The following is a 56099-nucleotide window of genomic DNA, read 5'->3' on the forward strand; positions in this document are numbered from 1 at the left end:
CGCCCACAGGATACCTTGAATGGGCGGATGGGCCGGGGGTGCGGGGCGGTGGGTGGCACAAAGTCGCTTTTCAGCGACTTTCGAAACAGACCATGACACGCGCGGTCATCACCCGTACACTTTGTGCAGCGCAAAATGACCCACGCTTCAGGAGTTTGCCCCGCCATGACCACCACCAACCACGGCGAAACCTGCGTGCTGGTGCTGCAGGGCGGCGGCGCGCTGGGCGCTTACCAGGGCGGCGTGTTCGAAGCTCTGGAGGCCGCCACGTTTGACCCCGACTGGATCGCCGGCATATCGATCGGCGCGGTCAATGCCGCGCTGATCGCCGGCAATCCGCCCGAACGCCGGCTGGCGGCATTACGCACATTCTGGGACCGCGCATCCAGCCGGGTGCCGTTCGCCGCGCCGTTTCAGGAAGGCTGGGGCCGCAAACTGTTCAACGATGCCGCCGCCGCCACCGTGGCGCTGACCGGCATCCCGGGGTTTTTCACCCCGCGCTGGACCACGCCGACCATGGCCTTGCCCGGATCGGCCGAGGCGGTCAGCCTGTATGACACCACGCCGTTGCGCGAAACGCTGAACGAACTGGTGGATTTCGATCTGTTGAATGATGGCCCGATGCGGTTCAGCGTGGGCGCGGTCAATGTGCTGTCGGGCAATTTCATCTATTTCGACAACCGCGACCGGCGCATCGGCGCAGACCACGTGATGGCCAGCGGCGCGCTGCCGCCCGGTTTTCCCCCGGTAATGATCGATGGCGAACCCTATTGGGATGGCGGCATCGTATCCAACACCCCGCTGCAATTCGTGCTGGACGAACGCAGCGAACAACCGCTGCTGGTGTTCCAGGTCGATCTGTTCAGCGCGCGCGGGATGATGCCGCGTTCGATTGCAGAGGCGGTGCAGCGCGAAAAGGATATCCGCTATTCTAGCCGCACGCGCCTGAACACCGATGTGCAGACGCGCCTTGCCGATCTGGAAGAAACGCTGGCGCGCCTGGCCGCCAAACTGCCCGACAGCCTGAAGGATGATCCCGATTACCGCATGCTGACCACGCGCCACTGCGGCGGGCCGGTGACCGTGATGCACCTGATCAACCGGTCCGAAGACTATGAATCCCAGGGAAAAGACTATGAATTTTCACGCGCGACCATCACCGGCCACTGGCAGTCGGGCAAAGCCGACGTCGAACGATCCTTCGCCAACCCGCATTGGCAACACCGCGTGCCGCCCAAAAACGGCATCGTCACCTTCGACCTGGAATAAGCCATAAACGCCCCTCCACCTCCCCCGCCCACACACCAACTCTCAACCTCGTCATTCCTGCGAACGCAGGAATCCAGTCAGCCTAACCGCGTGGCGAGAAATCAGAACTGGATTCCTGCCTTCGCAGGAATGACGAATTAAAAGGGGACGTCAAAATCCCCAAACAACACCCACCACAAAAAAGGCCCCCCACCATGGAACTCAACAACACCGTATCCCTGATCACCGGCGCCGCCAGCGGCATCGGCCTGGGCATCGCGCGCCGGTTTGCCGCCGCCAATGGCCGCGTGGCGATTGCCGATCTGCGGCTGGACGCGGCGCAGGCCGCCGCCGATGCCATCAATGCCGATCACCCCGGCGCGGCAATGGCGGTGGCGATGGATGTGACCGACGAAGCCCAGGTGAACGCCGGCGTGGCCGCGGTGGTCGATGCCTGGGGCACGGTCGATATCCTGATTTCCAACGCCGGCATCCAGATCGTCAACCCGGTGGAAAACTATGCCTTTGCCGACTGGAAAAAGATGCTGGCCATCCACCTGGATGGCGCATTCCTGACCAGCAAGGCGGTCCTGCCACACATGTACGCCAATGGCGGCGGCACCGTGCTGTTCATGGGATCGGTCCATTCGAAAGAGGCATCGCCGCTGAAAAGCGCCTATGTCACCGCCAAACACGGGTTGCTGGGCCTGTCACGCGTGATCGCCAAGGAAGGCGGCCCCAAAGGCGTGCGCAGCAACGTGATCTGCCCCGGCTTTGTCCGCACGCCCCTCGTTGAAAAACAGATCCCCGAACAGGCCAGGGAACTGGGCATCAGCGAAGACGACGTGGTGAAAAAGGTCATGCTGGGGCAGACGGTCGACGGCGAATTCACCACGGTCGAAGACATCGCCGAAGTCGCCCTGTTCTTCGCCGCCTTCCCCACCAGCGCCCTGACCGGGCAATCCCTGACGGCGAGCCATGGGTGGTCGATGAGTTGATGGGGTTTGGGCCGGGTTGGCTGGCCCAGCCCGGCGGTCTTGGCAGCCAATAACGCGAATGCATTTTTTTGCGGGAGCCACAGCTTGCCTGATGCCGCGCGCGCGGACCCAATTCACCCGTCAGACTAAACCAGCCCCGCGTGCACCAACGCCGCATCAACCGCTGCGCGCGCGGGCGCGCTGCACGTTACCAGCGGCAACCGCAGTTCGTCGGTGATCCAGTTGTGCACGCGGGTCAGGGCGTATTTCAGCGGTGCGGGCGATGCGTCTTCGAACATGGCGTAGTGCAAGGGGTACAACCGGTCGTTGAGTTCGCGGGCCAGGACGAAATCGTTGGCGGCGCAGGCGGCCTGGAAATCGGCGCACAACCGGGGCGCGACGTTGGCGGTGACGGAGATGCAGCCGACGGCGCCGGCGGCGTTGGCGGGTAGGGCCAGTTCATCATCGCCCGAAAGCTGGCAGAAATGTTTGCCGATGCCCATGCGGTGGTCGGTGACGCGGGACAGGTCTCCGCTGGCGTCCTTGATGCCGATGATGCGGTCGGGGAAGCGCTTGGCGAGTTCGCAGACGGTTTCGGGCAGGATGTCGGTCACCGTGCGGCCGGGCACGTTGTACAGCACCATCGGCAGATCGCTGTGTTCGGCCAGATAGCTGAAATGCGCGATCAGGCCGGCCTGGCTGGGGCGGTTGTAATAGGGGGCGACCAGCAGCGCGGCGGCGGCGCCGCACTTTTTGCTGAAAGTCATGTGCAGCGCGGCGTTCATGGTGTCGTTGCTGCCGCAGCCGGCGATGACCGGCACGCGGCCGGCGGCCTGTTCCACGCACAATTCGATCACGCGGTGGTGTTCGGCATTGGACAGCGTGGAATTTTCGCCCGTGGTGCCACAGGGCACCAGCGCGGACGATCCGTTTTCAATCTGCCAGTCCACCAGCCGGCGAAACGCTTTCTCATCCAGCGCCCCGTCGCGAAAAGGCGTCACCAAAGCGGGAATGGAGCCGGAAAACATGGACTTTGTTCCTCAAACTGGGGCATAAACCAATGGCGGGCCTGCGTCGCAGCGCCCGCACCCAAGCGCCTGATAGGAAGATGCCCCCCCCGATGTCCAGCATGGACATGCCCTTGCCCGCCGGTTTGCCGATGCAAACCGCTGCCATCCGCCCTTCACCGTCGCGTGAGGGACGGTGGATGGCGCCCATCGTGCAGCGATTGGGCGTGCTGGCCAGGTTGGCGCTGCTGATTCCCGCCATTGCCGGATCGACCGCGTGCCATGCCAGCGATGCCGACAACCAGGCCGCCGCGTGGGACCACGCGCGCGCGCAATTGCTGGCCCAATCGCAAAGCCCGATCGCGCAGACCATCGACCGGTGGAAAGCGCTGACCAGCAGCGCGCGTTATGGCTTTGCCGAATATGCCGGGTTTGTGGCCAGCTATCCCGATTTTCCCGATGTTGACCGGTTGCGCCGTGCGGCAGAGGCCGCGCTGGACCATGAAACCCCGCCCCCGTCATCCATCGTGGCGTTTTTTGACCGATCCCCGCCGCTGACCAATGCCGGCCGCGCGCAATATGCGCTGGCGCTGCGCGCGCTGGGCCGGGCGGAGGCGACCGATGTGGCGCATGCGGCATGGCGCGGCGGGGTGATGAGCGACGCCAGCGAAACCGCGATCCTGACCTTTTGGGGCAGCGGATTGACCACGGCGGAACATGATGCGCGGATTGATGCGCTGTTGTGGGCGGGGGCGGTGGCGCCGGCGCAACGGTTGCTGGCATCCACTTCGCCGACGGTGCGCGCGGTGGCACGCGGGCGGCTGGCGGCGCTGGCGGGGGGTGACCCCTATGCAGCAGCGGCGTTGCCGGCGGCGCAGCTGGATGCCGACCCCGGTTTTGTGTTTGCACGCGCGCGCGAATTGCACCGGCTGGGGCGGATCGGGGCGGAGGCCATGTATCTGGCGGGGCGGCCGATGCTGGCCGCACAGCCGTTTGACCGGCCACGCTGGATCAGCGAATTGCTGTCGGCGGCGCGCGGCGCGGCGGAGCTGAGCGATGCGGCCAGCACGGCGCGGATTGCCATGGGTGCGGCCGATGCCTTTGCCCCGGGTGAGGATATCAGCCGGCAAAGCTATGCGGTGCGCGATGATTACACATCGCTGATGTGGCTGGGTGGCACGCGGGCGCTGTGGCAACAGGGTGATGGCCCGTCTGCGGCAACGCTGTTCCGCCGCTATGCCGCCGCCGCGCGCGGGCCGGGGGTAAAGGCCAAGGGGCAATATTGGGCTGGCCTGGCGCTGGCGCGCAACGGCCGCGCGGCAGAGGCGCAGGATGCCTTTGCCGCCGCAGCACGCTTTCCCGACCAGTTTTACGGGTTGCTGGCGCTGGAACGCGTGGGGCAGACGGTGCCGCACTTTGCCGTGGCCAACCCGCCGCAGCCCACCCCGGATGAACGCGCACGGTTTGCCGCCGCGCCGATTACGGCGGCGGTGAAAGAGGTGGCGCGCGATGGCGATTTTGGCACCGCGATCCGCTTTTTCAAACAGATTGCCGAAGAACAGGAAACCCCCGGGCAACACCAGCTGGTGGCCGAACTGGCGCAAGGGCTGGGTCGGCGCGACCTGGGCGTGATTGTCGGCGCGGCGGCGGCCACGCATGGCTATGACGATTTTACCCGCGTCGCCTTTCCGCTGATCCCGGTGCCGGCCGATCGCACCCGGTCGTGGACGATGATCCACGCGATCATCCGCCAGGAAAGCCAGTTTGCGCAAAACGCGGTCAGCCATGCCGGCGCACGCGGGCTGATGCAGATGATGCCGCGCACCGCGGGCGAACAGGCGGGCAAGCTGGGGCTGAGCTATTCGCCCAACGCGCTGCCGACCACGCTGATTGCCGATCCGCAGTTCAACATGGCGATCGGCGGGGCGTATTTCGATCATCTGTTGTCGGTGTTTGGCGGCAGTTATCCGCTGGCGGTGGCGGCCTATAACGCCGGGGCGGGCAATGTCGGCAAATGGCTGCGCGCCAATGGCGACCCGCGCACCGGGCAAATTGAATGGGTGGACTGGATCGAACATATCCCGATCCAGGAAACACGCGGCTATGTCCAACACGTGCTGGAAAACGCGGTGGTCTATGAAGCGATCAACCCCGAACGCGCCAGCTATGGCGGGCCCAACCCGATGAGCCATTTCCTGGGCAAATCGAACCCCGGCTGAGCACATGAAAGCCGAAGGCAACCCGATCACACCCGCCGGCATCGCGGCGCTGCGCGCGCGTTATGATCATCTGTTGGGCACTGAACGCCCGCAGATTGTCGAAATCGTCAGTTGGGCGGCGGGGAATGGCGATCGTTCGGAAAACGGCGATTATCTGTATGGCCGCAAACGCATGCGCGAAATCGACCGCGAGCTGACCTGGCTGGCCAAGCGCATGAAGGCGGCGCGGGTGATCGATCCGGCGGGTCAGGAGGACCAGACCCGCGTGCTGTTTGGCGCAACGGTGGAAATCGCCGATGATGATGACAACCGCCGCACGCTGACACTGGTCGGCGATGATGAACAGGATGCCACCCACGGCATGATCGGGTGGGGCGCGCCGATTGCACGCGCGCTGCGCGGCAGCCGGGTGGGCGATCTGCGCCGGGTGCAATTGCCCGGCGGCACCAAGGAATGGGAAGTGATCGCGATTGCCTATCCGCCCGCAGGAACCCCGCCGCGATGACCCGCCATTTCATCATGCGCCACGGCGAAACGGTCTATAACCAGACGCGCCGCCTGCAATCGAACACTATCCACACCCCGCTGACCCGACTGGGCTGTGATCAGGCGACGCGCATGGGCCAGGCGCTGCTGGAACAGCTGGGCCCCCGCCCCACGGTGCATGTGCATGTGTCCGACACCGGCCGCGCGTTGCAGACATTGGCATTGATCGGCGAAGCGATTGGCAGCGACTGGTTCGCCGCGCAGCAGACGCCCGATCTGCGCGAAATCGACATGGGATCGTGGTGTCTGCGCAGTTATGACGCGGTTGAGGCAGAGCATGGCCCGATCCGCCTGCCCGACCATCTGTTGCGGCCAGCGCCGGATGGTGAAGATTACCCCGCGATTGCCGCGCGGCTGGCGCGCTGGCTGGCCGGGCCGGGCGCGGCGCCGGGCGACCATGTGGTGGTAATGCACGGCATTTCCAGCCGGGTGTTGCGCGGGATGATGGCGGGGTATCCGGTGCATGGTGACCTGGGCGTGCCGATTGCGCCATCGCTGGTGCAGGGATCAATCGCCATGATCGAAGCGGGCGCCGAAACGGTGGTCTATGGCAGCACGCAAGGGACGGAACACGCCTGATGGCAGAGGTGATCAACCTGCGCGTGGCACGCAAGGCCCGCGCCCGTGCCGATGCGGCACAGGCCGCCGCGCAAAACCGTGCGTTGCATGGCCAGACCGGCGCCGCACGCCGCGCCACGGCAGCGGACAAGGACCGCGCCGTGCGCGATCTGGCGGGCAAGCGGCTGCCTGATAGCGAAGTGCCCGACTGATGCGCACGACCGACGATGCCGCCACCGTGCGATTGTATTTTCTGTCGGACAGTGCCGAGGGCGGCGTGGCCGAAACGCTGATGTATGGGCCTTTGTCTGCGGCACTGGCGATGGCGGCGGCGGCGGAAACGGCGGTGCAGGATGGCCTGTGGATCGCCACCGACAACGATGTGGTTGCCTATCGCGACATGGTGAGCGAATGAGGCGCTGGTGCCTGGTGCCGCTGGCGCTTGCCGCCGCGCAACCGGCGTGCGCGCGCGACCGGCTGGGGATGTGGAACGATTGGGGCGCGTTTCGCGATTCTGCGGTGCCGCGCTGCTATGCCATCGCCATGCCGATCGATATGCCAGGCACGCGCCGCGAAACGCAGGGTTATGTGACCGTGGCCAACTGGCCCCGGCGCGGCATCCGGGGTGAAGTGCACGTGCGGCTGTCGCGCACGCCGGCGCCGGGCAGGCCGGTAAGCCTAACCATCAACGGGCAGAAATTTCCGCTGACCGAGGCCGGCATCGATGCCTGGGCGCCGGACCGGCGCGTGGATGCCGCGATCATTGCCGCGCTGCGCAGCAATGGCGAAATGGCGGTGACGGCATCGGGCCGCGATGGCCGCCCGATGCGCGATGCCTATCACCTGGCGGGCGCGGCATCGGCAATGGATGCCGCCAGCCTGGGCTGTGCCGGCGGTTAACGCACACGATTTGCGAAAAACCGCGCTGCGGACTATAGGGCGCGAATGCCAACACCCCTGATGACCATCCCGGGCCATATCGACCCGGTGCCCGTTCCCCGTGAAGTCACTCCACGCGCCGATGGCCGGGTCGATCTGGTCGGCCTGTCGCGGCTGGGGCTGATCGACTTGTTCGTGGTGGCGGGGCTGGATGCGCGCGCGGCAAAGCTGCGTGCAAAACAGGTGTTCCACTGGATCTATCACCGCGGCGTGACCGATTTTGATGCGATGACCGATATCGCCAAAACGATGCGGCCGTGGCTGAACGATCGTTTCGTGATCAGCCGGCCCGAAATTGTCGAGGCACAGGCATCGACCGACGGCACGCGCAAATGGCTGCTGCGCACGGCCGATGCCCACGATTACGAAATGGTGTTCATCCCCGATGCCGATCGCGGCACGCTGTGCGTTTCCAGCCAGGTGGGGTGCACGCTCAACTGCCGGTTCTGCGCCACCGGCACGATGCGGCTGGTGCGCAACCTGACGCCTGGCGAAATCGTCGGGCAGGTCATGCTGGCACGCGACGCGCTGGGCGAATGGCCAAAGGCCGGCGGCAACATGGCCGGGCTGGAGGATGAACCCGATGATGACGGCAGTGCCGACGCGGCGCAGGCCTATAGCGCCGACGGGCGGCTGCTGACCAACATCGTGATGATGGGCATGGGCGAGCCGTTGTACAATTTCGACAATGTGCGCGACGCATTGAAAGTGGTGATGGACGGCGACGGGCTGGCGCTGTCGAAACGCCGCATCACGCTGTCAACCAGCGGCGTGGTGCCGCTGATGGCGCGCGCGGGTGAGGAAATCGGCGTGAACCTGGCGGTGTCGCTCCACGCCGTCACCAAAGAGGTGCGCGACGAAATCGTGCCGATCAACCGCAAATACGGCATCGATGAACTGTTGAACGCCTGCGCCGCATACCCAGGCGCATCCAACGCGCGGCGGATCACGTTTGAATATGTCATGTTGAAGGACAAGAACGACAGCGATGATGACGCGCGCGAACTGGTGCGGCTGCTGCGCCATTTTCGCCTGCCGGCCAAGGTCAACCTGATCCCGTTCAACCCCTGGCCCGGCGCGCCCTATGAATGTTCCACCCCCGAACGCATCCGCAGCTTTTCCGACATCGTGTTTGACGCGGGGATTTCGGCGCCGATCCGCACGCCGCGCGGGCGCGACATCGATGCCGCCTGTGGCCAGCTGAAAACCGCCTCCACCCGCAAAAGCCGCGCGGAGCTGGACCGCCTGGCCGAAGAGAAACAGGCCGCGCTGGGGTAAGCTCTGACAATATTTGGTGAAACGCCAGAACTTTAAGCCCTCCCCCTCAGGGGGAGGGTTGGGTGGGGGTGTCCGACGCTCTTATGAGGCGCACCATCGCGGGCGTTGGACACCCCCCCAACCCCTCCCCTGATGGGCTACCGGGTTCACACATCGCAATGTGCGCGCAAGAATATTCTGAAATCAATATGTTATAGAACATAGTCATTCCTGCGAAGGCAGGAATCCAGTCGGCCTAACGTCTTGGAAAAAAGTGGAAACTGGATTCCTGCCTTCGCAGGAATGACGAACAAAAAGCGAATGTGTGAATGCCGTAGCCCCTGATGGGAGGGGCTAAGTTCAGTAAAATCAACCCTGATCATGCGATAGACTTGGGGCTGTAACCGAAACCGGTGCGCGCGCGAATGTCTGGTATGCACCGATCAATCCGGTCGGCCATTCCGGCACAAAGGCGCGCTCAATGCTGCACCCACGAACCTTCATCATTCCGTCGGCGCTGATCGCGGGCGCCCTGCTGGCCGTGGCGGCCACCACCACGACCGGCGCGACCATGCCGCACGCCGCCGTCACCCACACCACGGCCGGCCCGGTGGTGATCGAATTGTACCACAGCCAGGGCTGTTCATCCTGCCCGCCGGCAGAGGCCGATCTGAACGCCATCGCCAATCGCGGCGATGTGCTGGCGCTGTCGTTTGCGGTTACCTATTGGGACCGGCTGGGCTGGACCGACACGTTTGGTTCGCCGCTGTTCACCGCGCGGCAGGTGGATTACGCCCGCGCCGGCAAAGGCGAAGTCGCCACCCCCGAATTTGTCATCAACGGCACGCGCACCGTGGTCGGCGCCGACCGCCGCGCGCTGAATGCAGCGGTGGCGGAATCGGGCTTTGCCAGCGATGCCCCGGTGATTTCCATCAACGCCGGTCATGTCGCGGTCGCGGGTGCCGCAAACGGCCAGGTCGCGCCAGCCACGGTCTGGCTGGTACGCTATGACCCGCGCACGATAGACGTGGCAGTGCGCGCGGGCGAAAACGGGGGCCGCACACTGGCGCAGCGCAACGTGGTGCGCGAACTGGTCCGGCTGGGCGACTGGAGCGGGCGTTCAACCGGGTTCGCACTGCCCCGCGCGCAGGCGGATGGCCTGGCCAGCGCCGTGCTGGTTCAGCGCGGCACTGGCGGGGCGATCATTGCCGCGCGCAAAGTGTAATCGTGGCCGATCAGTGTGCCAGGCTGGCCAGTTTGCCCTGGTCGATGGTGGCGACGGCAGCCTTCAGATCATCGACACTGGCGGCGGAGCCTTCGGCATCGATCGAAAAGCGGTTGCCGACGATCATGCCGAATTTGCCGCTGGACGATGTTTTGTTCCAGGATTCGTTTTGCAGGTGGCCATCGACCGTGCCGGTCTTTTCATAGCTGTCGGCGTCCTGCTTGTTTTCCTCTACGCCCATTGCTGCGCCCAGACCGGCGATCGCGCCGATTGCCGCCATGTCCGCCACTTTCAGGTGATAGCTGTTGCTGCCAGAGGTATAGGTGCCCTCGGCCGTGCTGCCGACCCCGCCCATGGCCGACGATTCGACCGCAGTGCGCGTGTATGATCCGATCGCAGCGGGCAGCAGTTCTTGCAGCGCCGAAGGAGCGATCGGGGTCTTTTTGCCCGATGCGGCTGCCGCCATCTGATCGGCAGCCTGCTTCGCCTGCCCCAGATCGACCGAGCCGCCGCCGGGCAAGCCGATCTTGCCAGTCACGTCATTGCTGCCCAGCGAACCCGACATTGCGCCGCCACCAAACAGGCTGACCACCGGCATGCTGACCGCGCTGACCACCACGCTCAGCACCACCGCGCAGACCAGCGTGACCAGCGTATAGGTCAGCGCCTTGTCCTGCGGCACCGCCATCATCGGGCCGGCGCCGGTATAGAACAGGTAAAAGCTGTACAGCCCCAGCAGCCCGAGCACGCCCAACCCCGGCAGCAGCGAAAATACCCCCGCGACAAAGCTGGCAGTCGCGCCATAGGCAATCAGCTTCATCGCGTTGTCGCGGTTGGACTGCCCGCCAAAATTGGGCGCCAGCGCATTGGCGATCAACGCCAGCACATAGACCCCGACCAGCGCCAGCACATACGACACCACTGCGCCCGCCAGACCGCTGATCAACCCGGGGTGATAGCTGAACCCGAACATGCCGATGCCGAACAGCTGACCATGGATGAACTGGCACACCGGGCCGATCGCGGCCAACGGTACGACATAGCCGGTGAAAATCGCCGCCGAAGATGTGGTTTCGGCCTTGATCACCGGCCATTCGTCGGCAGGTTTCAGCAAGATGCCCTTTGCCCGCGCAATCAGCGAGGCACTGTCGATGTTGACCTGAGCCATGTGCAAGTTCCCCCGGTGAACAGGCTGGTTGCGCTGTTCTTATCAGGACACAAGCAAATCACATCATGTTGCAAATGTATAGGCAGGAACAGGCACGGTGGCGCAATCGGTCAAAGACACGCGCTCTGCGGCCCAAGTAGTGAACCAAGACATTGTTTTTATTGAACTGCCGTTACCAGGCAGGACCATCACCACGTGCGACTGCGTATCCGCAGGACATCGGCCACCGCATAAGTGCCATCCAGTCTGTGCCACACCACGGCCGACCAGCGGCCATGGCCTGCAACGCGCACGACCAGGCGGAAATTGGTGCCGGCCACCACCTGGCGCTGCGCCGTCTCGACCGCGCGCAGGCGATGATGCCGCAGCGGCAGCTGTCCCACCAGCGCCTGTGCCGCGGCCCGCACTTCAGGGTCCTGGTCGGGGTGATCAACCACCTGCCAGCCGCCGACAATCGGCGGGGGTGGCAATTGGGCACGGATCGGTTGGGCAGTGCCAATCAGCGCCAGCGCCAGCAGCAGTGCCCGGCTGCGCAGGATGCCGACTATATGTTGCTGTGCCATTGCCCCGTGCCTCCACCATTGTGCGCCACGCCCACCGGCGCCTGGCAGCGGCTATACCGCGCCACGCCGGGATGCCAGCCACAAAAAAAGGGCGGGGCCGCGCGTGTGTGCGCGGCCCCGCCCGATTGGTCGTCAGTACACCGCGATCAGAACTTGGCGCGGACTTCGGCGCCAAAGGTGCGCGGCGTGTTGAAGTTGGCGTAATCACCCAGGGTGGCCGCATTGGCCGCCGAACGGCGATAGATATGGCTTTCATTCAACAGGTTGCGGGCCCACACCGACAGCGTGACGGTGTTGCGGTCGGTGACCGCGATATCGGCCAGCGCGATGCGGCCGTTGACGATGAAGCTGGCATCGGCCTTCACGTTTTCAGACTGAAAACTGTAATTGGATGAGGCGTAGTTGGCATCGAGGTGAACGCGCACATTGGTACCGGCGGTACCGATCGGCAGGCTGTAATCGATATAGGCCGAAGCAGCATTGCGCGGGGTATAGACCACAAACACTTGCGTCGGCAGGCCGAACGTCGGACCCGGGTTGGGGTTCGCCGTGACCGGGATGTCGGTGTAGGTATAGGCATACGATGCGCCCAGCGTCACGTTGTCGATCGGCCGTGCGGTGACTTCGGCTTCAAACCCGCGGATTTTCGAATTGCCCGGTGCGTTTGCGGTGTTTTCGGTGTGCAGGTTGTAGTTGGGGTTGGCAATCGCCGTGCCCGGCAGGAACTGGTTTGTATCGACATTGTCGAAATCGACCTGCGTGTTCGACCGGTCCATGACATAGCCGGCCAGGTTTACACGTAGCTTGCGATCCAGCATTTCCAGCTTTGCGCCGACTTCATAGGCCTTGACCGCCTCTGGGCCGAACGGCTGGAAATTCGACGAACGGTCGTTGGCGCCACCGGCGCGGAAACCGGTCGAATATTTGCCATAGAAATTGATGCCCGGCGCAGCGTCATAGGCCAGCACCACCAGCGGATCGAACCGGCCCTTGTCATAGCTGAGCAGGTAGTTGGTCGATACGCCCGACACCATGTACAGCACGCCGTCACGCTTGTCCTTGGTGTAACGGCCACCCACGGTCAGGTGCAACTGGCTGGCGAAGTCGGGCGAATAGGTCGCCTGGCCAAACGCAGCATAGCTGCGCGTGCGGGCCTGGCTGGCACGCTGCAAAAAGCGTGATCCATATTCCCACCCCTGGTTGCCCGAGGTGACCGCGCCGATCACGTTGGGGCTGTTGATGGTATAGGCAGTGCCATCCGCGTTCCAGGTGTTGGTTGACGGGGTGGCGGCGGATTCGCGCACCTGTTCATTGAAATAATAAAGGCCGGCCACGTAATCGAGCTGCGGCAGGCTGCCGACTGCCTGCAATTCCTGGGTGAACTGGCTCTGATAAAGATCCGACAGGCTGTAACGGCTGAATTTGCCGTTGGGCACAAAGGGAACGCGTTCCGGACCACCCGAATTGTCCCACTGGTTGGTTTCAACCCGGCGCCATGCGGTGATCGACCGCAGTTCCAGCCCGGACGAAACCTTATATGCCAGGCGCGCGCTGACGCCCTGGGTCTGATCGACGCTGTACTGCTGCGGCACGCCGACATCGGCCACGTCCTGGCGTGTAGCGTGGACGCCAACCAGCGGTGCCAGCGGCGCGATGCACTTCGGCGTGCAAGTACCACCGACGGGCGCGCCCAGCACGTTGCCGGTATAGACGCCAACCGTGCGGCCGAGCGGGTTGTAATTGACCAGCTGGCTGTAGAACGGGGTGTTTTCGTCCTTTGCCTTGTCGAACGAGAAATCGGCGGTGAAGCCGTCAATCGGCTTCCACCGTGCCGAAATGCGGCCGCCAACGCGGTTGTAGGCGTTCCAGCCGATCGACGAGGCCAGCGGATCGCGGGTGGTGGGGTCCTGATGCTGGATCACGCCATCCATCTTGACCGAAATATGCGCATATTCGGGCAGATTGAGGTGCACTTCACCGCTGTGGCTGCCATAATTGCCGGCGCCGGCAACCACGGTGCCACCAAACTTGCCAGTGGGGGCCTTGGTCACGATGCTCAGCGCGCCGCCTTCGGTGTTGCGGCCGAACAGCGTGCCCTGCGGGCCGCGCAGCACTTCGATCCGTTCCACATCAAACAATGCGGCGTTCAGCCCCTGCTGGCGCCCCAGATAGATGCCGTCAATATAGACGCCGACACCCTGGTCGCGCGCGGTCTGGTTGGCGTCAAACGGCACGATGCCGCGAATGCCGATGGTCAGTGCGGATTGACGCGCTTCAAACGTGGCGATGCGCAGCGATGGTACCGCGCCGTCGGCCAGATCCATCAGGCTTTGCACGTGGCGATCGGCGATCACCGACGGGCTGAGCACCGAAATCGCGATCGGGGTTTTTTGCAGGTTGGTTTCGCGCTTGGTGGCAGTGACCACGATTTCGGGGATCGGTGCGCTGTCACCATCGGGCGCGGCTGCAGCAGCCGGGGGTGCATCGGCGGCGGCCATGGCGGCCGCCGGGGTCAGGATGGTGGCAAACAGCGCAGTGCCCAAAAGCAGCTGTAGACGAAGAGCGGAGGATGAGCGCATAAGAATTTTCCCGTGGGTTGCGGTATGAACTGTCTTTGTTGACCGAGCCGCTAGGCGCCGATTGTTACAAAACGGCGGCAGTTTGACGGTAGTTTGACGACAATTGTGGTGCCGCACGACAGCCTGCGCCGGGTTTGCGATGGCCGGCGACGCATGGAATAGCGCGAAATCCGGGCATTATTTTTGCCCCGCGCCATGACTGTGGCCAATGTGCATCACCACCAGAAAATCGCGACCGTCAGTCACAGAAACCCAATGCATGCGTATGTTTACCGAGCGCCGCGACAGGCTTCGGCAACAATTTAGGTCGGCGCAAAGCCATGCTGAATTGACGATGAACGGCTGACACCAATCACGGCAAAGCGACAGCCCGGGCAGGAATCGCGACCGCGCGGTTGCCGCGCAAATGTTACAATGCCGGTGACAGGTTATGTCACAAATCCGCCGTTGCGCCGCGCCCGCCAATCCGCCAGTTTGACACCATGCACGCGCTCAACCCGGTCTATACCGCCCTGCCCACCACCATCTTTGAACACATGTCGGGGCTGGCCCGGTCGCATGGCGCGATCAATCTGGGCCAGGGCTTTCCCGATTCGCCACCGCCGGCCGCGCTGTCGGCGGCGGTGACGCGCGCCATGGCCGAACGGTCACAGCATTACCCGCCGATGGCCGGCATTCCCGAACTGCGCGATGCGGTCGCCACATTCTATCGCCACTACCAGGACCTTGACCTGGCGCGCGAACAGGTCATCGTGACCTCTGGCGCGACCGAGGCAATTGCCGCCGCCGTGCTGGCGGTGGTCAGTCCGGGTGATGAAGTGCTGCTGTTTCAGCCCGCCTATGATGCCTATGCCCCGCTGGTGCGCCGGGTCGGCGGGGTGCCGGTGCTGGTGCCGCTGCGTCCGCCGCACTGGCATTATGACCGCGCGACGATTTTGGCCGCGATCGGCCCGGCCACGCGCGCCATGATCATCAACGATCCGCTCAACCCCACCGGCACGGTGATGGATGCCGCCACCCGCGCGATGCTGGCGGCGATTGCCACCACGCACGACCTGCTGGTGATCTGTGACGAGGTGTGGGAAACCGTGCGCTTTGACGGGCAGACCCATGCCTCGCTGCTGAACGAACCGGGTATGGCCGCGCGCACGGTAAAGATCGGGTCCGCCGGCAAGATCTTTGGCGCGACGGGGTGGAAAGTCGGCTGGATGATCGCCGCGCCCGCAATGGCCGCAGTGCTGGCCAAGGCGCACCAGTTCCTGACCTTTACCACCCCGCCGATGTTGCAATGGGCCGTGGCCGAAGGGCTGGGTGATCCCGGCCTGATCGCGGCGCAAGTGGCGGATTGGGCGGCAACGCGCAATGTGCTCAACGCCGGGCTGGCGTCGCGCGGGTTTGCCGTGCTGCCCGCGGCGGCGACCTGGTTCACCTGCATCGATCTGGCCGCCAGTGGCATCGGCCTGGACGACCGGACGGTGGCCGAACGGCTGGTGGCAGAGGCCGGCGTTGCCAGCATCCCGCTGTCGGCATTGTGGGAAGGCGACGATGCCCCGCGCCACATCCTGCGCCTGTGCCATGCCAAACCGGCAGCGATGTTGCACGACGCGCTCGACCGCATGGCGCGTTGGCGCGATGCGTTAAGCTAACCCGGTAAGCCATTCCGCAATCATCGCGCGGGCGGCGGTTACCGCGCGAGGCCCATGCGTTTCATGCGCCGCGCGCAAGGTGCACGGGGTGTGGCCGGCGGCGGCAATGTCGTGCGGGCCCTGTTCAAGCCATTGTTCAAACCGCGGGTCTTCGTCCATTTCGCCGTGAAATTGCAGCGCCAGCAGATTGCGCCCGCGCCGGAACGCCTGGTGCGGATAGGCCGCGCTGGACGCCAGCAACTGCGTGCCGGCGGGCAGATCAAAGGTATCGCCGTGCCAATGCAGCACCGGCACATCCACCACATGCCGCAACGGGCTGTCGGGATCGTGCACGGTAACCGGGTGAAAGCCGATTTCGCGGGTGCCGCCGGGATAGACCCGTGAACCCAGCGCAGCGGCGATCATCTGCGCGCCGAAACACACGCCGAGCGTGGGGCGGTCTGCCGCCAGCCGCCGTGCCAGCCGCCGCATCTGGCAGGCGATCCACGGGTGTTGTGCCTGTTCGTAAACCCCCATCGGCCCGCCCATCATGATCACCAGATCGGGCGCGACCAGATCGGCACGGGAAAAATCGGGGTCGCACACATCGATGCGATCGACTTGATAGCCCGCAGCCTCGATCGGAGCGCGATAGCCGGCCACGCCCTCACGGGGCACGTGGCGAATGATCAGCGCGGTCTTCATCATTTCCCCCGCGCTCAGGCGCCCAGTCGGGTCCAGAAATCATCGGCGGTCAGCGGCGGGTGGCCGTGACCATCGCCACCTGCCACCGCCCGCCGCCATGATGGGTGCGGCAGGCGCGGCACCGGGCGTTCCAACCCGTGATGACCCAACGGAACAACAGGTTTGCGTGCCATTGAACATAGTCCCTTTTTGTCAAAACCACTGGAGAGGCTGCCGGGCCAGCGACGGGGAGAGGGATCATCGCTGGTCCGACACATTAATCTCTATCATTTCGATTGGGTTTTGCATCCCAGAAAAACTGATAGCCACACAAGTATGGCTTGGTCGGCGCCCACCTGCCCTGCCGGCCCGACTTGTCGATGCAACCGCACCCGCGTAGCATTCGTTCGCGAACACGGATCGAGGGGGAGCGATATGGCGAATGTGGTGCGTGCGGCTGTGTTGCTGCTGCTTATGATCGCCGCGCCGGCGCACGCCGACCCGGCGGCATCGCACAACGCCGATCCGGCGCCACTGATCCTGGTGTCGATCGACGGTTTCCGCGCCGATTATCTGGATCGCGGGGTCAGCCCGATGTTGTCGGCGCTGGCCGCCAGCGGCGTGCGTGCCGATGCCATGATCCCGGCGTTTCCCTCGGTCACGTTTCCCAATCACACCACGCTGGTGACCGGGCTCTATCCCGATCATCATGGCATCGTGAACAACAGTTTCCGCGATGCGGTGATGCCCGGTGCTTTTTCGATGGCCAGCAAGGAGGATGCATGGTGGGCGCAGAACACGCCGATCTGGGTCACCGCCGAACGCGCCGGGCTGCACACCGGGGTGATGTTCTGGCCCGGGGTGGCCGTCGCGCACCAGGGCACGCGCCCCGGCCTGTTTCAGGACTATGATCGCAAGATCGCAGCGTTTGACCGAGTCGATACCGTGCTGGGCTGGCTGGACCTGCCGGTGGACCAGCGCCCGCGGCTGGCGCTGTTGTATTTTGAAGCGGTTGACAGTGCCGGGCACAATTTCGGCCCGGATTCGCCGCAGGTGAATGCGGCGATCACCGCGGTCGATGGTGCGGTCACGCGGCTGGTGGCGGGGCTGAATGCGCGGGGGCTGGCGGCCAACCTGATGATTGTCGCCGATCACGGCATGGCCGCGGTGGGCGCCGACAATCTGGTGGTGCTGGATGATGTGACCGACCTTGGCGCGGTCAGCGTGGTGTTCGATGGCACTGTGGTGGGCGTGGCCATCCCGCACACCCGCGCAGGCAAGGCTGCGCGTGGGCGATTGCTGGCCAACCAACCGCATATGCACTGCTGGGACAAGGCGGCGATGCCCGCCGACCTGCATTACGGCACCAATGCACGCGTGCCCAATGTCATGTGCCAGGTCGCCACCGGCTGGTTGGCGATGACGCGCGACGAACGCACCCGCGCGCAGGCATTCCACCCCGGCGGCGAAAAGGGCGCGCATGGTTATGACATCCACGATCCCGCCATGGGCGCGCTGTTCATCGCCAATGGGCCGGCATTCCGCGCCCGTGCCACCGTGGCGGCATTTCCCAATGTCGATGTCTATCCGCTGATGGCCAAAGTGCTTGGCATCGCGCCACTGCCCAATGACGGCAACCTGGCCGATGTCGCGGGGGTGCTGAAACCTGCGCAAAACTGACGGGCCTCGGCCGCATTGGCATCGACCTGCCATTGACCTTGCCTCCTCCGCCAACCAGTGATCAAAGCCACATGACTCTGAACGCCGCCCGGTGTGCGGCGTTCGCCAAAAAAGACCCCGCAGCACCGTCTGGCACTGCGGGGTCTTCCTTCCTCCCCAGGAACCTTGGTTGTGTTGTTACCGGCCGAGCGCGCTGCCCAGGCGGTGATAGAGGTTTGAGAACTTTACCGATTCCGGCGTGTCTTCGATGTGCTTGATATAATGCAGCACGGCTTCGCGGATCAGTTTGAAATCCTCGGTAGACAGGACGGCGCGGGCGCGTTGGGGTTCGGCCATGGTTTTCTCTCCTGCTTGTTAGGCTGCGAACTGGTTCATGGTGTTGTGGGCGCCGCCGGCCTTCAGCGCGGCGTCACCGGCGAAGTATTCCTTGTGGTCATCGCCCACGTCCGATCCGGCCATGTTCTGGTGGCGCACACACGCCAGGCCTTCGCGGATTTCGCGGCGCTGCACGCCTTCGACATAGGCCAGCATGCCGGCTTCGCCGAAATAGCCCTTGGCCAGGTTGTCGGTGCTCAGCGCCGCGGTGTGGTAGGTCGGCAGCGTAATCAGGTGGTGGAAAATACCGGCTTCACGCGCTGAATCGCGCTGGAAGGTGCGGATGCGCAGATCGGCCTCGATCCCCAGATCGGTGGTGTCATAATCCACGCTCATCAGCCGCGACCGGTCATAGTTGGCCATGTTGTGCCCTTCGGCCGCCCACGCATCATAAACCTGCTGGCGGAAGTTGAGCGTCCAGTTGAAGCTGGGCGAATTGTTGTAGACCAGCTTGGCATGCGGCACGACCGCGCGGATGCGGTTCACCATGCCGGCGATCTGGCCGATGTGCGGCTTTTCGGTTTCGATCCACAACAGGTCCGCACCGTTCTGCAGGCTGTTGATGCAATCGAGCACGACGCGGTCTTCACCGGTGCCAGGGCGGAACTGGAACAGGTTTGACGCCAGCCGCTTGGGCCGCATCAGCTTGCCATCGCGGCTGATCAGCACGTCACCGTGGCCCACATTGGCGGGATCGACTTCATCGCAATCGAGGAAGCTGTTGTACTGGTCGCCGATGTCACCTGGGGTGTGGGTGACCGCGATCTGCTTGGTCAGGCCGGCGCCGAGCGAGTCGGTGCGCGCCACGATCACGCCATCATCAACGCCCAGTTCCAGAAACGCATACCGCACCGCGCGGATTTTCGCGAGAAAGTCTTCGTGCGGCACGGTGACTTTGCCATCCTGGTGGCCGCACTGCTTTTCATCGGAAACCTGGTTTTCGATCTGGATGCAGCAGGCGCCGGCTTCGATGAATTTCTTGGCCAGCAGATACGTCGCCTCGGCATTGCCGAACCCGGCGTCGATATCGGCGACGATCGGCACGATATGCGTCTGATAATCGTCGATCTTGTGCAGCAGGCGGTGGGTGTTGACCGCGTCGCCGGCCGCCTTCGCCGCATCGAGTTCACGGAACAACCCGCCCAGTTCGCGCGCATCGGCCTGCCGCAGGAACGTGTACAGTTCCTCGATCAGCGCGGGCACGCTGGTCTTTTCGTGCATCGACTGATCCGGCAGCGGGCCGAATTCGCTGCGCAGCGCGGCGACCATCCAGCCCGACAGATACAGGTACCGGCCCTTGGTGGTGCCGAAATGCTTCTTGATCGCGATCATCTTCTGCTGGCCGATAAAGCCGTGCCAGCACCCCAGCGACTGCGTGTATTTCGCCGTATCCGCGTCATAGGCGGCCATGTCGGCGCGCATGATCTTTGCGGTGTAACGGGCGATGTCCAGCCCGGTGCGGAACCGGTTCTGCAGCCGCATGCGTGCGGCGGATTCGGGCTGGATGCCGTCCCAGTTCTGTCCGAAAGAACCGATGGCGGCGCGTGCGTCGGTGATGGTCTGCGAATATGTCATTGTGATCACGTCCTGATAGCCAAGCGCAACGCGGGCTTACCCGGCTGCTGCTGCACCGCACCTAGGCCGCGCCACGGCAGTGCGGGAGTCCCCGCGAAGTCTTGTTGTCAAACTTTACAAAAAATGCTTGTACAGTTGTGCAGTTCTGGACCCCTCAGCGATTTCAAGCCGGATGGCATCATCCGGCGGCCCGGAAATCGCGGTAAAACAATGACGCTGGAGACCACCCGATGGCCGATGCCCGCCCGCTCTATCTTGGCCCGCGCATCAAACGCCTGCGCCGCGAACTGGGGCTGACCCAGGCGGCAATGGCCGATGACCTGGCGGTTTCCCCCAGCTACGTCGCGCTGATCGAACGCAACCAGCGGCCATTGACGGCAGACCTGCTGCTGCGGCTGGCGCGCACCTACAAGCTGGACATGAGCGAACTGGCCGCGGACGAGCGCGATGATTACGCGCATCGGCTGACCGTGATGCTGAAGGACCCGATCTTTGCCGAAATCGACCTGACCACGCTGGAAGTGGCCGATATCGCCACCAGCTTTCCCGGCGTGGCAGAGGCGATGTTGCGGTTGCACACCGCCTATGCGCGTGAACAGCAGGCGCTGGCCGGCCTGCGCGAAGGCGGCGGCGGGGGTGATCCGGCGGCCGATGCGGTGGGCGATGCGCGGCGCTTTCTGGCGCAATCGCGCAACCATTTCCCCCTGCTCGACAGCGCGGCAGAGACACTGGCCGATGACATCGCCCGCGCCGGCGGGCAGATCGACTGGTTGCGCCAGCAGGGCGTGCGCGTGCGGTTTTTGCCGGGTGAGGTGATGATGGGCGCACTGCGGCGCTATGACCGGCATGGCGAACAATTGCTGATCGACGACACGCTGACGGCCAGCGCGCGGCAATGGCAGATCGCGCTGCACATCACCTATACCGCGCTGCGCGCACAGATCGCCGATCTGGTGCGCGGCCAAAGCTTTGTCAGCCATACCGCAGCGGAATTGGTGCGGCGCGCGCTGGCCGGCTATGGCGCGGCGGCGATGATCATGCCCTATGACCGGTTTGCCCGCGCGGCAGAGGCGCGGCGCTATGACATTACCGCGCTGGCCGGGCTGTTTGGCGTCGGGTTTGAACAGGCGGCCCACCGGCTGACCACGCTGGGGCGCAGCGGGCAATCTGCCGTGCCGTTCTTTTTCATCCGCGTCGATGCCGCCGGCAATGTCTCAAAACGGCTGGATGGTGCGGGCTTTCCGTTTGCCGCGCATGGTGGCGGATGCCCGCTATGGACATTGCACACCGCATTCCGCTTTCCCGGCGAAATCCTGACGCAATGGCTGGAACTGCCCGATGGACAGCGGTTTTTTTCGGTCGTGCGCACGGTCACCAGCGGCGGTGGGGCCTATGACCGCCCCAGCGCCATGCGCGCGATCGCGCTGGTCTGCGCCGCCGAACATGCCGACCGGCTGATCTATGCACAGGCGCCGCAAACGCCACCGGCAACCACCCCGATCGGCATGACCTGCCGGCTGTGCAACCGCGCCGAATGCACCGCCCGCGCCGAACCGCCACTGGGCCGCGAAATCCTGCCCGACGATTACCGGCGGGTCGCGGCACCGTTTGCCTTTGCCGAAAGCTGATATGGTTGCGGTGTGCGGGCTTCACCGCTACCGCCGCCAACCAGTTCACTGTTCCGGAAAGTCCCGCACCCTTGTCCACGATCATTCCGCTTGCCGATGTCGATCCCGCGCTGGTGGAAACGCTGCTCGATGCGGCGTTCGAACCGGCGCGGCACCAGCGCACTGCCTATAAAGTGCGCGAAGGGATGGAATGGCTGCCCGGTCTGTCGTTTGCGGTGGTCGATGGCGAAGACATGCTGGCGGGCACAATTCAGTGCTGGCCGGTCGCGCTGACCGATCCCGAGGGCCGCGCGCATCCGATGATCATGGTCGGCCCGGTGGCGGTGCTGCCCGCGCAACAGGGGCTGGGCTATGGCCAGGCGCTGGTGCACGCGGCGCTGACCGCGATCGACCCGCGCGCGCCACTGCCACAGGTGATGATCGGCGATCCCGATTATTACGGCCGGTTTTTCGGATTTGCCAACACGCACACCGGTGGCTGGCAATTGCCGGGGCCGTTCGAACCGCACCGCCTGCTGTGCCGCACCGCCAATCCGCTGATCTTGCCCCAACAGGGCATGCTGGGCCCTTGGCGACGGTGATCTGATCTGGCAGGGCATTCGGCATGCCCTATGAACCCCCGCCCGATCTTGCGTCACTCAGCCTGGCCGAACTGGCCCAGGCGGTCGCCGCGCGACGGCTGCCGGCGGTGGACCAGTGGACGCCCGCGCAGACCGGCGACAGCCTGATGCGGATTGCCGCCGATGGCCGGTGGTTTCACGATGGCGGGGTGATTTCGCGCCCGGCGATGGTGCGCGCGTTTTCCGCGCTGCTCACGCGCGATGACACCGGCCAGCACTATCTGGTCACGCCGTTTGAAAAACTGACGATCGCGGTCGATGATGCGGCGTTCGTGGCCACCGACATGTCGCTGCGCCACGACGATACCGGCGCAGACGTGCTGGCGTTCCGGCTTAACACCGATGACATCGTGCTGGCGGGGCCAGACCATACCTTGCGCGTCGCGGGCACGCCCGATGTGCCCGCGTTTTATCTCGGTGTGCGCCACGGTACAGAGGCGCGGTTGAACCGCAGCACTTATGCGCAATTGATCGATCACGCGCTGACCCGGTCGGCGCCCGATGCGCTGCAGGTGGTCAGCGGGGGTGAACGGTTCGCGCTGATCCCGGCGGCGCAGACCGCATGACCGACGCGCTGTTCGACCGGTTGGCGCATCTGCATGCGCATGGCCACGCGCAGGACAGTATTCCGCCGTGGCGCGACTGGCGATCCCCGCCTGGCATGGCGATCAGGCCCGCGGCGGTGCTGGTGGCGGTCACCGACCGGCCTGGCCATCCCGATGGCCCCGGGGTGCTGATGATCCAGCGCCCGACCACCATGCGCGCGCATCCCGGGCAGGCCGCGTTTCCCGGCGGCAAGATCGACGCGGGCGAAACCCCGATCGAGGCGGCGCTGCGCGAAGCACACGAAGAACTGGGCATCGATCCCGCGCAAGTACGCGTGGTGGGCGCAACCGACCTGTTCCGCACCGGCACCGGCTATGACGTCACCCCGGTGCTGGCGGTGGTGCCGGGCGATATCGCGATCACCCCCAATCCGGGCGAAGTGGCGCAATGGTTCGAACCCCCGTTCGGGTACATTCTGGATGCCGCCAACCAGACGCGCCAGCAGGCCGAATGGCGGGGGAACGCCGGCGAATATATCGAAATCCTGTGGTCGGGGCATCGCATCTGGGGCGTGACCGGCGGGATCATTGCCAATCTGGCGCATCGCATCGCCTGGCACAGCAGCAACGCGGGATGACCGCGCTGCCGACGATCCTGCCTTTGGCCGAATGGACCCGGCGTGCCGATCTGGCCGCACTGGTCGACGTGCTGGACCCCGCAGGCGAAGGCGTGTGCCGCTGGGTTGGCGGGGCGGTGCGCGACACGCTGGCGGGGGTGGCGGTAAAGGATTTTGACATGGCCACCAGCCTGTTGCCCGATGTGGTCATGGCGCGGCTGAAGGCCGGCGGCATCCGCGTGGTACCGACCGGGCTGGCGCATGGCACGGTAACCGCGGTCACGCCTGGCGGGCCGGTGGAAATCACCACGCTTCGCCGCGATGTTTCAACCGATGGCCGCCATGCCACGGTCGCGTTTTCCAGCGACTGGCACGAGGATGCCGCGCGGCGGGATTTCACCATCAACGCGATGTATGCCGACCCGCGTACCCTGGCGATTACCGATTTCTTTGACGGGCGCGGCGATCTCGTATCACGCCGCGTGCGGTTTATCGGCGATGCAGAGGCGCGCATCCGCGAAGATTACCTTCGCATCCTGCGCTATTTCCGGTTCCAGGCCCGCTATGGCGCGCTGCCCGCCGATCCCGTGGCCGAGGCGGCCTGCGCCGTGCTGGCGCCGGGGCTGAAAGGCCTGTCGCGCGAACGCGTGGGGTGGGAATTGATGCGACTGCTGGCCCATCCCGATCCCGCCCCGACCGTGGCGCGGATGACAGAGCTGGGCGTGCTGGCGCAGATCCTGCCCGAAGCGGTGGACCCGACCGCCCTGCCCCGGCTGATCGCGGCCGAGCTGCGCGAAGGCCAGGGGCCCGATCCGCTGCGGCGCTTGTCTGCGCTGCTGCCCGCCGATCCGGCATTGGCCGAAGCGGTCGCGGCGCGGCTGCGGCTGTCGCTGGCGCAACGCAAACGGCTAAGCCTGGCAGCGGGGCGTGAGGGTGAACCCGGCGATGCGCGCGCGCTGGCCTATCGCCTGGGCATGACCGAGGCCACCGACCGCCTGTTGCTGGCCGGCGCATCGTGCGCGCCATTGGCAGACTGGACCGCGCCAGCGTTTCCACTGAAGGGCGGCGCGATTGTCGCGCGCGGGATCAAGGTCGGGCCCGATGTCGCGCGGCTGCTGCGCGCGGTAGAGGATCGCTGGATCGCCGAAGGGTTTCCCGATGCGGCACGGGTGGAACGCCTGCTCGACGCAGCCATCGCCGGCCATCAGCCCGGTTAATTCGCGGCGATGATCTGCGATACCGTGTCCATGATGGTGTCGACCGGCACGGCAAAGCCAATCCCCGCCGACGCGCCCGACGGGCTGTAGATCGATGTGTTCATGCCGATCAGCCGTCCGCTTGAATCAAGCAGCGGCCCGCCCGAATTGCCCGGATTGATCGCCGCATCGGTCTGGATCAGGTGCTGCACTGCGCCGCCACTACCCCCCTCACCGCCATTTTCGCCACGCAACGACCGGTCCAGCGCCGACACGATCCCGCTGGTCAGTGTCCAGTCCAGCCCGAACGGATTGCCGATGGCAAACACCTTTTGCCCCACTTTCAGATCACGACTGGTGCCGATCGGGATCGGTGGCGGGCGGCGGAACGCGACCCCGATTTTCAGCACCGCGATATCGTGATCGGGGCTGGTGCCGACCAGGCTGGCGCGAAATTTGCGACCATCCGCCAGCCGGATGGTCGCCTCTGACGCGCCCTGAATCACGTGAAAATTGGTCAGCACATGGCCAGCATCATCCCATATGATCCCCGATCCGGTGCCGCGCGGCACGGCATAGACATTCTGTGACCAGACATCCTCCACCAGTTGAGACGTGGAAATCGACACCACCGATCCGCGCGCGTTTTCAAACAGGCGGATCGTTGCCTGTTCGTCGCTGGCAAGGTCGCCGCGCGGCGTAACGGTGCGGGGGCCGGTTGCGCCGGTGCCGGCCAGCCAGGCATCGATGCGGGGCAGCGCCTGCCACAGCACCATCAATGCCGCGATACACAACGCCAACGTGACGATCCGCCCCGCTCCCGCTGCACGCACTGTCTTGCCCGGCCCGCTTCCCGGCTCGATCATCGTCAGGCCTCCGTCTGAAAACCCTTCCAGCTGCGGCGCTCTTCGGCGGCACGCAGGACTTCATAGGCCAGTTGCAGGCGCTGGAATTCGGTTGCCGCGGCGGCGTCGCCAGGGCGCACATCGGGGTGGACCAGCTTGGCGCGGGTGCGCCACGCCTTGCGCACGGCGTCAAAATCGGCGTCGGTGTCCAGTTCCAGCACTTCGAGCGCGCGCATTTCATCGCGGCTGCGGCTGCCATCGCCCGACCCGCCCCATTCGGCCCAGCCCGACTGGCGATAGCCAGAGGTCTGGTCGCGTTCGGCGTGTTCGCGCTGCGCCGCCTCTTCCTTGTCCAGCCCTTCGAAATAGTTCCACCCGGCGTTGTATTCGGCCGCGTGCGTGGTGCAGAAATACCAGCGTTCGGGCGAATTGGGGGATTTTGGCGCAGGGCAATTGCCCGGCTCACCACAACCGGAACGGTCGCACATCCGCAACGGCTTTGCATCACGCCCGGTGCCATAGCCACGCCAGCGCGGGAATCCCCAATCATTCGTTCGTGTTGCGCGCGTCATGTCATGAACCCAAGCCCATGCCGGGGGCAAAGGTCAAGCGTGCGAGCGTGCGCATGGGATAAAATGCGCACGCCCCGCCGCAAATCCGGTTAGTTAATGGTAATCGTCACCGCACGGCGGTTGCGAGCCCAGGCCGCCTCATCCGACCCGAGCGCCACCGGGCGTTCTTTGCCATAGCTGACGGTGCTGACCCGGCCGGCATCGACGCCCAGCCCAACCAGATAGTTCTTGGCCGCATTGGCGCGGCGTTCGCCCAGCGCCAGGTTGTATTCGCGCGTGCCGCGTTCGTCGCAGTGGCCTTCGATAGTGACCGACCGGTTGGGATAACGCGCCAGCCATTGTGCCTGGCTGCGCAGGATACCCTGGCTTTCACCATCGATGATGTACTTGTCGGTTTCGAAATGCACGGTGTCGGAAATTACCGAGGCCAGGAAATCGGCCTGGCTGCCGGGCACCGGGCCGATCGGCTGCGGCTGCGGCGGCAGCGGCGGGGCTTCGCGCGTGGTGGTGCTGGCGGCAACCGGCTGCGGCGGCAATTCCTTGGGAGTGCTGGCACAGCCGGCAAGGCCCATGCTGGCGGCAAGCAGCGACACAGTGGCGGCGCGGACAATAAGGCGGTGGCGGGGCATAAGGTCAGCTCCTTAGGACGGTACCGGTAAAGTGCATTGGTCCGGGGTGAATTTCAAATGGAAAGCGTGAAAATTACTGCATCGCACAATATTACGGCAGTACCGGGCCCCATGACGGATCAGACGCATCGACCGGGGTTTTCAACCGGCGTTCGTTGCGCCCGGTCAGATCGACCTGCCAGATGCCGGTGCGGCCGCTGTTGCGCTCGGTCCGGAAAAACTGGATGATCCGGCCGTTGGGCGACCAGGTCGGTGCCTCATCCTGCCAACTGTCGGTCAGATAATGCAAATTGTGGCCATCGGGGTCCATCACCGCGATGCGCAGATTGCCGCAGATACAGGTAAACGCGATCTGATCACCGCGCGGGCTCCATTCCGGGGTGGCCGCGCGACCACCGAAAAAGCTGATGCGGCGTTGTCCGGTGCCGTCGGCATTCATCTGGTACACCTGCTGGGTGCCCGAACGATCGCTTTCAAACACGATCTTGCGGCCATCGGGTGAATAGCTGCCGCCGACGTTGATCCCCGGCACATTGGTCAGCCGCACCGATTCGCCGCCGGTGGCGGGCACGCGATAGATGTCGGTATTGCCGGCCAGCGCCATCGAATAGAGGATGTATTTGCCATCGGGCGACCAGCGCGGGGCAAACGTCGGCCCTTTGGCAATGGTCACCAGCCGCTGTTGGCCGGTGCCGACATCATAGACATAGATGCGCGGGCGCCCGTCAACATAGCTGAGATAGGCGATCTGGCGGTAATCGGGTGAATAGCGCGGAGTCAGCGCGGTGGCCTGGCCATTGGTAACAAAGCGGTGGTTGGCGCCATCCGAATCCATGATCGCCAATTGTTTGCGGCGATGATCCTTGGGCCCGGTTTCGGCGATATAGGCGATTTTGGAATCAAAGAACGGGCTTTCCCCCGACAGCCGCGCATAGACCATATCGGCACATTTGTGGGCGGCGCGGCGCCATTCTTCGGGTTTGACGACATAGCCCTGGCGCATCAGTTCCTGCCCCAGCGCGACGTCATACAAATAGCAGCCAACCGTCAGCCGGCCATCGGCGCCGCCCTTTACAAACCCCTGCACCAGCATTTCGGCCGATCGCGCGCGCCAGCCGGCAAACGCCGGCGCGGCGACTTCGGCATAGCCGATCCCGGGCAGCGCATCGGGCCCGGTGGGTTTGAACAGCCCGTTGTTTTTCAAATCGCCATAGACCACGCGCGCCAGATTGCGGCCCAGCGCCTCGGTATTGCCGCCCTCGGCGCTGGTCGCCACCGGCTGGTTGGTGGGAAATGTCGGGATGGCAATGCCCAGATCGCGCCACGCGCTGTCGTCGGTGACCGACCCGGTCAAGACCTCCTGTTCCTGCGCCGGGGCGGAAGCGGCGGGTGCTGGCTGTGCTTGCGCAAAGGCGAGCGGTGGTGCGATCAGCGTGGCCAAGGTCACAGCCAGCCACGCGACCGCAAATCCCGGCTTGGCCCTCCCCCTGCAGGGGGAGGGTTGGGTGGGGGTGTGCGACGCCGATGTGATGCGCGACAATTCGCGCGTCGGACACCCCTCCCCAACCCCTTCCCTGAGGGGAGGGGCGATGGCGGCGGGCGGCATATGCCGATCTGTGAAAACGGGCTGGTCAGAGAATGTCATGATTCGGCCCTATCCTATTGCGATGTCGTGCGATCGAAACGGAACTGAAATTTACGATACTGGTTATAGACCTGCGCCGGCAGTTTGAAAGGTGTAGCCTGCCGGATAGCCTTTATCGCCAGTTCGATATGGCGCTGTGCCTGTGCACGATTGGCATCGTTGACGCCGGTTTGCGATGACAATTCAGGCTGTTCCGCAAGATTGCCATCCGGGTTCAGCACAAAGGTGATCACCGTCACCAGTTTTTCCGCGTCCGCCCCCTGCGGGACCGCCCAATGCGGCTTGATCTGTTTTGAAATCGCGCTGCGCACATCTGCGGCGGATATTTGCGCGACTTTGTCACCGGGAGAAACCTTGTCGGTGCCCGGGCTGGTCGCCCCGGCGATACCGGCCAGGAATTTGTCGTCGATCTTGCTGCCACCGGTCGGTCTGGCGGGCGCCGGATGCGCGTGGGGCTCCCCGCCCGCAGGCTTTGCAACCGGTTTGGCCGCTGCCTTGGGGGTGGGCTTCACCTCGGGCTTTGTCTCGGGCTTGGGCAATGGCTTGGGCACCGGTTTGGGTACAGGCTTTGGCACTGGCACGGGCTTTGGCACCTGCTTTGGCACGGGCGCTGGCACCGGTTTGGGCACCGGCGCCGGCTTTGGCACGGGTTTGGGCACAACCACCGGTTCGGGCACGGGCGGCGCCACCGGCTCGGGCTTGTCGGCCGGCGGCGGTTCCCCCAGCGTGGGCGCCAGATCGGGCTGGACTTGCGCATCGGGCTTGGGCGATGCGGACTGGTCGGCGATGGCGGGCGCAAACGATACCACCATGCGTTGCGGCGGCGGTTCCGGATGACGGCCCAGTGGCGACAGCGTCAGCGCCACGATCACCGCGGCATGCGCGGCCACCGCGACAAACAGGCCCAGCCCGTCTTCGCGCGAAAACCCGGATGGCGGAGCGTGATCCATCGCCGGCGGCCCTATGGCGCTTCTACTGAACCGTTGGTGACCAGCGAAATCGATTTGAACCCGGCCGCGTTCAGTTCGCCCATCACCGCGATCACTTTGCCGTAATCCAGATGCTGATCGGCGCGCAAGGTTACCACCGGCAGTGTGGCCCCGGCATCGCGCACCACCGATGCCAGGCGGTCGCCCATCTCACCAGGCGCAAGTTCCTCATTGTCCAGGAACACCCGCCCGGCGCCGTCCATGCTGATGGTGATCGCGTGCGGTTCCTCTTTCAGCGCTTCGGCTTTGCTGTCGGGCAGATCGATCGGCACCCCGGCGGTCAGCATCGGCGCGGTGACCATGAAAATGATCAGCAGCACCAGCATGACATCGACCAGCGGGGTTACGTTCATATCCGACATCGGCGCGGCCCGGCCCCGCCCGCGCCGCCGGCGCCCGCCGCGCCCCGATGCTGTGGCCATGGCCACCTATTGTTCCAGTTCGCGGCTGAGCGTGGCGTGAAAGCGGTCGGCAAAGCGGAACAGCCCGGATTCAAACCCGTTCACCCGGTGCGAAAAGCGGTTGTAGGCAACCACCGCCGGGATCGCCGCGGCCAGGCCGATCGCGGTCGCAAACAGCGCCTCGGAAATTCCCGGCGCGACCACCGCCAGCGATGAATTCTGCAACGCGCCGATGCGGAAAAAACTGTCCATCACGCCCCAGACTGTGCCGAACAGGCCGACAAACGGCGCGACCGTGCCCACCGTTGCCAGAAAGTTCAGCCGGGCCGCCAACCGGTCGGTTTCCTCCGTTACCGCGCCGTCCATCGCGGTCGCCAGCCGTTGCCGCGTGCCATCGCGGTCGATGGTCTTGCCCGCGGTCGACCGCCGCCATTCGGCCAGTGCAGCGGCGACCACGCGCGCGGTCGGGATGTCGCGCTTGCCCTGTTCCTTTTGAAAAGCGTCGATATCGCGCGCGGTCCAGAACGCCTCTTCATATTTGCGGCAGGCGCGCGTGATCATGCCCATTTTCACGACAAAGCCGATGATGATCATCCACACCCACACCGATGCCAGCAACAGCCCGCCCATCACTGCCTCTACCACCACGTCGGCGTGCAGGAACAATTCTACGGGATTGAGCCGGATCGGCGCACCGATCGCGCCGGCGGCAAGCAGGGGAAGCAGCATGGTCAAGTGTTCGGTCCTTGGTCGGATGGGATCGGGGACAAGTCAGCGTCGATCAGCGCACGAAAGGCATCGACCCACGCGGGCGGTTGCCGGCGCGGTCGGCCGGTGGGGGCGACAAATGCGACGCGCAACGTGGCGGTACACAACAGCTGATCATCGCGCCACGCCTCTTGCGCCAACCGGCAGGTGGCGGGCGTGACCGCGATCACCCGGCTGACCAGCAGCACCGCATCATCCAGCCGTGCGGGGGCAATATAGCGCAAGGTCATGTCGGTCACCGCATAGGCCCCGTTTCCGGCATCATGCGCACCGCGCTGGTCGATCCCGGCTGAACGCAGCATGTCCGACCGCGCGCGTTCGAACCAGCGCAAATAATTGGCGTGATAGACCACGCCCGACAGATCGGTATCTTCAAAATAGACCCGCACCGCAAACAGGTGCCGCGTGCCGTCGAAACAGCCGCCAGGCGGAAGGGGGGCGTGCATCATCACTTACTAGCCGGTCGGGGCAAGTCAGGGCAAGCTTGCCTTAACCAAGACGTGTGCAATTGCGAAAAAAGATCAGCGCGCCAGCATCGGTCCCAGCGGGCGACCGGCAAATATATGCACATGCAGATGCGGCACTTCCTGGTGGCTGTCGGTGCCGGTGTTGGCCAGCAGGCGATAGCCCGGCGCGACCAGCCCGGCGCTGCGCGCGACCTGCCCCACCGCGCGGACAAAACCGGCAATTTCGGCATCGCCGGCGTGGTGCGAAAAATCGTCCCAGCTGACATAGGCGCCCTTGGGAATGACCAGGATGTGCGTCGGCGCCTGCGGGTTGATGTCGTGAAACGCCAGCGCCCAGTCGTCTTCATAAACCTTGCGCGCGGGGATTTCGCCGCGCAGGATTTTGGCAAACACGTTCTGATCGTCATAGGCCTGCGTTGCATCAACCGCCATGATCACGCGCTCCTGCTGGCTTTTTCATCGATCCCCGACATGCCTTCACGCCGGGCCAGTTCGGCCAGCACCGCGCCGATCGGCACGTCGCGCGCGCCCAGCAGCACCAGCAGGTGGAATAGCAGATCCGCCGCTTCGCCGGTCAGTTCGGCCGCGTCGCCGGTCAGCGCGGCAATCACCGTTTCGGTCGCCTCTTCGCCCACCTTCTGCGCGATCTTGCCCAGCCCTTTGGCGTGCAGCCGCGCGACATAGCTGGCATCGGGATCACCCCCACGCCGGGCGGCGATCACCTGTTCAAGCCGGGAAAGGATAGCGGCATGGTCCATGGACACGCGCCATGAAGGGCGCGCATTGTTGCGTCAAGCCCAATCCGGCCGGGGTTTGTGCTCTTAATCCCGGTGCTTGGCCACGTGCCGGCCGATCATCAGCCCGGCCACACCCAGCGCCAGCAGCGCGATTGCGGCGGGTTCATCCACCGCGGTTCCGCCGCCCGCAACCGGATTGGCCAGCAGCGGCGATCCCGCAAGCGCGAACAAGGCAGCCAGCCATGATGAAGGGCGCAAGGTCATGCCGCCCCATAGGCGCAAAGGAATGATTCGCAAAGGAAGCTTAACGCGTCGTCCCGAAAGGATACGCACAGGCGGACTCCCGTTAACGCCACTTAGCCGCGCGCGGGCAATCCGGCTGCGCGCAGTGCAGCATGCGCGTCGGCGATCGCATGGGTGCCGAAATGAAAGATCGATGCCGCCAGCACTGCGCTGGCATGCCCATGGATGACGCCGGCGACCAGGTGATCCAGCGTGCCGACCCCGCCGCTGGCGATCACCGGCACCGGCACCGCATCGGCGATCATCCGCGTCAGTTCCAGATCATAGCCACCTTTCGTGCCGTCACCATCCATTGATGTGACCAGCAATTCGCCCGCGCCCAGTTCGGCCAGCCGCACGGCATGGGCCAGCGCATCGATGCCAGTGGACTGGCGCCCGCCATGGGTAAAGATTTCCCAGCGCCCTGCCCCGGTGCGCCGCGCATCGACCGACCCGACCACGCATTGTGCTCCGAATTTTTCGGCAATGTCGCGCACCAGTTCTGGGCGTGCGACCGCGGCGGAATTGACCGCGACTTTGTCCGCGCCGGCCAGCAGCAGCGCGCGCGCATCGGCCACAGTGCGCACCCCGCCGCCCACTGTCAGCGGCATGAAGCATACCTCGGCAGTGCGCGCGACGACATCGAGCAAGGTACCGCGCCCTTCGTGGGTGGCGGAAATATCCAGGAAACACAGCTCGTCCGCGCCGGCCGCATCATAGGCGCGCGCCTGTTCGACCGGATCGCCGGCATCGCGCAGATCGACAAAGTTCACGCCCTTGACCACGCGGCCATTGGCGACATCAAGACAGGGGATAACGCGGATGCGGACGGTCATGGCGTTGCAATCAGGCCTTTTCGGCGATGGCGATGGCGGCGCCCAGATCCAGCCGCCCGTCATACAGCGCGCGGCCGGTAATCACCCCTTCGATACCGTCAACCTCGTGGATTTTCAGCATGCGGATATCGTCGAGCCCCTTCACGCCGCCGCTGGCGATGACCGGCAGGCGCGTTGCCCGGGCCAGGTCAAGCGTGGCTTCGATATTGCAGCCCTTCAGCAGGCCGTCGCGGCCCACATCGGTAAACAGGATCGCGGCGACCCCGGCGTCTTCGAACCGGCGCGCCATGTCGGCGACCGCCACGTCCGACACTTCGGCCCAACCGTGCGTGGCGACCATACCGTCGCGCGCATCGACCGCCACGACAATGCCGCCCGGATAGGCGCCCGCCATATCGCGCACAAATTGCGGATCATTGAGCGCGGCGGTGCCGATCACCACGCGCGACACGCCCAGATCAAACCAGCCATCGACCGCAACACTGTTGCGGATGCCGCCGCCAAGCTGGACATGCCCCGGAAAGGCTTCAAGAATGCCTTCAACCGCCGCACGGTTGCGCGCCTCACCCGCAAACGCACCATCCAGATCGACCACGTGCAAATGCTGGCTGCCGGCCTGCGCAAACAGGCGTGCCTGGTGCGCCGGATCATCGCCATAGACGGTGGCGCGGGCCATATCGCCCTCTGCCAGCCGGACAACCTGGCCGCCCTTGAGATCAATGGCGGGAAAAACGATCATGATTCAGGCTTTCGTTGCACAGAGTGAAAAGCGCCACCCACCACCCCGCACCCCCGGCCCAGCCGCCCATTGAAGGTACCCTGTGGGCGGCTGGGCCGGGGGTGCGGGGGTGGTGGGTGGCACGATCAAGGCTTCCACGCGAGGAAACGCGCCAGCAGCGACAGGCCGTACTGCTGGCTCTTTTCGGGATGGAACTGCACCCCCAGCACGGTGTCGCGCGCGACCGCCGCCACCAGCCCGCCGCCGTGGTCGGTCATCGCCGCGATATCGGCGCCGGCATCGGGCACAAAGTGATAGGAATGCAGAAAATAGGCCTCACCCGGCTCGATCAGGGCGTTGCGGTGCGGCGCGACATCGTTCCAGCCCATGTGCGGCACCTTGATCGCGGAATCGGTCACCGGGATCTGCCGCACTTCGCCGCCAATCCAGTCGAGCCCGTCGGTGGTGCCGAATTCGATCCCGCGCGTGGCCAGCAATTGCATGCCGACACAGATGCCCAGAAACGGCGCGGCACCGACCTGGACCCGTTCGGTCATCGCCTCAACCAGCCCGGGAACCCCGCGCAAAGCCTGTATACAGGCGCGAAAGGCGCCGACGCCAGGCAGCACGATGCGATCAGCGGCGCGCACCACGGTGGGATCGGCGGTAACCACCACGCCCTCTGCGCCGGCCGCGCGCAGAGCATTGGCCACTGACCGCAGATTGCCCGCGCCATAATCGATCAGCGCGGTAACCTCAGCCACCCAGCTGACCCTTGGTCGATGGTACGGCATCGCCCTTGCGCGGGTCGATCGCCACGGCGGCGCGCATGGCGCGGGCCACGCCCTTGAAGATGCCTTCGATAATATGGTGGTTGTTGCTGCCATACAGGTTGGCAATGTGCAGCGTGATGCCCGCCGCCTGCGCCAGCGAGGCAAACCAGTGTTCGAACAGTTCGGTATCCATTTCGCCCAGCCGCGGCTGCGTGAACGCGGCCTGCCAGACCAGCACCGGGCGGCCCGAAATATCCAGCGCCACGCGGGCCAGCGCCTCATCCATCGGGGCATGCACGTCGCCATAGCGGGCGATGCCTTTTTTGTCGCCCAGCGCCTGGTGGATCGCCTGCCCCAGCGCGATCGCGCTGTCTTCGGTGGTGTGGTGCTGATCCACGTGCAGATCGCCGCGCACGCGCAAAGCCACATCGATCAGCGAATGCCGGCTGAACTGTTCAATCATGTGATCGAGAAAGCCGATCCCGGTCGACACGTCATAGCGGCCGGTACCGTCAAGGTTGACCGTGACGGCAATATCGGTTTCGGCGGTGGTGCGGGCGATGGTGGCGGTGCGCATGGGGTAACGCCTATAGGCAAAGGAACCGGCAAATCAATCGGGTGTGTAATGGGGTAACCCGTCTGCGCAGTATGGCGAATATCTGCAATCGGTGCTTGACCCTTGGCCCTGGCGGCGTCATTTCGTGGCCATGACCGACGCCCCTGACAGCCTGATCCCCTATGACGAAATCGTGCAGGAGGCGCTGCGCGCGGTCGTCGGCCGTGTGCTGGGCCAGGTTGAGGCAGGTGGCGGCGTGCTGCCCGGCAACCACCATTTCTATATTACGTTCAAGACCGGCGCGCCGGCAGTATCGATCCCGGTGCGGCTGAAGGAACGGTTTCCCGACGAAATGACCATCGTCCTGCAGAACAAGTTCTGGGATCTGAAGGTTACCGACAGCGGGTTCAGCGTCGGACTGTCGTTCAACCAGGTGCCGACCACGCTGGTGGTGCCGTTCAGCGCGATCACCGCGTTTGTCGATCCGGCGGTCGATTTCGGGCTGCAGTTCCAGGCCGCGCACGATCTGGACGATGACATTCCCGACAACGCCGAAAACGACAGCCCCGAAACTCCGGCCGCGGTCGCCGATGACGGGTCGAACGTGGTCACCATCGATTTCGGGCGCAAGAAATAGATTGCTTCGGGCGGCCAACCGGCAAAAGGCACCGTGCATGGCAATATTTCGCAAAAAACCGGGCAAGACCCCCAATACCGCGGCCCCCGATGACAATCCGGCGCCGGTGATACCCCCGATTTTGGGGATGGTAATGGCCGATGCCGTGCTGCGCGCAGGGCAGAACCTGTTGCAGCGCGGGGTCGAACACGGGCTGTTGGGCGGCAGGCCGGTCAAACAGGCGCGGTCGTTTCGCGGCAGTACCGTTGCCGAAATGGTGGTCGGCACGATCCTGACGCAAGTCGCGCGCCGGTCGGTGCCGGGTGCCATTCTGGTAACCGGCGGGCTGATCGCCAAGACTTTGCGCGACCGGCGCCGGGCGAAGGCCGCGGCAGCGGCCGAAGCCACAGCGGCCAAACCCGCGCCATCATCGGACAAGCCGGACTGATCCGATGACCGAAGGCACCCCGCAATCCCCCGCTGCCCACGATTCGCTGCACCGGCGCGGGCTGATGTTCATCCTGTCGTCGCCATCGGGCGCCGGCAAAACCACCATCGCGCGCAAACTGCTGCTGGCCGAACCCGACCTTGGCCTGTCGGTATCGGCCACCACCCGCCCGATTCGTGCCGGCGAAGTCGATGGCCGCGATTACCATTTCATTACACAACACGCGTTCGACGCGATGGTTGAGGCCGGTGAATTTTACGAATGGGCGCGGGTGTTCGGCAATTGTTATGGCACGCCCAAGGGCCAGATCCGTTCCGGGTTAAAGCTTGGCCGCGACTATCTGTTCGATATCGACTGGCAGGGCACGCAGCAGCTGCACCAAAAGGCCGAGGCCGACGTGGTCCGCGTGTTCATCCTGCCCCCCAGCCTGGATGAACTGCGCCGCCGGCTGGAAGGGCGCGGTACCGACAGTGCAGAGGTGATTGCCGCGCGCATGGCCCGTGCGCAGGCCGAAATCAGCCATTGGGATGGCTATGACTATGTCGTTGTCAACGACGATGTCGAAACCTGTTTTGGCAAAGTGCAGCAGATCCTGGCCGCCGAACGGATGTCACGCCGCCGCCAGACCGGGCTGATCGATTTTGTCCGCGAACTGACGCGCGGATAGGCGTGATGGCAAGGTTTGCGCATCGTTCGCGCCCGCTGCGGCGGCGCCATCTGGCTGTCAGGGTGGCAGCGCTGCTGGTGCTGGCGCTGGCCGGGTTGGCTGGGTGGGGCCTGATCATGGCGCGGTCCGATCCGGTGGTGCGGCGGGTCACGCTGATCGTCGATGGATTCCCGCGCGGCACGCCGCCGCTGCGGCTGGCGCTGGTGTCCGACATCCATGTGGGCAACTGGGCCATGCCGGCCAGCCGGCTGGAACGGATTGTTGACCAGATCAACGCGCAAGCCCCCGATGCTGTGCTTATCGCAGGTGATCTGGTCAATGGCGGCGTACCCGACAGCAAGCGGTTCAATGCAGAGGCGTTTGTGGCGCCACTGTCGCGGCTGCAGGCACCGTTGGGCGTCTGGGCATCGCTGGGCAACCACGACGTGGATACCCGCCCCCGCGAAGTCACCGCAGCGCTGACCCGCGCGCATGCCCATGTGCTGTCCAACCGCGCGGTCCGGCTGGGGCCGATCACGCTGATCGGGCAAGAATACGATCATCTGCTTCGGCCGATCGCGCCACGAATCATGGCCAGCGCGATCGAACTGGGCGGGGTGCCGGTGCTGATGAGCCATGCCCCGCCCGACCCGCACGCAGTTCCCGCTGGCGTCGCGCTGGTGCTGGCCGGGCATACCCATTGCGGGCAGATACTGCTCGGGCCGTGGGACAATTCGTGGGACCCATTTTCCGGAGAGCGGCGCTTTGATCCGCGCTTTCGCTGCGGCCTGGTGCACACCCCGCATTACACCATCGTGATTGGCGCCGGGCTGGGCGCGGCATCAGAAATACCGTTGCGGATCAACGCGCCGCCCGATGTGTGGATGATTACGCTGGTCCCGCGTGATCAGTGACCGGTCGGATCGATAAAGTCGCTCGGGATCCAGCCGTTGACGATGCCGCCATCGATCGGCAGCGGGGTGCCGACGATATAATCGCCCGCCCGGCTGGCCAGATAGATCGCCCCGCCGGCCATATCCTCGATCGTGCCGACGCGGCGTGACGGAATGCCTTGCGCCGATTTTTCCGGCGCGTTTTTGGCCGCCTTGTTCATTTCCGACGGGAACGCGCCGGGGCAGATGCAGCTGGCGACCACATTGTCGCGGATCAGCCGCGCCGCCATGCGTTTGGTCAGGTGGATTACCGCCGCTTTTGACGCCTGATACGAATACGTTTCCCACGGATTGATGCGCAGGCCATCGATCGACGCGATGTTGATCACTTTGGCCGGGCGGTCTTCGCTGGCCGCCGCCTTCAGCATCGGCAACAGTTTCTGAGTCAGGAAAAACGGGGTTTTGACATTCAGGTTCATCACCTTGTCCCACCCCATTTCGGGAAAGTCTTCAAATTCCGCGCCCCAGGCCACGCCGGCATTGTTGACCAGAATGTCGAGCCGGGTTTCGCGCGTGGCCAGATCCTCAACCAGTGCTTCGATCCCGGCAGTGGTGGAAATGTCACCGGGCAGCGCGATGCAGCGTGACCCCAGGCGTGCGGCGGTTTCGGCCACCACTTCGGCCTTGCGCGCGGTCACATAGACGCGTTCGCACCCGGCATCGAGGAACCCTTCGGCAATCATCGCGCCGATCCCGCGTGACCCGCCGGTAACCACGGCAACGCGGCCTTCAAGGCTGAAAAGTTTGGAAAAATCCATTGTACTGTCCTCAATAACCGGAAAGCGTGGCGACGCGGTCGGCGTGATAGCTGGCATCGCCCAGGAATTCGGCAAGCGCGCGGTCGCGCTTCATATACAGGCCGATATCGTATTCATCGGTCATCCCCACGCCGCCGTGCATCTGCACGCCTTCGCGCACCGCCAGGTTGGTCGCGCGGCTGGCCTTGGCCTTGGCCACCGACACCATCACATCGGCCTGTGATGATCCGCCATCGAGCAATTGCTGTGCCTTGATCACCGCCGCATCGGCGATTTCCAGTTCGGAATAGAGGTGCGCGGCACGGTGCTGCAGCCCCTGAAATTCGCCAATCAGGCGCCCGAACTGCTTGCGCGTCTTCAGATAGGCGGTGGTGATCGCAAACGCCCCGCTGCCCACCCCGGTCAGTTCCGCCGCCGCGCCGACCCGCCCGGCCGCCAACAGCGCGTTGAGCAGTGCGCGGCCACCATCGATGGCGCCGATCACCGCCCCGCCATCGACTTCCACTCCGTCAAACCGCACGTGGCTGGCGATCGCGCTGTCGACCAGCCGCACCGCGTTGTGGCCGATCCCTGCGGCATCGCGCGGCACGGCAAACAGCGTGATGCCGTCGTCATCGCCGTCGCTGCCGGCCGTGCGCGCGGCCACGATCAGCGCATCGGCACTGGGCCCGTGCACCACAAAGCTTTTCACGCCGGTCAGGCGAAAACCGTTGCCGGCCTTTTCCGCGCGAAGGCCGATGCGTTCGGGGCGGTGTTTGGCGCCCTCGTCCAATGCCAGCGCCAGCACGGTGTCGCCCGCCAGAATCCCTGGCAAATAGCGCCCCTTGATATCGTCGGACCCGTGCACCAGCGCGCTGGCGCCGATCACCGCGGTCGACAGGAACGGCGACGGTGTCAGGTTGCGGCCCACCTCGCGCAGCACGATCCCGGCCTCGACATGGCCCAGCCCCAGCCCGCCATCGGCCTCTGGCACCAGAATCCCGGTCAGGCCCATTTCGGCAAACTGTTTCCACAGCGCGGGATCGTATCCTGCCGCATCGCCGGCATCGCGCAGGCTGCGCAACTGCGGCTTTATCGCGCCATGTTCACCGATAAAGCCGGTAACGGTATCGGCCAGCATGGCCTGGTCTTCGGTATGGTAGAGCGGCATTGGTCCCTCCGCTGAAATGGCTTGATCGATCTGTTGTCGAAGTCGGCACCGGCCTGCTCCCCCACCCGACCGCCCTACGACAGTACCCTATGGGTGGTCGGCTCCTCAGCGAAAACGTCCCCCGGACGTTTTCGTGTTCTTCGTCGCGGGGAGCGGGCCGGTGCCGACTTCCCGACACGTTAGTGTCGGGCAAAGACTTACGCGCCGGGCAGATCCAGGATGCGTTTGGAAATCACGTTGAGCATGACTTCGCTGGTGCCGCCCTCGATCGAATTGGCCTTGGTGCGCAGCCAGTTGCGCGATGGCGCCCCGCCGCGTGTGGCGGCGCTGTCCCATTCCAGCGCGGTCGATCCACCGGCAGCCATCAGCAATTCGTGGCGGCGCTTGTTCAGTTCGGTCCCGGCGTATTTCATCATGTTGGGCTGGGCGGGATGCGCCTTGCCCACTTTGGCCTCATCCAGAAACTTTTCGCCCATCGCCGCAAACGCCAGCGCGTCGATGTCGAACTGCGCCAGATCGGCGCGCAGCACCGGATTGTCGATCCCGCCGTGGCGGTTGACCACCGCGCCGATGGCATTGAGCCGATCACCGCCGCCCGCGCCCGAGATCATTTCGCGTTCATGGCCCAGCAGGTATTTGGCGACATCCCAGCCACGGTTCAGTTCACCGACGATCTGGTGTTTGGGCACCACGACATTGTCGAAAAACGTTTCGCAGAATGGCGAATTGCCGCTGATCAGCTTGATCGGTTTGGTGGTCACGCCGGGCGTGGTCATGTCGAACAGCAAAAAGCTGATGCCCTGGTATTTGTTGGCCTTGTCGGTGCGGACCAGGCAGAAAATCCAGTCGGCCTTGTTAGCATAGCTCGTCCAGATTTTCTGGCCATTGACCACCCAATGGTCGCCCTGATCTTCGCCATAAGTCTGCAACGACACCAGATCGGACCCCGATCCCGGTTCCGAATAGCCCTGGCACCAGCGAATTTCACCACGGGCGATCTGGCCCAGATAATGCACCTTTTGGTCTTCGGTGCCGAATTTCAGCAGCGCCGGGCCCAGCATCCAGATGCCAAAGCTGGACAACGGCAGGCGCGCGCCGGCATGCGCCATTTCCTCGCGCCAGATTTTCGCCTGGGCCGGGCTCATCCCTGCCCCGCCATAGGCTTTGGGCCAGTCGGGCACGGTATAGCCCATGTCCGCGCAGGTTTCGAGCCAGGTCCGTTGCGCCGGCGATTTGAACACGAAATTGCGGCCGCCCCAGCAAATATCGTCCTCATCCTGCACGGGAGCGCGCATTTCGGCGGGGCAATTGGCGTCGATCCAGGCGCGGATTTCCGCGCGAAAAGCTTCCAGGTCAGACATCATCGTTTCCTCTCTTAATCGAGAGGTTAAGGCGGTTCGCGACCGGCTTCAAGCCCGCATTTGCATGGCCGCGTGGTGCGGTTGGGCAGGACCGTTGGTACCCACGCCATGCCGTAGCGTCATGCAGCGCGCCTGATCGTGCAGCCGCCCTGCAACGGCTGGCGAGCAATTTTGCGGTGCAGCAAAAATTTTGCCCCTTAAGGAAGTATGGTTCCCTTAATGCCACATTGTAGATTTGTCGAAAAGCGCCGATCGAGCTTACACCCACATAAGTTTATTTGGAATCATCTTACTGGAGGTCTGTTGTGCAAGGTATAAGTCTGTTTCAATACTCGTTAGTTTACAATGCATTTTCTTTTACCTTTGCCGCTATGGCGGCGACAACACTTTTTCTTTGGATAAGCAGGAATGATGTTGCGGCGCCATATCGCACTGCAGTCACGATTTCTGGTATCGTTACATTCATTGCCGCATATCATTATTTGCGCATTTTTAACAGCTGGGAGGCGGCATTCGATGTAAGGAATGGCATCGTTCAGGCAACCGGCTATGCCTTTAATGACGCCTATCGCTACGTTGACTGGCTGCTGACTGTACCACTGTTGCTGGTTGAACTGATTTTGGTCATGCGGCTTGATCAGAAAGAAACCACCAACAAGGCGCTGACGCTCGGGTTTGCCGCCGCGCTGATGATCGTGCTGGGCTACCCCGGTGAAATCGCCACCGACATTCCGACTCGCGCGCTGTGGGGCACGCTGTCGGCTATCCCGTTTGTCTATATTGTGTGGCAGCTGTTCAGCGGCCTGGGCGCGTCTATCGATCGTCAGCCCGAAGCGGCACGCGGTCTGGTCAAACAGGCCCGTCTGCTGACGTTTGCCAGTTGGGGGTTCTACCCGATCGTGTACATGGCACCGTATGTGCATCTGAGCGGGGCGGACGCCACGACGACGATCCAGGTCGGTTATACTTTGGCTGACTTGATCGCCAAGGCCGTGGTCGGCGTGCTGATTTTCAACATCGCCAAGCGCAAATCGAACATCGAAGCTGCCTGATGCAGCGTGCTACCCGCACCGGCGCCACTACCGGCGACGGCGTTGATGGCACCACTACGCGCACCTGGCCGGCACCCGCCGGTCAGGTGCGCACGTCGTTCTGGCTTCTGGCCGGGGCGGCAATGCTGTGTGGTGCGGCTGCGCAAGAGGGATGGTGGCCGGCATTGGCCAGCCCGGTGGTGACTGGCGCGGTGGCGGTCATGCTGATTGGCGGGTTGCCGCATGGCGCCTGCGATCTGTCGCTGGCGGCGGGCGCACTGCGCCTGGGTAGCCGCGATCTGGCGCTGGTGCTGGTGCTCTATCTGGCCGTGGCGGCCGCGATGGCGCTGCTGTGGGTGGTGGCGCCGGTGGCCGCGTTGGTCCTGTTTCTGGGGCTGGCGGGGGTTCATTTCGGCGAAGACTGGACCATGCTGCCGCCGGGCCTGCTGCGAGCGATGGCCGGCATGGCAGTGATTGCCACGGCGGCGCTGGGCCAGCCGACGCAGGTTGCGGCGCTGTTCACCGCGATGACGGGTTCGGGTCTTGGCGTGCCGATCGCGCGCTGGGCGGCCGCGGCGGCGCCGGTGACCGGGCTGGTCACGCTGGTCGGGCTAATGCTGGCGTGGCGTGACGGGCACTGCCGCTGGGTGGTGGCGCAGGTGGTCAGCTATGCCGGGCTGCTGGTGCTGCCGCCGCTGCTGGGATTTTGCGTGTTCTTCGCCGGGCTGCATGCGCCACTGCACTGGCACACCGTGATGCACCGGCTGCAGCACCGCAATCCCGCGCTGGTGCGGGCCGAAGGCGGCGCGCTGACCACGCTGACCCTGGCGGTGTGGCTGGTGGCGCTGATGACGGGCGGGCGGTGGATGCACCTGGCCAGCGGCGGGCTGCCGCTGGGGGCAGAGGCATTCCGGTTGCTGTCGATCGTGGCCGCGCCACACCTGGCGCTGTCACTGGCAATCGACCGCCGGCTGGCGCGCGATTCGGCGCAGGCCGCGCCCGGATTTGCGCCAATTGCCAAACCGGGCGCGCCGTAGCGTCAATGCAGTTGGCGTTGACGCGCGCCGGTTTGCGCCGCAATCTGCCCTGACAACAACAACGTTTCGGGAAAAGGGTACCAGGCATCATGAGCAGCGACAGAGCCGCCAGCGGCGCACGTTTTGCGGGCAAGACCGTAGTGGTGACCGGCGCCGCATCGGGCATTGGCCGCGCCACCGCGCTGGCCTTCGCCGGTGAAGGCGCGGTGGTCTATGCCGCCGATATCGATGCCGACGGGCTGGCCGCCACAGTTGCCGCATCGAACGGCGAAATCCGCACACAAATCAGCGACGTGACCAACACCGAAGATATCCGCGCGCTGATGGACCGTGCCGCCGCCGAAACCGGCGGGATCGATGTGGTGTTCAACAACGCCGGCGCGGGCGGTGATCGCGCGCCCATCGACGAAATCGAACCGGCCGGGTGGGACCGCACGATGGACCTGCTGTTGCGTTCGGTCGCGTTCGGCATCCGTTACGCCGTGCCGCACATGAAGGGGCGCGAATCGACGCGGACCGGCGGTGCGGCGATCATCAACACATCATCGGTGGCGGCGGTCGGCCCCGGCTATTCGCCCAGCGCCTATGCCGTGGCCAAGGGCGGCGTGCTGCACCTGACCAAGATCGCCGCGGCCGATCTGGCCCGCTATGGCATCCGCGTAGCGGCGGTGCAGCCCGGTTTCATCAACACCAACATCTTTACCCGCGCGCTCGAAATCACCGGCGATGCCGAAACCATGGCCAAGGCGGCGATCGCGCAAATGAGCCAGATGGCGCAGCCCGTCGCCCGCGGCGGTCAGCCCGAAGACATTGCCCAGGCCGTGCTGTACCTGGCCAGCGAGGCCGCCGGTTTTGTCACCGGCACATCGCTGATCGTCGATGGCGGGCTGACCATCGGCCCGCGCGACAGCTGGGACCCGAACAGCCCCGGGCTGCTGGAGTCGCTGGAACAGTTTGCGGCCCAACCGGCGGGGTGAAAACTGCAGCGCGGTTGGCAAATGGCTTGATCTGTTGCCGCCCATCGCGCACATCGTTTAACCGATAGATTAAACACCACTGGGATTCGGCGCCGCACAGGCGCGCACCGCGATAAGGCCCGGACCTGCCGGGCGCATTGGAGAGCACAGATGGATTTCGATCCGACCGAACGGCAACTGTACTGGCGCGACCGTGTGCGCGATTTCATCGAGGCGCGCGTCCGGCCACGCATGGGCGATTACAAGGCGGAACAGCTGTCGGGCGACCGGTGGAAAGTGCTGCAGGTGATCGAGCAGGAAAAGGCCCGCGCCAAGGAGGCCGGCATCTGGAACCTGTTCATGCCGCCGCGCAATTCGGGCCATCACCACGTTGATGACACCTTTGAATTCGAAGGACCGGGGCTGACCAATCTGGAATATGCCATCTGTGCCGAAGAAATGGGGCGCATTGCCTGGTCGAGCGAGGTGTTCAACTGCGCCGCGCCCGATACCGGCAATATGGAAGTGCTGCACCGTTACGGCACGCGCGCACAAAAAGACGAATGGCTGGAGCCATTGATGAACGGGCGCATCCGTTCGGCGTTCCTGATGACCGAGCCACAAGTGGCCTCGTCCGACGCCACCAATGTGGAAACTTCGATCGCGCGCGATGGCGACCATTACGTCATCAACGGGCGCAAATGGTGGTCATCGGGGCTGGGTGATCCGCGGTGCAAGATCATGATCGTCATGGGCAAAACCGATTTTGCCGCCAAGCGCCATTCGCAGCAATCGATGGTGCTGGTGCCCACCGACACACCCGGGGTCGAAGTGATCCGCCACCTGCCGGTGTTCGGGTTCGACGATGCACCGCATGGCCATATGGAAGTGCGGTTGAACAATGTGCGCGTGCCGGCGGAAAACATCCTGCTGGGCGAAGGGCGCGGGTTTGAAATCGCGCAAGGCCGGCTCGGGCCAGGCCGCATCCACCACTGCATGCGTTCGATCGGTGCCGCCGAAGAAGCAATTGGCAAGATGGCACGCCGGCTGCAAAGCCGTGTGGCGTTCGGCAAGGCGATTTCCGAACAATCGGTGTGGGAACAGCGCATCGCGATGGCGCGCATCGACATCGACATGACCCGATTGCTGTGCCTGAAGGCTGCCGACATGATGGACAAGGTCGGCAACAAGGCCGCCGCGGCCGAAATCGCCATGATCAAGGTGCAGGCCCCCAACATGGCGCTGCGCGTGATCGACGATGCGATCCAGGCGCATGGCGGTGGCGGGGTGTCCGACGATTTCGGTCTGGCGCAGTCCTATGCCGGGCAACGCACGCTGCGCCTGGCCGATGGTCCGGACGAAGTGCATTGCCGCGCAATCGCGCGCATCGAATTTGCGCGCCATACCGACAAGCCGGGCGACAAGACCGATTTCAGTTCGGGGGACATCGGGGTTTCGCGCTAACGCAGCGGCCCCTTCCCCTCCCCCGTTCATCCTGAGCCTGTCGAAGGATGCGCGCGCACATGGCCCGACCATCAGCGCGTGTGCTTCGACAAGCCCAGCATGAGCGGACGTGTAAAAAATTGGACAAGGAATCCAAAGATGCGCGCTGCCGTTCTGCAACAAGCCGGGACCCCGCTGGTGATCGAACAGCTGTCGATCGCAAAGCCCGGCCCGCACGAAGTGCTGATCCGCACCCACGCCTGCGGGCTGTGCCATTCGGACCTGCATTTCATCGAGGGGACTTATCCGCACCCGATGCCCTGCGTCGGCGGGCACGAAGCGGCCGGCGTGGTCGAAGAAGTCGGCAGCGAAGTGCGCATGGTCAAAAAGGGTGATCATGTGGTCACTTGTCTGTCGGCGTTTTGCGGCCACTGCGAATTTTGCGTGACCGGCCGCATGGCGTTGTGCCTGGGCGCGGAAACGCGACGCAGTGCCAGCCAACCGCCGCGCCTGACGCGCACCAGCGATGGCGCGACGGTCAACCAGATGCTCAATCTGTCGGCCTTTGCCGAAATGATGCTGATCCACGAACATGCCTGCGTGGCGATCAACCGCGACATGCCGCTCGATCGCGCGGCGGTCATCGGCTGTGCGGTCACCACTGGCGCAGGCACCATTTTCAACGCCTGCAAGCTTACCCCGGGTGAAACCGTGGCCGTGGTCGGCTGCGGCGGGGTGGGCCTGGCCACCATCAACGCGGCAAAGATCGCGGGCGCGGGGCGGATCATCGCCGCCGATCCGATCGCGGAAAAGCGGGCGCTGGCGATACAGCTCGGCGCGACCGACGTGATTGATACCAACGACGCCAATGCCGCGCAACAAATCGTGGAAATGACCAAAGGCGGGGTTGATCACGCGATCGAGGCGGTCGGCCGTCCGGCATCGGCCGCGCTGGCGGTGGCCAGCCTGCGGCGCGGCGGCACCGCGACCATCCTGGGCATGATGCCGCTGGCCGAACGCGTCAGCCTGAGCGCGATCGACCTGTTGTCGGGCAAAAAGCTGCAGGGCGCGATCATGGGCGCCAACCGTTTTCCGGTCGATCTGCCGCGGCTGGTCGATTTTTACCTGCGCGGCCTGCTCGATCTGGATGCGATCATTGCCGAACGCATCCCGCTGGATGACATCAACGCCGGTTTTGACAAGATGAAGGCCGGCCATTCCGCGCGTTCGGTAATCGTGTTCGATCAGTAATGCCGGGGTGCGATGACAGAGACTGATCGAATTTAAAGCCCTCCCCCTCAGGGGGAGGTGCTGTTTGGGTCTTGTACAACCGAGGATGCCAGCATGACCACCACACCCGTGATCGACGCGCAGGCTGCGTTTACCGGCACCGTCGCGCCCGAAGGGGATGACCGGCTGGACCAGGTCGCGCTGACTGCATGGTTCGAAGCCAATGTTGCCGGGTTTGCCGGGCCGCTGTCGGTTTCAAAATTCAAGGGCGGGCAATCCAACCCGACCTATCGTATCGACGCGCCAACCGGCCCTTACGTGTTGCGGCGCAAACCACTGGGCAAACTGTTGCCATCGGCACACGCGGTCGATCGGGAATACAAGGTGCAGGCGGCGCTGTCGGCCACCGGTTATCCGGTCGCGCCGCAATTCGGGCTGTGCACCGATGATGCGGTGATCGGATCATGGTTTTACGTGATGGGCTGTGTCGATGGGCGCACGATCTGGGACGGTGCGATGCCGGGCGCCACGCCCGCATCGCGCGCCGCGCATTATGACGCGATGGTCGATACGCTGGCCGCGCTGCACGCGGTTGATCCGGTGGCGGTGGGCCTGGGCGAATATGGCAAGCCGGGCAATTATTTCGGACGGCAGGTCGATCGCTGGACCAAGCAATACCGTCTGTCGGAAACCGAAACGATGCCGGAAATGGAACGGCTGATCGAATTCCTGGGCGCGACGCTGCCCGAACAGACCCGCACCAGCATTGTCCATGGCGATTACCGCATCGACAACCTGATCTTTGCCGCCGATGCCCCGCGCGTGGCGGCGGTGCTCGATTGGGAATTGTCCACTTTGGGTGATCCGCTGGCCGATTTCACCTATTTCTGCACCGCCTGGGCGCAGGACAATGGCGGCCGTTCGGGGGTGCGCGATCTGGATCGCACGGCGCTGGGCATTCCCGAACTGGACGACGTGGTCGCACGCTATTGCACAGCCACCGGCCGCGATGGCCTGCCGCAGATCGACTGGTATCTGGCCTATAACTTTTTCCGGCTGGCGGCGATCATCCAGGGCATCAAGAAACGCGTGATCGACGGCACCGCATCATCGGCGCATGCCAAGGCGATGTCCGAACGCGTGCAGCCGCTGGCTGTGCTGGCGCTGAACCACGCGGTGCTGGCCGGGGCCTGAACCACCGCTGGACGAACCCGCCCGCAACGCGTTAAGCTGTGTGAACAGTCGCGCGAGGGTCCCCGTCGCTTATGCTCCGTTCCACCGTTATGCTGGCCGCCGCTGCCGCATTGGCAACAGTGCCGGGCGCCGGTCTTGCGCAGACCGCCGCGCCATTGGCGATGGCGGCAGCCACTCCGGTACGCCCGGTCATCGCGCCGCCGGCAGAATGGGTGCTGCCCGCCGCGATCCCGCCTGCGCCCGACAAAGTCGATGGCGCCGCAGTGGTGGACTTGCTGCTGGACCAGCAGGTGCACCTGATCGACGGTGGCCTGGCCAGTTATCGCGCCAACGTGTTTCGCATCGCCACGGCGCAAGGGCTGGATTCAGGCGCGTTGCAACTGAACTGGGACCCCAGTCTGGAGGTGCTGACGCTGCACCACTACCGCGTGGTGCGCGACGGGCGGACGATTGATCTGCTGGGCGATGGATCGCGCGTGCAAGTGGTGCGCCGCGAAAAGAACCTGGAAAACGCCACGCTCGATGGCGAATTGACCGCATCGCAACAACCTGAAGACTTGCGCGTGGGCGATGTGATCGACGTGGCCTATACCATCACGCGCCGCGATCCCGCCACCGGCGGGCGGATCGGTGGCATGTATGGCCCGCAGGATGGCACACCCTATGGCCGTTATCGCCTGCGCGTCAGCTGGACGCGCGGCCGCCAGGTGCAATGGCGCGCGGCGCCGGGCGCGGTGCAACCAGTGCTGCACGAACTGGGCGCACAGACAGAGCTGGTCAGCGACACCACCAATCTGGCAACCAGACGGGCGCCATCGGGCGCGCCGTCGCGCTATGACCTGGTCAATCTGGTCGAGGTGAGCGAATTTGCCGATTGGCCGGCGGTGTCGCGGCGGTTTGCCGCGCTGTTCGATGCGGCTGTCACGATCCCGGCGGAATCATCGCTGCATGCCGAAATTGTGCGGATCGCCGCCCTGACCCCCGATCCGCTGCGCCGCGCCGAACTGGCATTGGCGCTGGTGGAAAACCAGGTGCGCTATTTGTTCATCGGCATCAACGATGGCGGCTATGTCCCCGCGCCCGCCGACCAGACCTGGCAGCGCCGCTATGGCGACTGCAAGGGCAAGACCGCGCTGCTGATCGCCTTGCTGCACGGGCTGAACATCGATGCACGCCCGGTGCTGGTCAACACCAGCAATGGCGATGCCACCGCGCACCGTTTGCCGACGATGGGCGGGTTTGACCATGTCATCGTGGAGGCACGGATCGGCGGCAAATCATGGTGGCTGGATGGCACCCGGCTGGGCGATACGCGCATCGACCGGCTGGAAATGCCCAATTATATCGTCGGCCTGCCGGCAACGGCGGCCGGCAGCGGGCTGATCGCGCTGGTACCGCCCGCGCCGCTGGCCCCGCGCAGCGTGATCAGCCTGACGCTGGATGCCTCTGCCGGGATCGAGGCGCCGGCGTCGGCCAGCGCCGAAATGCGCTTTCACGGCGAAGATGCCGCAGTCACGCGCATGAAATATGCCGGGCTGTCGGCCGCCGATCTTGACCGCGAGCTTAAACGGCGCTGGCGCGAAACCTATGATTTCATTACCCCCGATACCGTGACGGCCGTCGCCGAGGAGCCGGGTGGCGATTATGTGCTGACCATGCGCGGGCATGCCAGGATGGACTGGTCTGCCAGCGGCACATCGCGCTGGTACGAGCTCGATCGTGCGCGGGTGGGGTGGAAATTTGATACCACCCGCGATGGCGAACTGACCCCCGATGCGCCGTTTGCCTTTGATCATCCCCAATGGTGGGCCAATCACGAGGTGATCGTGTTGCCGCAAAAGGGCGAAGGGTTTGCATTGCAGGCCAGCAATGTCGATCGCACGCTGGGCGGGCTCTATGCCTTTCACCGCAAGGTCACGATCGACCATGGCGTGGTGACGATGGACAACGACACGCGCTCGCTCCAGTCCGAATTGCCCGCTGCCGAGGCCGATCATGTGCGCGCGGGCATGCAGGAACTGGCCGCCGCTGGCGTGTTCATCCGTCTGCCCGACAGCTATCTGCACACGCCCGCCGATTTTGCCGCGCTGGCTGCCGATCGGCCTGCGCTGGCCCGCGCGCATATGCAGAACGGCGCGATCCTGCTTGACCGCGGGGACAGCGCCGGCGCCGTGGCCGAAGAACAGGCCGCGTTGTCGATCAACGCCAATCTGCCGATGGCGCATGGCGTGATGGCGCTGGCGCTGGCGCGCGGCGGCAAGGACGATGCCCGTGCACTGGCAGAGGCCGATGCGATGCTGGCCGTCCGCCCGCCCGCCCCCGGTGTGCGCATCGATGGTGACAAGGCGCCGGATGTGCCGACCTGGATGGCCTGGTCGGCGCGTGGCACCGTGCTGTGGCGCAAGGCCGATTGGGCCGGGGCACTGGCGGCGTACAACCGCGTGCTGGACACCCACCATAACGATCTGAACGCCTTGATCAGCCGCGGTTCGGCGCAAGTGGCGCTGGGCCACTGGGCACAGGCGCTGGCCGATTTCGATGCGGCACAGGCCATCGCGCCGGGATTGTCGATTGATTGGCAGCGCGGGGTTGCGCTGGCCGGGCTGGGCCGCACCGATGATGCGCTGGAGGTGGTCAATGCCGCGCTGACCAGGGCGCCCGATGACCGCCAGCTGCGGTCGTTGCGCATTGGCATCCGCGAACAGACCGGTGACCTGGCCGGCGCGCTGGCCGATGCCGACGTGCTGCTGGCGCATGACCCGGTCGCGTCGGACTATCTGGTGCATGCCGGACTGCTGCCGGTTGGCGATACCGCAGGGCGTGAGGCGGATATTGCCGCTGCGCTGAAACGCGATCCCGCCAATGCGCCGGCGTTTCTGCTGCGTGCGCAGGGCGCGATCGCCACCGGGCACTATGACACCGCGGGCGCGGCGCTGGCCGCCGCCGAACGGTTAAAGGGTGACGCCATGGCGCTGACCAGCCTGCGGCTGGACCTGCTGGCCAAACGGGGGGAAGCCGCCGCCGCGCTGAAACTGGCGGACGACACGATCGCGCACCATCCCGCCGACCCCAAGGCGCTCAATCTGGTGTGCTGGTTCAAGGCGACGCGCAATGTCGCGCTTGATACCGCGCTGGCCGATTGCGATGCGGCGCTGAAACTGGCGTCGGGCAACCCGGCCTATCTGGACAGCCGGGGCCTGGTCCGCCTGCGCGGTGGCGATGCCAAGGGCGCGATCAGCGATTATTCCGCCGCGCTGCGCCAGTCGCCCGACCAGATCGCGTCGTTGTATGGCCGCGGCATCGCCTATGCGCGGCTGGGCGACCGCAACCGCGCGCTGGCCGACCTGTACCGCGCACGCAGCACCCGGCCCGAAATCGACACGATCTGGGCCGATTACGGCGTGACGCCGCCGGCGGGGTTTTGAATGTGACGCGAAAGCTCAATTCACGCCAAATTCGAAGAGATCGGCGTTAACCAGCGCGCTTATTCTGTTTTCCTGGAACCCACCTGCCTTTAGCCTTTTTTCGGGGTCACTTTGTCGGTGGCGCGCTTCAGGGGGCAGTCTGGATGGGGTGGATCTTGCGTTTGTCGGGCGCCTGCATGGCGTTGCTAGCGGCAACAACCGATGCCGGTTTTGCGCAGGATCTGGCGATGCATCCGGCACCCGCCCCGATCGAAGTCACTGCGGGCCAGGAGTTTTATTCGAAAACGCTGGCAACCGACGTCCAGGCCTATCGTTTGGGCCAACCGTTCAAATCCAGCATGCCCGGGTCAATGGGTTTCCCGTTCAACTTTGCCATCGACAGCGACATGCTGGTGCGCAGTTATGTCAGTGCCACGGGCTGGGTCTATTTCGTGCCGCCGGATCACATGTTCCGCGCCTGGCACAGTCTGCTTGGCTCGGTCATTCGCGGGCGGGACAGCGTGGGACTGCGGGTTGGTCCGGCCGGGCAGATGGAATGGTTTGTCGACAACGCGTCTTACACGCGATCGAACACGGTGTGGACGCGTCCGTTACGGCCGACCGACCCCGTGCCGACGCCGTTTGCCCCTGCGAATGGCGCGCAGTCCGGGGGATCGGGCGAACGGTTGATCTATATGGGCCTGACCGAGGGCAACCGCGCCAGGGTCCGTTTTGAAAAGAACACCCCCGGCGACGCTTTGCACGACACCTTCACGTTTCCGCTCGACCAGGATGGCAAGGGCAACGGGGCGATCGATGGTATTGAATTTTCGATGGAAACCACGCCAACCCACGCCAAAATCACGGTGCTGAACGCACCGGTTTCACATACCGGCGGGCCGCCGCGCCAGTAAATCCCCGGCCGCCGCCTCATAGGCCGCCGCCGCGGCCAGGCACGTTGCCTCGGCATGCACCGGCGCCACGATCTGCACGCCCATCGGCAGGCCGGTCGCGCTGAACCCGGCGGGCACCGCCAGCGACGGACAGCCCGCCAGCGTAACAAGGCACACCGCCTGCATCCATTCGTGATAGGATTGCATCGTCTTGCCGCCGACCACGGTGGGCCAGTGCTGTTCGACCGGGAACGGGAACACCTGCGCAGTCGGCACGATCCAGTAATCAAACTTGCGCAAATGCGCGGCCACCGCCCGGCTCCATGCGGTCTGCACCGCCGACAGCGCGGCAATGTCATAGCCCGACAGCGCAAACCCGCCTTCGATTTCCCACAGCGCCTCTGGCTTTAGCAGCGCGCGTTTGGCGGGATCGTCGTACAACGGCAGCATGCCGCTGCCGTTGTGCCAGTGGCGCAGGCCGACGAATGCGCGCCACGCATCGGCCACCGGGAAATCGGGATTGGCGGTTTCAACATGCGCGCCCAGCGCGGCAAAGCGGTCCAGCGCTGGCTGGCACGCCGCCAGCACGCCAGGGTCAAACGGCACCGCGCCGCCAAAATCGCCCGACCAGGCGATCCGTTTGCCCTTCATCGATTCGGGCTGCACCGCGCGCAGGGCCGCGCCGCTGCTTTCCATCGACAGCGGCATGCGTGCGTCCCACCCGGCCATGACCGACAGCAACAGCGCCAGATCGCCCACGTTGCGCGCCATCGGCCCGGTCACCCCGGGCGACGGAATCCAGTCGTCGTGTCCTTCGGATGGAATGCGGCCGATGCTGGTGCGAAACCCGAACACGCTGTTCCACCCCGCCGGGTTGCGCAGCGATCCACCATAATCGCTGCCATCGGCCAGCGGCAGCATATGCGTGGCCAGCGCGACCGCAGCACCGCCGCTGCTGCCCCCGGCCGACATGGCCGGGTTCCACGGGTTGCGCGTGACACCCCATACCGGGTTGTAACTGTGCGACCCCAGGCCAAATTCGGGCGTGTTGGTCTTGCCCACAAAGTTTACCCCGGCGCGGCGCAACCGTTCGGCCACCATGCCATCGTGCGCGGCGATATTCCCCGCCATCAACGGCGTGCCCATGGTGAACGGCAGCCCGGCCACCGGTTCCAGATCCTTTACCGCATGCGGCAACCCGTGCAGCGCGCCCAGCACCGCGCCGCTGGCCACGGTGCGATCGGCCAGCACGGCATCGGCCATAATGGCTTCGCGCGTGCGCATGCCGACAATGGCGTTCAGGTGCGGATTGACCGCGTCGATCCGATCGAGAAACGCACGTGTGACCTCCACCGCCGAAACCTGCCGCGCGGCGATCGCAGCGGCAATCGCGCGCGCGGTCCAATCGGTAATCGGGCCCGTCGGCACCGCCGCCGCGCCGGCGCTGCGCCGCGTGATCAGCGCCGCCGCCACTGCCGACAGCGCAATCAGCGAACGGCGCGACAGGCGTGGCCGCGACGAAAAGGGGAAGGCTTTGTCCATGCCCGCATCTCACCGCGCCCTGCCCGCAATGGCAAGCCGTGGCGAAAAAAAAGGCGCGCAAGACCGCATTTTCCCCTGCATGGCATCGCGCAATTCCGTAGCCGTTCATGCACCGTGCTGTAACGTGATCGCGTCAAAAGCGAGTCTCGACCCGGATCGCGGGTCTGCCCGTTATCGGATCGCGCCATGACCATCAGTTTTCATCAGTTCACCAACGATGATGATGTCTGCCTGCTGCAGGCGGCGGTGCTGATGCAACAGGCGCTCGACCTGCTCGACCTGGCCGGCGAAGCACGCGCGGCAATCCATTTGCAACACGCGTTCGACGTGCTGGCAATGCGGCTCCCGGATTTTGGCGAACCCCACTGATCGCCAGCAGGGTTCGCCCAACCATCATCCCATCGCCAGTGCCTTAGCCGACCAGAAACGTCAGCGCGCCGTCGCCTTCGTCGATATCCACTGTGCTGCCATCGGGCACTTCGCCAGCCAGCAGTTTTTCGGCCAGCGGGTCCTGCACATAGCGCTGCACCGCGCGTTTGAGCGGGCGCGCGCCATAGACCGGGTCATAGCCCACCCGGCCCAGCCAGCGTTTGGCGGCATCGGTCAGATCGATGGTGATCTTGCGATCGGCCAGCAATTTCGCGACGCGCGCCACCTGCAGTTCGACGATCGGCGCCATGTGCGCCTGCCCCAGCCGGTGGAACAGGATGATTTCATCCAGCCGGTTGAGGAATTCGGGGCGGAAATGCGCGCGCACCAGTTCCATCACTTGCGGTTCGACGCTGGCGACATCCTGCCCTTCGTCCAGGTTGGCCAGGTACTGGCTGCCCAGGTTGCTGGTCAGGATGATCAGCGTGTTGGTGAAATCCACCTGCCGCCCCTGCCCGTCGGTCAGTCGCCCGTCATCGAGCACCTGCAACAGCACGTTGAACACATCGGGATGGGCCTTTTCCACCTCGTCGAACAGCACGACCTGATAGGGCCGGCGCCGCACCGCCTCGGTCAGCACGCCGCCTTCGTCATAACCGACATAGCCCGGGGGCGCACCGATCAGCCGGCTGACACTGTGCTTTTCCATGAATTCCGACATGTCGATGCGCACCATCGCGTTATCATCATCGAACATGAAACCGGCCAGCGCCTTGGTCAGTTCGGTCTTGCCAACGCCGGTGGGGCCCAGGAACAGGAAACTGCCGAGCGGCCGGTTGGGGTCCTGCAACCCCGCCCGCGCGCGGCGCACCGCCTTTGACACCGCGACCACCGCCTGCGTCTGGCCGATCACGCGTTTGCCCAGCGCGGCCTCCATGTTCAGCAGTTTCTGCCGTTCCCCCTCCAGCATGCGATCGACCGGAATGCCGGTCCAGCGGCTGACCACGCCGGCAATGTCTTCGGCGGTTACTTCTTCGCGCAACAGCGCGTTCTTTGACTGGCTTTCCGCCTCGGCCAGCTGCTTTTCCAGATCAGGAATACGCCCATAGGCAATTTCCCCGGCGCGACCGAGGTCCCCGCCGCGCTGCGCTTGTTCCAGTTCGATCCGCGCGGCATCCAGCGCTTCCTTGATCTTGCCTTCGGCAGCGATCTTGTCGCGTTCGTTCTGCCAGCGCGTGGTCAGTTCGCTGGAGCGCTGTTCCAGGTTGGCCAGCTCTTCACGCAGCGCGATCAGCCGGTCTTTCGACGCGGCATCGCTTTCCTTTGACAGCGCCATATCCTCGATTTTCAGCTGGATGATCCGCCGGTCAAGGTTTTCGATCTCTTCGGGCTTTGATTCCATTTCCATGCGGATGCGGCTGGCGGCCTCATCCATCAGGTCGATCGCCTTGTCGGGCAGAAACCGGTCGGCGATATAGCGGTTGGACAGCGTCGCCGCGGCCACGATCGCGCCATCGGCGATGCGCACGCCGTGGTGCAATTCGTACTTTTCCTTGATCCCGCGCAGGATCGAAATGGTATCCTCCACGGTCGGTTCGCCGACAAACACCGGCTGAAACCGCCGCTGCAGCGCGGGGTCTTTTTCAACGTATTTCTGGTATTCATCCAGCGTGGTGGCGCCGATGCAATGCAGTTCGCCACGCGCCAGCGCGGGCTTCAGCAGGTTCGACGCATCCATCGCGCCCTCGGTCTTGCCCGCGCCAATCAGCGTGTGCATTTCATCGATGAACAGGATGATTTCGCCCTCGGCGCCCTTCACTTCGTCCAGCACGGCCTTCAACCGTTCTTCGAATTCACCGCGGTATTTGGCGCCCGCGATCAGCGATCCCATGTCCAGCGCCATCAGCCGGCGGTGGCGCAGGCTTTCGGGCACATCGCCATTGGCAATGCGCAGCGCCAGGCCTTCGGCAATCGCGGTTTTGCCAACGCCCGGTTCGCCGATCAGCGCGGGGTTGTTCT

58 protein-coding genes (1 of these 58 running past the window's edge) are annotated in these 56099 nt (G+C 64.6%); 30 read left to right on the forward strand and 28 right to left on the reverse strand.

The features are described 5' to 3' along the window. Positions 1-165 precede the first annotated feature (165 nt). Entirely contained in the window at positions 166-1269 is a 1104-nt protein-coding gene (locus ABWP89_RS07505; protein ID WP_353228323.1) for a DUF3734 domain-containing protein, read from the forward strand. 194 nt (positions 1270-1463) lie between these two features. Continuing rightward, a complete protein-coding gene (locus tag ABWP89_RS07510) occupies positions 1464-2246 on the forward strand; it encodes a 3-hydroxybutyrate dehydrogenase (protein ID WP_353228325.1) in 783 nt (260 codons plus the stop codon). Between the two features lie 125 nt (positions 2247-2371). Here the strand turns inward: ABWP89_RS07510 and dapA are convergent, their stop codons facing one another. Then, a complete protein-coding gene (dapA, locus tag ABWP89_RS07515) occupies positions 2372-3253 on the reverse strand; it encodes a 4-hydroxy-tetrahydrodipicolinate synthase (protein ID WP_353228327.1) in 882 nt (293 codons plus the stop codon). A gap of 179 nt (positions 3254-3432) precedes the next feature. Here dapA and ABWP89_RS07520 point away from each other — a divergent pair, with 179 nt between their 5' ends. From ABWP89_RS07520 to ABWP89_RS07555, 8 genes are all read left to right on the forward strand, one after another. Beyond that, positions 3433-5451 (forward strand): lytic transglycosylase domain-containing protein, encoded by a 2019-nt coding sequence (locus ABWP89_RS07520; protein ID WP_353228328.1) that lies wholly within the window; start codon positions 3433-3435, stop codon positions 5449-5451. 4 nt (positions 5452-5455) lie between these two features. Continuing rightward, positions 5456-5956: a GreA/GreB family elongation factor gene (locus tag ABWP89_RS07525; RefSeq protein ID WP_353228329.1), complete on the forward strand. Its 501-nt coding sequence runs from the start codon at positions 5456-5458 to the stop codon at positions 5954-5956. Next, positions 5953-6576, forward strand: a complete 624-nt coding sequence (locus ABWP89_RS07530; RefSeq protein WP_353228330.1) for a phosphoglycerate mutase family protein — start codon at positions 5953-5955, stop codon at positions 6574-6576. The genes ABWP89_RS07525 and ABWP89_RS07530 overlap by 4 nt, the downstream gene beginning before the upstream one ends. After that, positions 6576-6767 carry a DUF4169 family protein gene (locus ABWP89_RS07535; RefSeq protein WP_353228331.1) on the forward strand — a complete coding sequence of 64 codons (192 nt, stop codon included), beginning with the start codon at positions 6576-6578 and terminating at the stop codon, positions 6765-6767. Before ABWP89_RS07530 ends, ABWP89_RS07535 begins: the two co-directional genes overlap by 1 nt. Beyond that, on the forward strand, positions 6767-6970 hold the full coding sequence (locus ABWP89_RS07540; RefSeq protein WP_353228332.1) for a hypothetical protein: 204 nt from the start codon (positions 6767-6769) through the stop codon (positions 6968-6970). Before ABWP89_RS07535 ends, ABWP89_RS07540 begins: the two co-directional genes overlap by 1 nt. Next, positions 6967-7455 carry a hypothetical protein gene (locus ABWP89_RS07545; protein WP_353228333.1) on the forward strand — a complete coding sequence of 163 codons (489 nt, stop codon included), beginning with the start codon at positions 6967-6969 and terminating at the stop codon, positions 7453-7455. Before ABWP89_RS07540 ends, ABWP89_RS07545 begins: the two co-directional genes overlap by 4 nt. Positions 7456-7500: 45 nt before the next feature. After that, positions 7501-8772 (forward strand): 23S rRNA (adenine(2503)-C(2))-methyltransferase RlmN, encoded by a 1272-nt coding sequence (gene rlmN, locus ABWP89_RS07550; RefSeq protein WP_353228334.1) that lies wholly within the window; start codon positions 7501-7503, stop codon positions 8770-8772. A gap of 460 nt (positions 8773-9232) precedes the next feature. After that, positions 9233-9976, forward strand: a complete 744-nt coding sequence (locus ABWP89_RS07555; RefSeq protein WP_353228335.1) for a DUF1223 domain-containing protein — start codon at positions 9233-9235, stop codon at positions 9974-9976. Positions 9977-9986: 10 nt separating this feature from the next. Here ABWP89_RS07555 and ABWP89_RS07560 read toward each other — a convergent pair whose 3' ends face one another. The 3 genes from ABWP89_RS07560 to ABWP89_RS07570 form a co-directional block, all read right to left on the reverse strand. After that, positions 9987-11144 carry a Yip1 family protein gene (locus ABWP89_RS07560; RefSeq protein WP_353228336.1) on the reverse strand — a complete coding sequence of 386 codons (1158 nt, stop codon included), beginning with the start codon at positions 11142-11144 and terminating at the stop codon, positions 9987-9989. Positions 11145-11332: 188 nt separating this feature from the next. Continuing rightward, positions 11333-11707 (reverse strand): cystatin family protein, encoded by a 375-nt coding sequence (locus ABWP89_RS07565; RefSeq protein ID WP_353228337.1) that lies wholly within the window; start codon positions 11705-11707, stop codon positions 11333-11335. Between the two features lie 146 nt (positions 11708-11853). Further along, positions 11854-14286: a TonB-dependent receptor gene (locus ABWP89_RS07570; protein ID WP_353228339.1), complete on the reverse strand. Its 2433-nt coding sequence runs from the start codon at positions 14284-14286 to the stop codon at positions 11854-11856. A 482-nt stretch (positions 14287-14768) separates the two neighbouring features. Here ABWP89_RS07570 and ABWP89_RS07575 point away from each other — a divergent pair, with 482 nt between their 5' ends. Beyond that, entirely contained in the window at positions 14769-15932 is a 1164-nt protein-coding gene (locus ABWP89_RS07575) for an aminotransferase (protein ID WP_353228340.1), read from the forward strand. Here ABWP89_RS07575 and ABWP89_RS07580 read toward each other — a convergent pair. Together ABWP89_RS07580 and ABWP89_RS07585 are read right to left on the reverse strand one after the other, a co-directional pair. Next, a complete protein-coding gene (locus tag ABWP89_RS07580) occupies positions 15924-16616 on the reverse strand; it encodes a glutamine amidotransferase (RefSeq protein ID WP_353228341.1) in 693 nt (230 codons plus the stop codon). The genes ABWP89_RS07575 and ABWP89_RS07580 overlap by 9 nt on opposite strands. A 14-nt stretch (positions 16617-16630) precedes the next feature. Beyond that, entirely contained in the window at positions 16631-16789 is a 159-nt protein-coding gene (locus tag ABWP89_RS07585; RefSeq protein WP_353228342.1) for a hypothetical protein, read from the reverse strand. Between the two features lie 241 nt (positions 16790-17030). Between ABWP89_RS07585 and ABWP89_RS07590 the strand changes: the two genes are divergently transcribed. Next, the gene (locus ABWP89_RS07590) at positions 17031-18275 is read left to right on the forward strand and encodes an alkaline phosphatase family protein (protein WP_353228344.1); all 1245 of its coding nucleotides are present in this window, start codon (positions 17031-17033) and stop codon (positions 18273-18275) included. A 177-nt stretch (positions 18276-18452) separates the two neighbouring features. Here ABWP89_RS07590 and ABWP89_RS07595 read toward each other — a convergent pair whose 3' ends face one another. After that, complete coding sequence (locus ABWP89_RS07595; protein ID WP_353228346.1) at positions 18453-18611, reverse strand: hypothetical protein; 159 nt, start codon at positions 18609-18611, stop codon at positions 18453-18455. Positions 18612-18629: 18 nt separating this feature from the next. Next, on the reverse strand, positions 18630-20225 hold the full coding sequence (locus ABWP89_RS07600; protein ID WP_353228347.1) for an isocitrate lyase: 1596 nt from the start codon (positions 20223-20225) through the stop codon (positions 18630-18632). Positions 20226-20455: 230 nt separating this feature from the next. Between ABWP89_RS07600 and ABWP89_RS07605 the strand changes: the two genes are divergently transcribed. From ABWP89_RS07605 to ABWP89_RS07625, 5 genes are all read left to right on the forward strand, one after another. Next, positions 20456-21853 (forward strand): helix-turn-helix domain-containing protein, encoded by a 1398-nt coding sequence (locus ABWP89_RS07605; protein ID WP_353228349.1) that lies wholly within the window; start codon positions 20456-20458, stop codon positions 21851-21853. A gap of 71 nt (positions 21854-21924) precedes the next feature. Beyond that, complete coding sequence (locus tag ABWP89_RS07610) at positions 21925-22434, forward strand: GNAT family N-acetyltransferase (RefSeq protein ID WP_353228350.1); 510 nt, start codon at positions 21925-21927, stop codon at positions 22432-22434. A 23-nt stretch (positions 22435-22457) separates the two neighbouring features. Further along, complete coding sequence (locus tag ABWP89_RS07615; RefSeq protein WP_353228351.1) at positions 22458-23039, forward strand: DUF1285 domain-containing protein; 582 nt, start codon at positions 22458-22460, stop codon at positions 23037-23039. Further along, positions 23036-23656 carry an NUDIX hydrolase gene (locus ABWP89_RS07620; RefSeq protein ID WP_353228352.1) on the forward strand — a complete coding sequence of 207 codons (621 nt, stop codon included), beginning with the start codon at positions 23036-23038 and terminating at the stop codon, positions 23654-23656. The genes ABWP89_RS07615 and ABWP89_RS07620 overlap by 4 nt, the downstream gene beginning before the upstream one ends. Then, positions 23653-24852, forward strand: coding sequence for a CCA tRNA nucleotidyltransferase (locus ABWP89_RS07625; protein WP_353228354.1), 1200 nt, complete (start codon positions 23653-23655; stop codon positions 24850-24852). The genes ABWP89_RS07620 and ABWP89_RS07625 overlap by 4 nt, the downstream gene beginning before the upstream one ends. On the opposite strand, the gene ABWP89_RS07630 is transcribed toward ABWP89_RS07625, so the two are convergent. The 15 genes from ABWP89_RS07630 to hisB all read right to left on the reverse strand — a co-directional run bounded on the left by ABWP89_RS07630 (position 24849) and on the right by hisB (position 35070). Next, positions 24849-25697, reverse strand: coding sequence for a S1C family serine protease (locus tag ABWP89_RS07630; RefSeq protein ID WP_502915259.1), 849 nt, complete (start codon positions 25695-25697; stop codon positions 24849-24851). The genes ABWP89_RS07625 and ABWP89_RS07630 overlap by 4 nt on opposite strands. A gap of 2 nt (positions 25698-25699) precedes the next feature. Continuing rightward, on the reverse strand, positions 25700-26248 hold the full coding sequence (locus ABWP89_RS07635; protein ID WP_353228355.1) for a J domain-containing protein: 549 nt from the start codon (positions 26246-26248) through the stop codon (positions 25700-25702). Positions 26249-26337: 89 nt separating this feature from the next. Then, a complete protein-coding gene (pal, locus tag ABWP89_RS07640) occupies positions 26338-26877 on the reverse strand; it encodes a peptidoglycan-associated lipoprotein Pal (RefSeq protein ID WP_353228356.1) in 540 nt (179 codons plus the stop codon). A gap of 91 nt (positions 26878-26968) precedes the next feature. Further along, the gene (gene tolB / locus ABWP89_RS07645; RefSeq protein ID WP_502915261.1) at positions 26969-28330 is read right to left on the reverse strand and encodes a Tol-Pal system beta propeller repeat protein TolB; all 1362 of its coding nucleotides are present in this window, start codon (positions 28328-28330) and stop codon (positions 26969-26971) included. Between the two features lie 206 nt (positions 28331-28536). Next, complete coding sequence (gene tolA, locus ABWP89_RS07650; protein WP_353228359.1) at positions 28537-29472, reverse strand: cell envelope integrity protein TolA; 936 nt, start codon at positions 29470-29472, stop codon at positions 28537-28539. Between the two features lie 11 nt (positions 29473-29483). Continuing rightward, positions 29484-29933 carry an ExbD/TolR family protein gene (locus ABWP89_RS07655; RefSeq protein WP_502915262.1) on the reverse strand — a complete coding sequence of 150 codons (450 nt, stop codon included), beginning with the start codon at positions 29931-29933 and terminating at the stop codon, positions 29484-29486. A gap of 6 nt (positions 29934-29939) precedes the next feature. Next, positions 29940-30641, reverse strand: a complete 702-nt coding sequence (gene tolQ, locus ABWP89_RS07660) for a protein TolQ (protein WP_353228449.1) — start codon at positions 30639-30641, stop codon at positions 29940-29942. A gap of 2 nt (positions 30642-30643) precedes the next feature. After that, entirely contained in the window at positions 30644-31126 is a 483-nt protein-coding gene (locus tag ABWP89_RS07665; RefSeq protein WP_353228451.1) for a YbgC/FadM family acyl-CoA thioesterase, read from the reverse strand. Between the two features lie 75 nt (positions 31127-31201). Continuing rightward, positions 31202-31579 (reverse strand): histidine triad nucleotide-binding protein, encoded by a 378-nt coding sequence (locus tag ABWP89_RS07670; protein ID WP_353228361.1) that lies wholly within the window; start codon positions 31577-31579, stop codon positions 31202-31204. A 2-nt stretch (positions 31580-31581) separates the two neighbouring features. Continuing rightward, complete coding sequence (locus ABWP89_RS07675) at positions 31582-31905, reverse strand: phosphoribosyl-ATP diphosphatase (RefSeq protein ID WP_353228363.1); 324 nt, start codon at positions 31903-31905, stop codon at positions 31582-31584. Between the two features lie 63 nt (positions 31906-31968). Next, complete coding sequence (locus ABWP89_RS07680) at positions 31969-32148, reverse strand: hypothetical protein (RefSeq protein ID WP_353228365.1); 180 nt, start codon at positions 32146-32148, stop codon at positions 31969-31971. Positions 32149-32240: 92 nt separating this feature from the next. After that, positions 32241-33002, reverse strand: coding sequence for an imidazole glycerol phosphate synthase subunit HisF (hisF, locus tag ABWP89_RS07685; RefSeq protein ID WP_353228366.1), 762 nt, complete (start codon positions 33000-33002; stop codon positions 32241-32243). A 10-nt stretch (positions 33003-33012) separates the two neighbouring features. Beyond that, positions 33013-33741 carry a 1-(5-phosphoribosyl)-5-[(5-phosphoribosylamino)methylideneamino]imidazole-4-carboxamide isomerase gene (hisA, locus tag ABWP89_RS07690; protein ID WP_353228368.1) on the reverse strand — a complete coding sequence of 243 codons (729 nt, stop codon included), beginning with the start codon at positions 33739-33741 and terminating at the stop codon, positions 33013-33015. A gap of 125 nt (positions 33742-33866) precedes the next feature. After that, positions 33867-34484 (reverse strand): imidazole glycerol phosphate synthase subunit HisH, encoded by a 618-nt coding sequence (gene hisH / locus ABWP89_RS07695; RefSeq protein ID WP_353228369.1) that lies wholly within the window; start codon positions 34482-34484, stop codon positions 33867-33869. Next, the gene (gene hisB / locus ABWP89_RS07700) at positions 34477-35070 is read right to left on the reverse strand and encodes an imidazoleglycerol-phosphate dehydratase HisB (protein WP_353228371.1); all 594 of its coding nucleotides are present in this window, start codon (positions 35068-35070) and stop codon (positions 34477-34479) included. Before hisB ends, hisH begins: the two co-directional genes overlap by 8 nt. A gap of 130 nt (positions 35071-35200) precedes the next feature. Here hisB and ABWP89_RS07705 point away from each other — a divergent pair, with 130 nt between their 5' ends. Genes ABWP89_RS07705 through ABWP89_RS07720 form a run of 4 tightly spaced genes read left to right on the forward strand, consistent with a single transcriptional unit; the run spans position 35201 to position 37673 of the window. After that, a complete protein-coding gene (locus ABWP89_RS07705) occupies positions 35201-35686 on the forward strand; it encodes an SspB family protein (RefSeq protein ID WP_353228372.1) in 486 nt (161 codons plus the stop codon). 37 nt (positions 35687-35723) lie between these two features. Next, a complete protein-coding gene (locus ABWP89_RS07710) occupies positions 35724-36113 on the forward strand; it encodes a hypothetical protein (RefSeq protein WP_353228373.1) in 390 nt (129 codons plus the stop codon). A 4-nt stretch (positions 36114-36117) separates the two neighbouring features. Then, positions 36118-36780, forward strand: coding sequence for a guanylate kinase (gene gmk, locus ABWP89_RS07715; RefSeq protein ID WP_353228375.1), 663 nt, complete (start codon positions 36118-36120; stop codon positions 36778-36780). 5 nt (positions 36781-36785) lie between these two features. Beyond that, positions 36786-37673 carry a metallophosphoesterase gene (locus ABWP89_RS07720; RefSeq protein WP_353228376.1) on the forward strand — a complete coding sequence of 296 codons (888 nt, stop codon included), beginning with the start codon at positions 36786-36788 and terminating at the stop codon, positions 37671-37673. Here the strand turns inward: ABWP89_RS07720 and ABWP89_RS07725 are convergent. From ABWP89_RS07725 to ABWP89_RS07735, 3 genes are all read right to left on the reverse strand, one after another. After that, a complete protein-coding gene (locus tag ABWP89_RS07725) occupies positions 37667-38470 on the reverse strand; it encodes an SDR family oxidoreductase (protein ID WP_353228378.1) in 804 nt (267 codons plus the stop codon). The two genes, ABWP89_RS07720 and ABWP89_RS07725, sit on opposite strands and share 7 nt — an antisense overlap. A gap of 10 nt (positions 38471-38480) precedes the next feature. After that, complete coding sequence (locus ABWP89_RS07730; protein ID WP_353228379.1) at positions 38481-39620, reverse strand: acyl-CoA dehydrogenase family protein; 1140 nt, start codon at positions 39618-39620, stop codon at positions 38481-38483. Positions 39621-39817: 197 nt separating this feature from the next. After that, positions 39818-40981, reverse strand: a complete 1164-nt coding sequence (locus ABWP89_RS07735) for an acyl-CoA dehydrogenase family protein (protein ID WP_353228380.1) — start codon at positions 40979-40981, stop codon at positions 39818-39820. 305 nt (positions 40982-41286) lie between these two features. On the opposite strand from ABWP89_RS07735, the gene ABWP89_RS07740 reads away from it, so the two are divergent. From ABWP89_RS07740 to ABWP89_RS07775, 8 genes are all read left to right on the forward strand, one after another. Continuing rightward, positions 41287-42033 (forward strand): bacteriorhodopsin-like, encoded by a 747-nt coding sequence (locus tag ABWP89_RS07740; protein ID WP_353228382.1) that lies wholly within the window; start codon positions 41287-41289, stop codon positions 42031-42033. After that, positions 42033-43049 (forward strand): beta-carotene 15,15'-dioxygenase, Brp/Blh family, encoded by a 1017-nt coding sequence (locus ABWP89_RS07745; RefSeq protein WP_353228383.1) that lies wholly within the window; start codon positions 42033-42035, stop codon positions 43047-43049. Before ABWP89_RS07740 ends, ABWP89_RS07745 begins: the two co-directional genes overlap by 1 nt. 89 nt (positions 43050-43138) lie before the next feature. Continuing rightward, positions 43139-44026, forward strand: coding sequence for an SDR family NAD(P)-dependent oxidoreductase (locus ABWP89_RS07750; protein WP_353228385.1), 888 nt, complete (start codon positions 43139-43141; stop codon positions 44024-44026). Between the two features lie 150 nt (positions 44027-44176). Continuing rightward, positions 44177-45469 (forward strand): acyl-CoA dehydrogenase family protein, encoded by a 1293-nt coding sequence (locus ABWP89_RS07755; RefSeq protein ID WP_353228386.1) that lies wholly within the window; start codon positions 44177-44179, stop codon positions 45467-45469. A 138-nt stretch (positions 45470-45607) separates the two neighbouring features. Further along, positions 45608-46699: a Zn-dependent alcohol dehydrogenase gene (locus tag ABWP89_RS07760; RefSeq protein WP_353228387.1), complete on the forward strand. Its 1092-nt coding sequence runs from the start codon at positions 45608-45610 to the stop codon at positions 46697-46699. Positions 46700-46792: 93 nt separating this feature from the next. After that, the gene (locus tag ABWP89_RS07765) at positions 46793-47872 is read left to right on the forward strand and encodes a phosphotransferase family protein (RefSeq protein WP_353228389.1); all 1080 of its coding nucleotides are present in this window, start codon (positions 46793-46795) and stop codon (positions 47870-47872) included. 71 nt (positions 47873-47943) lie between these two features. Beyond that, positions 47944-51297, forward strand: coding sequence for a DUF3857 domain-containing protein (locus ABWP89_RS07770; protein WP_353228390.1), 3354 nt, complete (start codon positions 47944-47946; stop codon positions 51295-51297). A gap of 176 nt (positions 51298-51473) precedes the next feature. Continuing rightward, positions 51474-52190: a hypothetical protein gene (locus ABWP89_RS07775; RefSeq protein ID WP_353228391.1), complete on the forward strand. Its 717-nt coding sequence runs from the start codon at positions 51474-51476 to the stop codon at positions 52188-52190. On the opposite strand, the gene ABWP89_RS07780 is transcribed toward ABWP89_RS07775, so the two are convergent. Beyond that, on the reverse strand, positions 52161-53711 hold the full coding sequence (locus ABWP89_RS07780; RefSeq protein ID WP_353228392.1) for an amidase: 1551 nt from the start codon (positions 53709-53711) through the stop codon (positions 52161-52163). The two genes, ABWP89_RS07775 and ABWP89_RS07780, sit on opposite strands and share 30 nt — an antisense overlap. Before the next feature lie 186 nt (positions 53712-53897). Here ABWP89_RS07780 and ABWP89_RS07785 point away from each other — a divergent pair, with 186 nt between their 5' ends. Further along, positions 53898-54080 (forward strand): hypothetical protein, encoded by a 183-nt coding sequence (locus ABWP89_RS07785; RefSeq protein WP_353228393.1) that lies wholly within the window; start codon positions 53898-53900, stop codon positions 54078-54080. 43 nt (positions 54081-54123) lie between these two features. Here ABWP89_RS07785 and clpB read toward each other — a convergent pair whose 3' ends face one another. Continuing rightward, positions 54124-56099, reverse strand: the 3' portion of a protein-coding gene (gene clpB, locus ABWP89_RS07790; RefSeq protein WP_353228394.1) for an ATP-dependent chaperone ClpB. 604 nt of this gene lie beyond the right edge of the window; 1976 of the gene's 2580 nt are visible here — the last part of the coding sequence; the start codon falls outside the window, past its right edge — the gene reads right to left on this strand; its stop codon occupies positions 54124-54126.

It is taken from the genome of Novosphingobium sp., assembly GCF_040398825.1.
Classification (GTDB): Bacteria; Pseudomonadota; Alphaproteobacteria; order Sphingomonadales; family Sphingomonadaceae; genus Novosphingobium.

Excerpts from the sequence above, each read along its gene's own strand:
- ABWP89_RS07505 (WP_353228323.1), top strand. The coding sequence starts at position 166 with ATGACCACCACCAACCACGGCGAAACCTGCGTGCTGGTGCTGCAGGGC.
- ABWP89_RS07510 (WP_353228325.1), top strand. The coding sequence starts at position 1,464 with ATGGAACTCAACAACACCGTATCCCTGATCACCGGCGCCGCCAGCGGC.
- dapA (WP_353228327.1), bottom strand. The coding sequence starts at position 3,253 with ATGTTTTCCGGCTCCATTCCCGCTTTGGTGACGCCTTTTCGCGACGGG.
- ABWP89_RS07520 (WP_353228328.1), top strand. The coding sequence starts at position 3,433 with ATGGCGCCCATCGTGCAGCGATTGGGCGTGCTGGCCAGGTTGGCGCTG.
- ABWP89_RS07525 (WP_353228329.1), top strand. The coding sequence starts at position 5,456 with ATGAAAGCCGAAGGCAACCCGATCACACCCGCCGGCATCGCGGCGCTG.
- ABWP89_RS07530 (WP_353228330.1), top strand. The coding sequence starts at position 5,953 with ATGACCCGCCATTTCATCATGCGCCACGGCGAAACGGTCTATAACCAG.
- ABWP89_RS07535 (WP_353228331.1), top strand. The coding sequence starts at position 6,576 with ATGGCAGAGGTGATCAACCTGCGCGTGGCACGCAAGGCCCGCGCCCGT.
- ABWP89_RS07540 (WP_353228332.1), top strand. The coding sequence starts at position 6,767 with ATGCGCACGACCGACGATGCCGCCACCGTGCGATTGTATTTTCTGTCG.
- ABWP89_RS07545 (WP_353228333.1), top strand. The coding sequence starts at position 6,967 with ATGAGGCGCTGGTGCCTGGTGCCGCTGGCGCTTGCCGCCGCGCAACCG.
- rlmN (WP_353228334.1), top strand. The coding sequence starts at position 7,501 with ATGCCAACACCCCTGATGACCATCCCGGGCCATATCGACCCGGTGCCC.
- ABWP89_RS07555 (WP_353228335.1), top strand. The coding sequence starts at position 9,233 with ATGCTGCACCCACGAACCTTCATCATTCCGTCGGCGCTGATCGCGGGC.
- ABWP89_RS07560 (WP_353228336.1), bottom strand. The coding sequence starts at position 11,144 with ATGGCTCAGGTCAACATCGACAGTGCCTCGCTGATTGCGCGGGCAAAG.
- ABWP89_RS07565 (WP_353228337.1), bottom strand. The coding sequence starts at position 11,707 with ATGGCACAGCAACATATAGTCGGCATCCTGCGCAGCCGGGCACTGCTG.
- ABWP89_RS07570 (WP_353228339.1), bottom strand. The coding sequence starts at position 14,286 with ATGCGCTCATCCTCCGCTCTTCGTCTACAGCTGCTTTTGGGCACTGCG.
- ABWP89_RS07575 (WP_353228340.1), top strand. The coding sequence starts at position 14,769 with ATGCACGCGCTCAACCCGGTCTATACCGCCCTGCCCACCACCATCTTT.
- ABWP89_RS07580 (WP_353228341.1), bottom strand. The coding sequence starts at position 16,616 with ATGAAGACCGCGCTGATCATTCGCCACGTGCCCCGTGAGGGCGTGGCC.
- ABWP89_RS07585 (WP_353228342.1), bottom strand. The coding sequence starts at position 16,789 with ATGGCACGCAAACCTGTTGTTCCGTTGGGTCATCACGGGTTGGAACGC.
- ABWP89_RS07590 (WP_353228344.1), top strand. The coding sequence starts at position 17,031 with ATGGCGAATGTGGTGCGTGCGGCTGTGTTGCTGCTGCTTATGATCGCC.
- ABWP89_RS07595 (WP_353228346.1), bottom strand. The coding sequence starts at position 18,611 with ATGGCCGAACCCCAACGCGCCCGCGCCGTCCTGTCTACCGAGGATTTC.
- ABWP89_RS07600 (WP_353228347.1), bottom strand. The coding sequence starts at position 20,225 with ATGACATATTCGCAGACCATCACCGACGCACGCGCCGCCATCGGTTCT.
- ABWP89_RS07605 (WP_353228349.1), top strand. The coding sequence starts at position 20,456 with ATGGCCGATGCCCGCCCGCTCTATCTTGGCCCGCGCATCAAACGCCTG.
- ABWP89_RS07615 (WP_353228351.1), top strand. The coding sequence starts at position 22,458 with ATGCCCTATGAACCCCCGCCCGATCTTGCGTCACTCAGCCTGGCCGAA.
- ABWP89_RS07620 (WP_353228352.1), top strand. The coding sequence starts at position 23,036 with ATGACCGACGCGCTGTTCGACCGGTTGGCGCATCTGCATGCGCATGGC.
- ABWP89_RS07625 (WP_353228354.1), top strand. The coding sequence starts at position 23,653 with ATGACCGCGCTGCCGACGATCCTGCCTTTGGCCGAATGGACCCGGCGT.
- ABWP89_RS07630 (WP_502915259.1), bottom strand. The coding sequence starts at position 25,697 with ATGATCGAGCCGGGAAGCGGGCCGGGCAAGACAGTGCGTGCAGCGGGA.
- ABWP89_RS07635 (WP_353228355.1), bottom strand. The coding sequence starts at position 26,248 with ATGACGCGCGCAACACGAACGAATGATTGGGGATTCCCGCGCTGGCGT.
- pal (WP_353228356.1), bottom strand. The coding sequence starts at position 26,877 with ATGCCCCGCCACCGCCTTATTGTCCGCGCCGCCACTGTGTCGCTGCTT.
- tolA (WP_353228359.1), bottom strand. The coding sequence starts at position 29,472 with ATGGATCACGCTCCGCCATCCGGGTTTTCGCGCGAAGACGGGCTGGGC.
- ABWP89_RS07655 (WP_502915262.1), bottom strand. The coding sequence starts at position 29,933 with ATGGCCACAGCATCGGGGCGCGGCGGGCGCCGGCGGCGCGGGCGGGGC.
- tolQ (WP_353228449.1), bottom strand. The coding sequence starts at position 30,641 with ATGCTGCTTCCCCTGCTTGCCGCCGGCGCGATCGGTGCGCCGATCCGG.
- ABWP89_RS07665 (WP_353228451.1), bottom strand. The coding sequence starts at position 31,126 with ATGCACGCCCCCCTTCCGCCTGGCGGCTGTTTCGACGGCACGCGGCAC.
- ABWP89_RS07670 (WP_353228361.1), bottom strand. The coding sequence starts at position 31,579 with ATGGCGGTTGATGCAACGCAGGCCTATGACGATCAGAACGTGTTTGCC.
- ABWP89_RS07675 (WP_353228363.1), bottom strand. The coding sequence starts at position 31,905 with ATGGACCATGCCGCTATCCTTTCCCGGCTTGAACAGGTGATCGCCGCC.
- ABWP89_RS07680 (WP_353228365.1), bottom strand. The coding sequence starts at position 32,148 with ATGACCTTGCGCCCTTCATCATGGCTGGCTGCCTTGTTCGCGCTTGCG.
- hisF (WP_353228366.1), bottom strand. The coding sequence starts at position 33,002 with ATGACCGTCCGCATCCGCGTTATCCCCTGTCTTGATGTCGCCAATGGC.
- hisA (WP_353228368.1), bottom strand. The coding sequence starts at position 33,741 with ATGATCGTTTTTCCCGCCATTGATCTCAAGGGCGGCCAGGTTGTCCGG.
- hisB (WP_353228371.1), bottom strand. The coding sequence starts at position 35,070 with ATGCGCACCGCCACCATCGCCCGCACCACCGCCGAAACCGATATTGCC.
- ABWP89_RS07705 (WP_353228372.1), top strand. The coding sequence starts at position 35,201 with ATGACCGACGCCCCTGACAGCCTGATCCCCTATGACGAAATCGTGCAG.
- ABWP89_RS07710 (WP_353228373.1), top strand. The coding sequence starts at position 35,724 with ATGGCAATATTTCGCAAAAAACCGGGCAAGACCCCCAATACCGCGGCC.
- gmk (WP_353228375.1), top strand. The coding sequence starts at position 36,118 with ATGACCGAAGGCACCCCGCAATCCCCCGCTGCCCACGATTCGCTGCAC.
- ABWP89_RS07720 (WP_353228376.1), top strand. The coding sequence starts at position 36,786 with ATGGCAAGGTTTGCGCATCGTTCGCGCCCGCTGCGGCGGCGCCATCTG.
- ABWP89_RS07725 (WP_353228378.1), bottom strand. The coding sequence starts at position 38,470 with ATGGATTTTTCCAAACTTTTCAGCCTTGAAGGCCGCGTTGCCGTGGTT.
- ABWP89_RS07730 (WP_353228379.1), bottom strand. The coding sequence starts at position 39,620 with ATGCCGCTCTACCATACCGAAGACCAGGCCATGCTGGCCGATACCGTT.
- ABWP89_RS07735 (WP_353228380.1), bottom strand. The coding sequence starts at position 40,981 with ATGTCTGACCTGGAAGCTTTTCGCGCGGAAATCCGCGCCTGGATCGAC.
- ABWP89_RS07745 (WP_353228383.1), top strand. The coding sequence starts at position 42,033 with ATGCAGCGTGCTACCCGCACCGGCGCCACTACCGGCGACGGCGTTGAT.
- ABWP89_RS07750 (WP_353228385.1), top strand. The coding sequence starts at position 43,139 with ATGAGCAGCGACAGAGCCGCCAGCGGCGCACGTTTTGCGGGCAAGACC.
- ABWP89_RS07755 (WP_353228386.1), top strand. The coding sequence starts at position 44,177 with ATGGATTTCGATCCGACCGAACGGCAACTGTACTGGCGCGACCGTGTG.
- ABWP89_RS07760 (WP_353228387.1), top strand. The coding sequence starts at position 45,608 with ATGCGCGCTGCCGTTCTGCAACAAGCCGGGACCCCGCTGGTGATCGAA.
- ABWP89_RS07765 (WP_353228389.1), top strand. The coding sequence starts at position 46,793 with ATGACCACCACACCCGTGATCGACGCGCAGGCTGCGTTTACCGGCACC.
- ABWP89_RS07770 (WP_353228390.1), top strand. The coding sequence starts at position 47,944 with ATGCTCCGTTCCACCGTTATGCTGGCCGCCGCTGCCGCATTGGCAACA.
- ABWP89_RS07775 (WP_353228391.1), top strand. The coding sequence starts at position 51,474 with ATGGCGTTGCTAGCGGCAACAACCGATGCCGGTTTTGCGCAGGATCTG.
- ABWP89_RS07780 (WP_353228392.1), bottom strand. The coding sequence starts at position 53,711 with ATGGACAAAGCCTTCCCCTTTTCGTCGCGGCCACGCCTGTCGCGCCGT.
- ABWP89_RS07785 (WP_353228393.1), top strand. The coding sequence starts at position 53,898 with ATGACCATCAGTTTTCATCAGTTCACCAACGATGATGATGTCTGCCTG.